37 protein-coding genes, 1 other RNA gene and 1 pseudogene (1 of these 39 only partly in view) are annotated in these 43,943 nt (G+C 45.9%); 2 read left to right on the top strand and 37 right to left on the bottom strand.

The genetic code is table 11. From position 1 onward, the window contains the following. Positions 1 to 696: pseudogene (locus tag LDN04_RS11460) on the top strand (hypothetical protein); the annotation flags it as partial. A gap of 167 nt (positions 697 to 863) precedes the next feature. Beyond that, complete coding sequence (locus LDN04_RS11455; RefSeq protein ID WP_223910425.1) at positions 864 to 2,492, top strand: right-handed parallel beta-helix repeat-containing protein; 1,629 nt, start codon at positions 864 to 866, stop codon at positions 2,490 to 2,492. A gap of 78 nt (positions 2,493 to 2,570) precedes the next feature. Here LDN04_RS11455 and asnB read toward each other — a convergent pair whose 3' ends face one another. The 37 genes from asnB to LDN04_RS11270 all read right to left on the bottom strand — a co-directional run. Continuing rightward, positions 2,571 to 4,475, bottom strand: coding sequence for an asparagine synthase (glutamine-hydrolyzing) (gene asnB / locus LDN04_RS11450; protein WP_223910421.1), 1,905 nt, complete (start codon positions 4,473 to 4,475; stop codon positions 2,571 to 2,573). Positions 4,476 to 4,613: 138 nt separating this feature from the next. Continuing rightward, positions 4,614 to 5,453 (bottom strand): bifunctional 2-polyprenyl-6-hydroxyphenol methylase/3-demethylubiquinol 3-O-methyltransferase UbiG, encoded by an 840-nt coding sequence (locus LDN04_RS11445; protein ID WP_223910418.1) that lies wholly within the window; start codon positions 5,451 to 5,453, stop codon positions 4,614 to 4,616. After that, entirely contained in the window at positions 5,437 to 6,657 is a 1,221-nt protein-coding gene (locus tag LDN04_RS11440; RefSeq protein ID WP_223910415.1) for a hypothetical protein, read from the bottom strand. The genes LDN04_RS11445 and LDN04_RS11440 overlap by 17 nt, the downstream gene beginning before the upstream one ends. Positions 6,658 to 6,732: 75 nt before the next feature. Beyond that, positions 6,733 to 7,641, bottom strand: a complete 909-nt coding sequence (locus LDN04_RS11435) for a glycosyltransferase family 4 protein (protein ID WP_223910412.1) — start codon at positions 7,639 to 7,641, stop codon at positions 6,733 to 6,735. 173 nt (positions 7,642 to 7,814) lie between these two features. Next, complete coding sequence (locus LDN04_RS11430) at positions 7,815 to 8,819, bottom strand: glycosyltransferase family 9 protein (protein ID WP_223910409.1); 1,005 nt, start codon at positions 8,817 to 8,819, stop codon at positions 7,815 to 7,817. A 44-nt stretch (positions 8,820 to 8,863) separates the two neighbouring features. Next, positions 8,864 to 10,039 (bottom strand): glycosyltransferase, encoded by a 1,176-nt coding sequence (locus tag LDN04_RS11425; protein ID WP_223910407.1) that lies wholly within the window; start codon positions 10,037 to 10,039, stop codon positions 8,864 to 8,866. Positions 10,040 to 10,058: 19 nt separating this feature from the next. Then, positions 10,059 to 10,721 carry a glycosyltransferase family 4 protein gene (locus tag LDN04_RS11420; RefSeq protein ID WP_223910404.1) on the bottom strand — a complete coding sequence of 221 codons (663 nt, stop codon included), beginning with the start codon at positions 10,719 to 10,721 and terminating at the stop codon, positions 10,059 to 10,061. Between the two features lie 606 nt (positions 10,722 to 11,327). Then, a complete protein-coding gene (locus LDN04_RS11415) occupies positions 11,328 to 12,497 on the bottom strand; it encodes a glycosyltransferase (protein ID WP_223910401.1) in 1,170 nt (389 codons plus the stop codon). Positions 12,498 to 12,520: 23 nt separating this feature from the next. Continuing rightward, on the bottom strand, positions 12,521 to 13,969 hold the full coding sequence (locus tag LDN04_RS11410) for a flippase (protein WP_223910398.1): 1,449 nt from the start codon (positions 13,967 to 13,969) through the stop codon (positions 12,521 to 12,523). A gap of 13 nt (positions 13,970 to 13,982) precedes the next feature. Then, entirely contained in the window at positions 13,983 to 15,506 is a 1,524-nt protein-coding gene (locus LDN04_RS11405) for an O-antigen ligase (RefSeq protein ID WP_223910395.1), read from the bottom strand. A 91-nt stretch (positions 15,507 to 15,597) separates the two neighbouring features. Next, positions 15,598 to 16,689, bottom strand: coding sequence for a non-hydrolyzing UDP-N-acetylglucosamine 2-epimerase (gene wecB, locus LDN04_RS11400; RefSeq protein ID WP_223910392.1), 1,092 nt, complete (start codon positions 16,687 to 16,689; stop codon positions 15,598 to 15,600). Positions 16,690 to 16,719: 30 nt separating this feature from the next. Continuing rightward, positions 16,720 to 17,805, bottom strand: a complete 1,086-nt coding sequence (locus tag LDN04_RS11395; RefSeq protein ID WP_223910389.1) for a DUF354 domain-containing protein — start codon at positions 17,803 to 17,805, stop codon at positions 16,720 to 16,722. Between the two features lie 28 nt (positions 17,806 to 17,833). Continuing rightward, positions 17,834 to 19,444: an amino acid adenylation domain-containing protein gene (locus LDN04_RS11390; protein ID WP_223910386.1), complete on the bottom strand. Its 1,611-nt coding sequence runs from the start codon at positions 19,442 to 19,444 to the stop codon at positions 17,834 to 17,836. A gap of 2 nt (positions 19,445 to 19,446) precedes the next feature. After that, on the bottom strand, positions 19,447 to 20,619 hold the full coding sequence (locus LDN04_RS11385; RefSeq protein WP_223910383.1) for an acyl-CoA dehydrogenase family protein: 1,173 nt from the start codon (positions 20,617 to 20,619) through the stop codon (positions 19,447 to 19,449). A 56-nt stretch (positions 20,620 to 20,675) separates the two neighbouring features. After that, the gene (locus LDN04_RS11380; RefSeq protein ID WP_223910379.1) at positions 20,676 to 21,659 is read right to left on the bottom strand and encodes an agmatinase family protein; all 984 of its coding nucleotides are present in this window, start codon (positions 21,657 to 21,659) and stop codon (positions 20,676 to 20,678) included. A gap of 74 nt (positions 21,660 to 21,733) precedes the next feature. Beyond that, complete coding sequence (locus LDN04_RS11375; RefSeq protein WP_223910376.1) at positions 21,734 to 22,627, bottom strand: hypothetical protein; 894 nt, start codon at positions 22,625 to 22,627, stop codon at positions 21,734 to 21,736. Positions 22,628 to 22,704: 77 nt separating this feature from the next. Then, positions 22,705 to 22,950, bottom strand: a complete 246-nt coding sequence (locus LDN04_RS11370; RefSeq protein WP_223910374.1) for an acyl carrier protein — start codon at positions 22,948 to 22,950, stop codon at positions 22,705 to 22,707. Positions 22,951 to 23,012: 62 nt separating this feature from the next. Further along, positions 23,013 to 23,828, bottom strand: a complete 816-nt coding sequence (locus tag LDN04_RS11365) for a hypothetical protein (RefSeq protein WP_223910371.1) — start codon at positions 23,826 to 23,828, stop codon at positions 23,013 to 23,015. A 224-nt stretch (positions 23,829 to 24,052) separates the two neighbouring features. Beyond that, positions 24,053 to 25,360 (bottom strand): nucleotide sugar dehydrogenase, encoded by a 1,308-nt coding sequence (locus LDN04_RS11360; RefSeq protein WP_223910367.1) that lies wholly within the window; start codon positions 25,358 to 25,360, stop codon positions 24,053 to 24,055. A 59-nt stretch (positions 25,361 to 25,419) separates the two neighbouring features. Next, the gene (locus LDN04_RS11355; RefSeq protein ID WP_223910364.1) at positions 25,420 to 26,526 is read right to left on the bottom strand and encodes a DegT/DnrJ/EryC1/StrS aminotransferase family protein; all 1,107 of its coding nucleotides are present in this window, start codon (positions 26,524 to 26,526) and stop codon (positions 25,420 to 25,422) included. Positions 26,527 to 26,538: 12 nt separating this feature from the next. Continuing rightward, positions 26,539 to 27,012 carry an acyltransferase gene (locus tag LDN04_RS11350; RefSeq protein WP_223910361.1) on the bottom strand — a complete coding sequence of 158 codons (474 nt, stop codon included), beginning with the start codon at positions 27,010 to 27,012 and terminating at the stop codon, positions 26,539 to 26,541. A gap of 37 nt (positions 27,013 to 27,049) precedes the next feature. After that, entirely contained in the window at positions 27,050 to 28,054 is a 1,005-nt protein-coding gene (locus tag LDN04_RS11345; protein WP_223910359.1) for a Gfo/Idh/MocA family protein, read from the bottom strand. Positions 28,055 to 28,105: 51 nt separating this feature from the next. Then, positions 28,106 to 29,275 carry a sugar transferase gene (locus LDN04_RS11340; protein ID WP_223910356.1) on the bottom strand — a complete coding sequence of 390 codons (1,170 nt, stop codon included), beginning with the start codon at positions 29,273 to 29,275 and terminating at the stop codon, positions 28,106 to 28,108. Positions 29,276 to 29,327: 52 nt separating this feature from the next. Then, entirely contained in the window at positions 29,328 to 30,113 is a 786-nt protein-coding gene (locus LDN04_RS11335) for a CpsD/CapB family tyrosine-protein kinase (RefSeq protein WP_223910352.1), read from the bottom strand. 95 nt (positions 30,114 to 30,208) lie between these two features. Continuing rightward, the gene (locus LDN04_RS11330; protein WP_223910350.1) at positions 30,209 to 31,402 is read right to left on the bottom strand and encodes an AAA family ATPase; all 1,194 of its coding nucleotides are present in this window, start codon (positions 31,400 to 31,402) and stop codon (positions 30,209 to 30,211) included. A gap of 51 nt (positions 31,403 to 31,453) precedes the next feature. After that, positions 31,454 to 32,902 (bottom strand): GumC family protein, encoded by a 1,449-nt coding sequence (locus LDN04_RS11325; RefSeq protein ID WP_223910347.1) that lies wholly within the window; start codon positions 32,900 to 32,902, stop codon positions 31,454 to 31,456. A 31-nt stretch (positions 32,903 to 32,933) separates the two neighbouring features. Then, positions 32,934 to 33,629: a polysaccharide biosynthesis/export family protein gene (locus LDN04_RS11320; protein WP_223910344.1), complete on the bottom strand. Its 696-nt coding sequence runs from the start codon at positions 33,627 to 33,629 to the stop codon at positions 32,934 to 32,936. Between the two features lie 640 nt (positions 33,630 to 34,269). Further along, positions 34,270 to 34,902, bottom strand: coding sequence for a response regulator transcription factor (locus LDN04_RS11315; RefSeq protein WP_223910340.1), 633 nt, complete (start codon positions 34,900 to 34,902; stop codon positions 34,270 to 34,272). Positions 34,903 to 34,962: 60 nt separating this feature from the next. Continuing rightward, positions 34,963 to 37,041 (bottom strand): PAS domain-containing protein, encoded by a 2,079-nt coding sequence (locus LDN04_RS11310; protein WP_223910337.1) that lies wholly within the window; start codon positions 37,039 to 37,041, stop codon positions 34,963 to 34,965. A 219-nt stretch (positions 37,042 to 37,260) separates the two neighbouring features. After that, positions 37,261 to 37,590 carry a helix-hairpin-helix domain-containing protein gene (locus tag LDN04_RS11305; protein WP_223910333.1) on the bottom strand — a complete coding sequence of 110 codons (330 nt, stop codon included), beginning with the start codon at positions 37,588 to 37,590 and terminating at the stop codon, positions 37,261 to 37,263. A gap of 747 nt (positions 37,591 to 38,337) precedes the next feature. Beyond that, positions 38,338 to 38,689: a transfer-messenger RNA gene (gene ssrA / locus LDN04_RS11300) on the bottom strand. Between the two features lie 69 nt (positions 38,690 to 38,758). Beyond that, positions 38,759 to 39,217: an SsrA-binding protein SmpB gene (gene smpB / locus LDN04_RS11295; protein WP_223910329.1), complete on the bottom strand. Its 459-nt coding sequence runs from the start codon at positions 39,215 to 39,217 to the stop codon at positions 38,759 to 38,761. A 73-nt stretch (positions 39,218 to 39,290) separates the two neighbouring features. Continuing rightward, positions 39,291 to 40,535 (bottom strand): amidohydrolase family protein, encoded by a 1,245-nt coding sequence (locus LDN04_RS11290; RefSeq protein WP_223910326.1) that lies wholly within the window; start codon positions 40,533 to 40,535, stop codon positions 39,291 to 39,293. A gap of 132 nt (positions 40,536 to 40,667) precedes the next feature. Then, a complete protein-coding gene (gene panD, locus LDN04_RS11285; protein WP_223910323.1) occupies positions 40,668 to 41,066 on the bottom strand; it encodes an aspartate 1-decarboxylase in 399 nt (132 codons plus the stop codon). Positions 41,067 to 41,069: 3 nt separating this feature from the next. Next, entirely contained in the window at positions 41,070 to 41,918 is an 849-nt protein-coding gene (gene panC, locus LDN04_RS11280) for a pantoate--beta-alanine ligase (RefSeq protein WP_223910321.1), read from the bottom strand. Then, positions 41,919 to 42,722 (bottom strand): 3-methyl-2-oxobutanoate hydroxymethyltransferase, encoded by an 804-nt coding sequence (gene panB / locus LDN04_RS11275; protein WP_223910318.1) that lies wholly within the window; start codon positions 42,720 to 42,722, stop codon positions 41,919 to 41,921. 268 nt (positions 42,723 to 42,990) lie between these two features. Then, positions 42,991 to 43,943, bottom strand: the end of a protein-coding gene (locus LDN04_RS11270) for a methyl-accepting chemotaxis protein (protein WP_223910315.1). 1,039 nt of this gene lie beyond the right edge of the window; only the last 953 of its 1,992 coding nucleotides appear in the window; the start codon falls outside the window, past its right edge; the stop codon is at positions 42,991 to 42,993.

The following is a 43,943-nucleotide window of genomic DNA, read 5'->3' as shown; positions in this document are numbered from 1 at the left end:
GAAACCACCACCTCCACTTACACCCTCACGGCGTCACCCGGAGCAAACGGCACCATCACTCCGGCAGGAACCTCCACGATAAACAGTGGTGCCAGCCAGGTCTACACCATCACTCCCAACGTCGGTTACTACACGGTTAGCGTGACAGTTGACGGAACAGTGGTGGCATCAAATCTGGGTGGCTACAATTACACCTTTAGCAATGTAACGGCCAATCATACCATTTCCGCAACATTTGCCGTAGCTACCTACACGATAGCTGCATCGACTGGGGCCGGTGGTAGCATCTCGCCGACAGGCACAACTACCGTTAATTACGGAACCAGCAATACCTACACGATCACCCCGGCAACCGGTTACAAGATATCCGGCGTCACGGTGGATGGCGTATCAGTCGGCGCAGTCTCCAGTTACACGTTCTCCAACGTCACCGCTAACCATACGATTGCAGCGACCTTTACACCGAACACAATCTCTAGCTTTACTATCACGGCGTCGGCCGGCACAAACGGCAGCATTTCCCCTAGTGGCACAACAACCGTAAATTCCGGTGGAAGTCAGACCTATACTATTGCGCCCCAAAAAGGCCATAAAGTTGTCAGTGTTATAGTTGATGGTGTATCCGTTGGGGCTGCCAGATCCTATGTGTTTTCAAATGTGACGGCGAACCATACAATACAGGCAAATTTCAGATAAGAGTGGATAACCATTTCGGTGTAAATCAGAAATATGGAATTATTCAATCATTTGCAAAAAGGAACTGACCAATTAACATGCAACTGTAAATAATATGATAAAATTCTACAGTATTAGAGAGAATCTATTCGTACTTGGGAAAAAGGCGTAACGAGAGGAGAAATAAAATGAAAAAAAGCATAATGGCACATAAAGCTAGGATCGTGATACTTATTACCCTTATTAGTGCCTGTTTAACATCAGCAGGTTGGGCAGCAAATTACTACGTAGACGCGATAAACGGAAATGACACTAACACCGGCACTCAAACAGCACCATGGAAAACCGTCGCAAAAGTCAATAGTACTACGCGAGCAGGAGATACGGTTTCTTTTAACTCGGGTGGCGTTTGGAATGAATCCTTGACACCCGTTTCGGGGACTTCTTTGAATTCCACAATTTACAAGTCTTATGGCACAGGGAGTAAACCCAAGATCAAAGGTATGGTTTTAAACAATAAATCATATATTTTGGTTCAAGATTTAGAGATATGGAACGATAATGCCAACTACCCAGTCTATATCTACAATGGTTCAAACCATATAACCGTTAAGAATTGTTATGTTTGGGCATCAAGTTCCTGTGGCTGGTGGGCAGCTTTTTATGTAACCAATGCAAACTACAATGATTTTGAGTACAATACCGTCGAACACCAGAACTTCAGTGGTCTGCATGACGCATTTAATCTTGATCAGGGTAGTTCCCATAATATCATCAAATATAACACCCTCGGCGATGCAGCACATTATTCACTATCATTAGTGGGGGCAAGTAATACCAATCCTACATGGGAAAGTAGTTACAATTATATAGGCTACAATACTATTACGAACACAAGGGGGGCTCCGGCAGGTATTTGCACAACTACTAATAATAATATTATTGAGTACAATAAAATGTCTAGTGGCAATAATGGTATGGTGGATCAATACCCTACCGCTTTCAAGCTATTAGGATCTAACAATGTTTTCCGTTACAACATCTTGAAAGACATGCCTGCTGGGACAACGAATGGTCGTGGTATGAGAAGTGAAACTTATCTTTATGCATCTGGATGGCCTGTTAATAAAGCCACTTATAACCATGTGTATAATAACGTAATAACAAATCTTGGAGGGACTGAAGCGGCTAACGGAGCAATTTATATAGGAACTAATACCACGGACTCAACAGCACAAAATGCTTTTAATGTCTTTAAAAATAACATAGTTTTCAACAATACTCTTCCGTATGAAATAACAAAACAAAATTCACCTCTAATCCATGATAATGCTTTTACCAACAATATAATCTTCCGTTCGGGGGCAACAAATGTAGTATATTCCGACGGAAGTGGGAAAAGTGTCGCAAGTCAGCAAGCATATGATTCTCTTTGGAAAGGAAATATTCAAAGTGACCCCATTCTGGATACTTCCTTTATGCCCTTAGCGGGTTCTCCCGCTATCAATGGCGGAGCAAATTTGACCACGATCACCAGTCCCTCCGGAACAGGAACTTCTTTCACTGTGGCAGACTCTGCTTATTTCACAGACGGCATGGGCATAGTCTCTGGCGACACCATTCAAATCGGCAGCCAGACTGCAATCATAACCGCCATCAATTACAGCACAAATGTCCTGAATCTCGACAGGACGGTAACCTGGACACAGGGAACCCCGGTAAATCTCCCCTATAATGGAACTAAGCCAAATATTGGTCTTGTTCAAGCCTCCGCTTCTGCACCTATAGTTCTTCCGGTGCCTAGAAATTTACAGTAGTAATGATATAAAAACTACAAAGGGCGGGATTCAGCAATCCCGCCCTTTCTTTTCTCAATTCACGCGTTAAAACGGAATCTATACAGCAACGTCGAATTTTTCAGCCCATTTTTCAAGCATCAGAAGGGCAAAAAGATGCCTCTGGAAGTTTTCTTTCCCGGCCTGGTGCTTCTCGATCATTTCTTCTACGAATGATATATTAAACAAACTGCCGCATAGACTCCCCTCCAACAACTGCTCCCGTACATACCCACCCAATTCAGCCCTGAACCATTTATCAATCGGGGTAGCAAATCCCTTTTTAGGTCGCTTGATGACATAAGGTGGTAGCCATTTTTCGCACGCTTTTTTATGGACAAACTTCCCCTTTAAGTTCATGGATAATTTATATTTAGATGGCATACTCTCAACAAAGTAAACAAAATCTCTATCTAAAAATGGCACTCTAGCTTCAATACTGTTTATCATGGTAGCCTTGTCACCATATATCAGCAGATCATCAGGCAACCACGACCTGGTATCGATATAGAGCATCCTTCCGAGGTCATCATCTGCTGAATATTGATGGAATAACTTAGTTATAAACAGATCACTATCCTGTGGAAGGGGTTTTTTGAGTAACGACTTTTTTTGCTCAGGGTTGAATAAATAATAAACATTCAAAAATCGATCAAGGGTGTCATGTCTTCCAAAACTTCGAAAAGCTCTCTTTAATTGCTCCTGGCGCGGTAGACATTCGATAAATGGTTGCATCCCCCCAAGATATTTAAACCCTGATTGATAAAGACGTTCTCCCCAATATCTTTGATATCCCGCAAGAGGCTCATCCGCACCTTGGCCAGTTAAAACTACTTTTACATCTTTCTTAATTTCCTTTGTCAGGTAGTAAAGAGGAATAGACGAAGAAGTCGCCGTGGGTTCATCCATGAACCAGGCAACTTCATCCAGCACTTTTATAAAATCAAAATCGTCTATTATTACGTTTTTATGTATAGTCCCCAGGAATTTCGCAAATTCAGAAGCCTCATCAAATTCATTCCCCTCCGTGAAATCCTTAAATCCGACAGTATATGTACGGATTGGATGCCCCAACTCTTTGACAGCAATCGCGCATACAGCAGAAGAATCAACACCCCCGCTGAGCAAAGCCCCTATTTCTACATCACTGATCAATTGCTTTTTTACAGCTTGCTCAAAATGTTCCTGATATTCATCAACCCATTGAGAAAAACTTTTACTGTAATCAATGGTAGTCTGTCGATAAGCGTAATCACCGGTCCGCGAAATACTGCTGGTTTCAAGATCAAATTCAAGATAACCTCCTGCGGCTATCTTATTAATATCCTGAAAAGCCGTACGAGGAGATGGCACATAGCGGAAATCCAAATAATTGTTCAAGGCGGTATAATCAAAGTGCCTCTCGACCTCATCACAGGCCAGAATAGCCTTAATCTCCGAAGAAAATACCAGTTTGCCATTCTTTGAATAGTAATAGAGGGGCTTGACGCCGAAAGGATCTCTGGCCAAGACCAATTTCTTCCCACGTAAATCAAGAATCCCGAAAGCAAAGATGCCGTTAAAGCGACCGAAACCTTCAATCCCCCATTGTTCATAGGAATGCACAATGACTTCCGTATCTGAATGGTCAGATCTGAATATATGACCGAAAGCCTTTAATTCGTTTTTGATATCCTGATGATTATATATCTCCCCGTTGTATGTCAACCAAATCGTCCCATCCTCGTTGCACATGGGCTGAATGCCGCCTTCGAGGTCGATAATAGAGAGCCTTCTATGACCCAAGGCATACTGAGGATGATATCCTGGATGTTCGAATACTCGAAACAGCTTACATTCTGAATCACCTGCAAAAAGAAAACCTTCAGCGTCAGGTCCTCTAGCCGCAATGGTATCCGTCATTTTTTTTATTTTGACAGGATCTATTCCCTCAACGGAATTGATTATTCCTGCTATCCCACACATGGCATGTCCTTTTTGAAATCTTGCACTTTCGTTTCAAATCTCCTCTCTTTTCCTAAGATGAAGTTATATTCCCGCTTTTCTCAAAGAATTCGGGGTTTAACTCCCTCTCACACTCCGTACCGTATCAGGTGAGAGGAGTTACTCCTTCTTCAACACTAGCAGAACGCAGCTGTAGGTGGTCACCGGCATGTTCGGAGTGCTCACTGGCTTGTCCCGGTACGTCAGAAACCGGCTGGCAAAAAAAGGTGAGGCCCACTGATATAGAACCTTTATAGGTCTCAACGGACGGCAAACGTTTATGAAATATTTACCGAAGGGGAAGCCATACTCGCCCTGATATATCCGCTTCTGTTCCCGCAGCCCGGACGGCTGTATAATCCTCTCTTCAATAGATTTCACGTCGTAATGTCTCTGGTAGAAAACTGGCTTTTCCTTGTACCTGACTCCGTAAACACTCTCATTGACATAAAATTCTCTGAAATAGTCTCCATTAATCAAGGTTGTCAGGACATACATACCACCTTTCTTCAGAAGCTTGGCCGATTTCTCCATAGCCACAGAATCCAGTTTCCCTTCGAAATGCTCGATCACGGAGATGTTTGTGATAATGTCGTAGGTCTCCGACGGAAGCTCGCATTCTAGGAAATCCTTTTCTATCACATGGAACCTCTGTTCGTAGCTCGTGTTATTCATTATGCGCCGGGCATGGCGATGCTGTTTTTGCACCCAGGAGAATTTATCCAAGCAACTGATGTCCCACCTCGTCTTTTTCAAGAGATAGGTTGGATAGATGGATTCACCTGAGCCAATATCCAGGTACTTGATCGGAAAATTGAAAAACGGCTGAAGTACCGAGGTGATGAATGGAAATTCGCCATGCCTTTCATACCCCATCCCTCTAAAGAACCTGTTTAGGCCGAGCTTCCTGGTATGCGAAGCAAGCTCCCGTAATAACTCCTGATTAATCCGCTGCTCCATATGCTCCTCCCGTATTTCTCAAGACATTGGTAAGTGCCAGAAGCATTGCCGAATTCGCATAACGTATGTAAGGAATTCCGTCGCCGAAATTTACCGGATACAGCCTGAACTTGAACCACCCAGCCTTTGTCTGGAACCTGTCACACACAAAAAGACATAGTTTAATCATCCTTTCTTGTTCGATTTTCATCTCTGACAGCAGTGATATAGCCTCGGCGAAGTCATAAGCATCGTATTTGTGCAATACGCTCCTCGGTTTTACTGAAAAGGGGACAGGATACCCCTCTTTATTGTACAGGCGCGCGAAATAGTAATGGAGACCGTTTTCCAACGCACGTTGCAGATCTGGATACTCTCCACTCATAATTGTCCCTATTTTGTTGAGGTTCTTGAGCACAAAACAGGTATGGTAGTGATCGACAAAATCCTGCGTTTCGGAGTACGGCCACGAACCGTCCCGGTTCTGCATGAACAATATGAAACGAAGCGTGGACAGGCCCTTTTCCAGATATTCTTGATTGTCGAAGAACTTTCCTGCGTCTATCAGGTTCATGGCTCGGTAGCTGTTCGAGTTGACCACCGCAATATTCGTTTTCTCGTGAGCAAAATAACAACAGGACAATCTGTCATCTTTTCGCCATTCGTGGTAATCGAAGGCTATATGCTTCATGATGCTCTGGATATAATTGATGTAATGTGACTTGTGCGTCTTCTCGTACAACCGCTTAAGGAATTCATAGACATAAGACGTCTGAGTAAGGCACGGGCTCCTGGGAGGAATAGTCTCTCTGCTTGAGGTCCAGTTAAGATTGATTCCCCAACCCGGGCCATGTTCACATTTCGTTGCCATTCCGAGCAACGGAGCAACCAGTTCCTCGGCTTTTGCCAGGTACCCTTCGTCGCCAGAGACATCAAAGATATTAAGGTAAGCAAGACCGGTATGGGCAAGGGATATCTCAAAATAACGTTTTTCACTAAAAAGCATCCGGATATTAGGCCACACCATATCGGCTATGATAAATGGCATAAGAAAAGGCGCCCCCATGAGGGCGTTTTTTGTATAAAGCTTTTTTACCTTTCCTCCTATGCGGGTACCCCAAATGTCATACCAGTCATAAGTCTGATAGTGTACTTGTTCGGCCCACCGCAGATTTCTGTGTATCATTTCTGAAACCATTTTACTCTGCCTATCGATGGGTTGCATGTAGTCACCGCTGAGATTTAGGCTAGAATTAATGCTTCTTAGTATCGTTGTAATAAGAAAACTGAACCGATGATATTATGAATGTGCGACCTCGTAATAGAGACGATCTAACCTCTTGGCTACGCTTCTGATCTCGAATCTTTCTATTGCTTTTTTCCTATTGTTATTGGATATCTCCTGCCAAACTTTCTTGTTATTGAGTAGAAATCGTATTTTTTCCACATAATCATCTAGATTGAGAGATTCGATCAAAAAACCGTTTTCCCCTTCTTCAAAAATGTCCGGGATACCTGCTACAGGTCTTGTTACTATGGCAAGCCCCGTCCCCATACCTTCTAAAAGACAAATGGGGAGCCCTTCTCCAAATGCAGTTGGATACAGCATAATACCGCACAGTTTCAATAACCGGTGTTTTTCAATTCCCTCAAGCCACCCCGTGAACTCTACGTATTTCACAAGCCCGCTACTTCTTACATATTCCTTTAATTCAGAAGCCATCGGGCCATCTCCTGCCATAAACAGCTTTATTTCTGGAAATTGTTTTGACAGAATCTCCACAATCTGGATTGCCACCATGCAACCTTTTTCTCTTACAAATCTAGAGAGAAAAACTATTTTGTTCACATCGCATTCCAGAGTGAGGTCATAATGCTCGTAAACTGTCGTCTCTATGTCAATCTTTTCAGGATGGAATCCCCAACTGATGAGTTTGTCCTTGAACAGTCGGGCAAGGACCAGCGACCTATCGAAATTGAATATTGTTTTGAATACCCTTTTAAAATATCGGTCGATTTTCTGCTCAAATTCCAGATCCCATCCGTGGAAAAAAACCAGCGTTTTTTTCTGCATAATTCTTTTCACCAGAATATGATATATGCCGTCTCGAATCACGGCTTTAGCGTCGAGGGAAGGATTTATGACTACCAGATCATAGTTGCGTACCAAGCCGGCTAGTAAAAATAGATCTTTGAATGTCTTTATCATTCTGTTATTGCTTAGGGTATTTCCGGACTTGCTTCCGGTATAGAAAAAATCAATTTCGATCCGGTCTGATCGGAAATATTTTTTTAATAGACTGTAGTAATCAGCAACCCCTCCTTTTTCAGAGGGATGTGGGCAAAGAATAAGCACATTTATTCGTAACATCTGTATACCTTTCAGAACCCCAATTCTTTTGACATTTCAGACAATATTCTATCTGACGTTATCGTAGAATTGTCAGCATCTTTGTTATAACTGCAGTAATCTTCTGCCAGCGATACGACCTTGGTACCATATCCGAAAGTTCCTATTTCTGCAGCAGAAGTGGGTGCATAATAACTGAGATTTCTTATTTTTTGGGATATTGCAAAATGCAATGCAAGGCTGTCGCTTGTTATTATATAATTGCAGTATTTAACTATCGCGGCAAACTCAAGTAGTGAGTTATTGTTGCCAGTATCAATCAACCGATCTGAAGGAATGCACTCCTTCAATATTGAGTGTCTATGCTCTTCTTCTTTCCCGCCAAGCAGGTATACACAGGTTTCTTTCCCTTCAATTCGCATCGTTAATAGCTTCTCTATTAGGACAATCGTCTCATTCATATCCAACTGTTTCGATTTCCAGCGCGTCCCAGCGCCGCTGTTGATTCCGATGTTGAAGAATCGATTGTCAAACATCAGAGCCGCTCTCTCCTCTTTCAAGAATGAATTATAGAAAATTGGCTCTTTGATATTTATATCGAGCATCGACGCTAATATTTCATTATGCTCCCTTTTGTTAAGCCTTTTCAGAACGTCAGCTTTTTCTTTGCCGTATCTTGATATCAACCCCATGTCGAACCATTCAGCAGCAGTTTCACTATAAACAGCCTCTCCGTTCAGAAGGTAAGCACCTATAACCTCACCATATTTGATTGAATCTAAACGTTGCAAAATTTCTTTTTCGTCGTCAAGAGAGATGACAAGGTCGAATGCCAGTTCGTTCAATTTGTTCGCATTGAAGTTGCTAGTGATTATCTCGTCAATATAAGGGTTGTATCTCAAAAGATCAAAGGAGGTCGAAGAAGTGAGCCAGTATAATTTGCAATCTTTGTATTTATTATGAACACCGGGGAGGCAATAAGAAGTTCTGATAACATCTCCTAACGCACCATATTTCACTATCAATATATTCGTCATTTAAAAACTCCTGTAGTTTTTATAAATTGTCAACAATACAAGAATTATAGACTGTGTAGCAGCTCTAGTAATTTAAGCCCGTTGGCATCTGGGTTAAAGAATTGGTTACATTTTGATAGTCCATTTTTGCCTATTACTTTAATTTCTTCTCGGTTATTGATACAATATTCCATAGCGTTTTGTATCGCGGTCGCGTTATCCGGTTCAATGATGATCGCGTCTTTCATGTTCTCCAGATAGAGACAAACATCGCTGACATTAGTGACGATTACCGGATTACCAGTAGCCAAATATTCCCCGAGCTTGAACGGAAACCCTGCATTGGCATATGTTGAGCCTATGCGGGTAACGCACAAAATGTCGGCCTGTTGCAGAAAGTTGTAAAACTCATTGTCCTCCAGATAACCGACATAACGAATTGCCGGATGATTAGAGATTAGCTTCTGAATATCAGGTAAATTAGCGCCCTTTCCCGTCAAAAGAAGAACGCAATCCGGATGCCGTTCGCTTATCCTATCAAAAGCGCGGATCAGCAATTCTACACCGTCTTTCTTTGCAAATGAACCCGAATAAACAAATTTAAAAGGGTGTTGCGGTGAATGCGATTTCCCTTCGGATAAACATTTAGCCGAAATAGGGATAAAACAAACTGGGATTGTCTTGCCGACGCTTTTGTCATAAATATCCTTCAGGTAATGTGATATTACAACGACGGCATCTGCAAATTTTGCTGTGTACCTTTCAAGGACTTCTGTCGAAACCCATTTAAATTTTGCCAAAAGATGCAGTCTTTCCTGCACAAAAGTGTTATCTTCAACTATGTCCAGTACAATATAATACCCCATCATCTTTGCTACAATTATAAATACAATATTCTCGAAGCTCATACCATTGTAGCAATACAGTATATTCTTTGCTTGTATTTTTTTATAATTACTAATAGCTGCGATACCTTGGATAAAATATATAGGTATTGTGTATATTGTTCTCAGATCTTTGTCTATTTCGTTGCCTATTGTAATGTACTTTATTCCTTTATAATAACCGTTTTGTTTGGGTTTCTTTACTTTTTGCCCACCCTGCCTTAGCAGTATTAAGTTTGTAGATGCTCCCTTTCCAACAAGATACTCCATAAAACTCTGTATCCGTTTAGAATCGGCCATCCCATCCGGGTAAGCAAAATTTCCCATAAAAACAACATTGATCTGCTTTTTGTCCAATATCATTCTCCACGCGTGTTCATTCAATAAATGCAACAGAGCGTTCAGGTAGAGAAAGAACAGCATCCAACACTGTTGTCAATCTCTTGATCCCTGCCTCGTGTGAAAATTGCTCTTGATATATATTGTATGCATTGGTAATAGTCATGCTTCTAATAGTGCAGTTGCCGATGAGCCGTATGACCTTCTCCGCAAATTCCTCTGAATTGTCACTAATATGAATGCTGTGACCGTCTATGAAAGGTAGCCCTTCAGCTCCTATAGAGGTGCTTACTACAGGAGTCAGGCATGCAACGCTCTCTATGATTTTTGTTCTTATACCACTGCCGATCATAATAGGAGCGATATTCACCGACGCAGCTTTCACATATGGGATTACCGAATCAACCTGCCCTGTAAAGATCACATTGGAAAAATGAGAGGATTTGAGCATCAATTCTTTATGTTCAGCTGAATTAGCAGGGGGTAGATCACCGATCACATACAGAAAAATATTACTATTCTCCCGTTGAATGCTCGGCCACAATTTCTCCAGCGTGTATATGACGGCAGAGTAATTCTGATACGATTTGAGTGAACCAACGATGCATATGAATGGGTGTTCTGACTCTATCGGTTTAATGGTAGATAAGTATCCATCATCAAAAAATATCGGTAAATATTGTAGCTTTGAAGGAGTCATGATATTGCTGTAATATTGCATATCCTGGTGACTAATACAGAGGACCAAATCGGCCATTCTGAAAAATAATCGTTCGTGTACAAAGTACAGTGCTACTTGAAGTGCCATTTTTAGCTTGTACGCAATGTTCTTATTGGTCCTCCAGATGTGATAGTCAAGTTTAAACTGGCTATTGTGTGAACAATATATTATCGGGATATGGAACTTTTTCAGGAACGGGATCAAATGACAAATATAGCCGAACTCCAACCAGATCACATTCGGCTTCTCTTTATTGATTATGGTGCACAACTCCCGCTTAATTCTTTTGAAGACATAAAGTATCTCAATTATGTGTTTTGAATACCGTATTACCTGATTCGATTCATATTTTGACTTTATATAGTAATTAGTAATATCGAGATCGCATTCGCAATATTCTTCTGAATATTGTTTCTCATCCACAATATAAGCACATGTAACCGTACATACGCGGCTCAAGCAACTCAACAGGTCCGACAGTTTGACGCCTATTCCCGAGCTTTTCTTGTATGGTATATGTCTGCTTATAAAGAGAAGTTTCATCGTGTCATCTCCTTGTCTGCGTTCATGGAAAGACATGTCAGATCATCTTTTGTATCGGGCCGCCACCTCACGATAGAGCTGCTCAGTCTTCTGAAGCATTAGATCTATCGAAAATATTTTAGTGACGACGTCTCTGCCTTGCATCCCGAGGGTTCTCCGACGATTGCTGTCGTTGGCAAGGATAGATATTGCATTTGCAAGTCCTTCCGCATCTTCAGCAGGAACAAGAATCCCGCTTCCAGGATCGTATATGATTTCTTTATTCCCGTCGACCGCAGTGGCAACCACCGGAACACCGGCTGACATTGCTTCAAGGATACTGAACGGCAGCCCCTCGAAGAGAGAAGAATTCACATATATATCGGATGCAGCTAGTAATTGCGGGATGTCATCCCTCTTCCCGGCAAAAATGACCTTGTCTTTCAAACCAAGATCAACTGCTAATCTGCCAAGATCTGCTCGAAGTGGGCCGTCTCCAACAAGAATCAACTTAACATTGGGGATATTTCTATTAAGTTTTAGCATGGCATTTAACAGATACGTGTAACCCTTTTGCGGATGCAACCTGCCGACACTGGCAACAACCAGGTCGTTGGCCGAGATACCGAACTCTTGCTTGACATTTTCAACATCGATTCTTTCCACTCCTGCAAATCGGGTTTGGTCAACCCCGTTATGGATACATCTCACCCTGTCCGGGCTGGTCGGATAATTCGCTTTGAGTGAATCTGCGCTGGCTTCGGAGACCACAATTGATGTGTCTATAATATCGAAGACCATACGCCATACAATCCAGTCCCAGATGCTTCTTCCGGCAAGCATCCCAAGCTTAGAGCGGGGGAATGTTAGATTCGGCAAGTGGCTTGTCGTGACTACCCCCCGTATACGACACATACTCGCGGCTATTATTGCCGAACGGCAGTAATTCGGGGCAGGCAGGTTGACGTGAAGAAGGTCTCCCCTGTCACTCTTGAAGATGGTAAAATACGATTTGAATAAAGAAACCGGCTTGTCGTATACCGCGGGGTCTAATGCTACCTTGGCCATCTTGAGGTCAGCATAGAAACCGTTATGGTGCCTGCTGTTACGATGGATTAGCGTGGTTTCGAAAATGCCAGAGAACTCCTTGAGAAGCATCTTAAGATATTCTTCGGCTCCACCTATTGCGAGCGATTCATCAACGTAGGTAATTTTTAACGTCTTTGACGACATACAGTTCTCTTTCAGTAAAAACATTAGGTCGACGGCTGGGTGTTTACTCGAGTACCTTTCAAAAGGTTAGACATATCCATACGAGTGATGACGGAGAATCGAGCGCTTATTATCAGGTACAAGGATATGAGCATTATGTTGAGAAAGATGCTAGGTGTAGTGTAATTCGCAATTATGATGCATAGCCCGAGTATTAGCAGCGGCTTGAGATACTCAAGGGAGTTCGGATATATGCCGTATCTTTTCAGGAAATACACATTGAACGGAATTGTCACCCCTCTGGCAATTATTGCGGCGTAGGCAGCTCCCATGATCCCAAATGCAGGAATGAGGACAAAATTTGCAATAACGGTTACAACTGTGTCGACGATATTGATCAGCACCGGTAGTTTAGAATACCCTGCAGCGACTAATGAAGTTCCTAGGATGTAACCGACAAGCCCCATGGACAGTGCTATCATAAGCAGGAAGAGAACAGGCGCGCAATCAAGATATTCCCGCGAAAAAAGCAGACCGACTATCTGCTCCTTAAATAGATACACTACTAGGGTAGCCATCCCCGTTATGAATGTAATAAGACGTAGAGCGTTGTTCAGCAATGTTTGCGCTTCGTCGTACTTCTTATGACTAAATAACTCTGCGATGTTTGGGAAATACACTGACCGGAACGACTCGAACATTTGCCGAGAAGCATCAGGGATCTTTGATGCAGCACCATAATAGGCCACTCCAATCGGATTAAGATATGCACCTATCATCAATGTATCCATGCGCATGAAGATAAAGGTCAGAATGTTATTCAGACCTAAAGGCAAGCCGAACCCGATCATACCTTTCAAGACCTCTTTATCGAAAATACCTTTCATCCTGATGGATACAGCGAACATTTGGTAAAGCAATGCAACCGATAGCGACACTAGCCTTGCGAGTATCAGTGCGAAGATGCCATTGTTTAAAACATTCAATAGCCAAATCATTGCCACCAAATTCAAACAGCTAAGAATGACCTGTGACAACGCCAATTTTTTATAAAAATGTAGACCTTGTAGGAACGCAACGAACAGAGCGTTATAACTCTCGAGACAGAACAATATAACAATGAATACAATATAATTATACAAAACGTCGGTATGAAAAACGCGAAAGATATATCTGCCCGCAACAAGAATGCCCAGTGAAATCAGTATCGATACGAAAAGCTTAAAGCAGATTGCAGAATTTACTGCTTTTGATTTATTCTGATTCTCAGCACAAGCTATTTGTCTTGTTGCCGCTATGTTAAGTCCAAAGTCACTGATCGTCACCAATGAATAGACGATGGTTTGCAGCAGCAGAAAAGTGCCGAATTGATCTTTCGGAATGAGTCGGATGGCTATGAATATGTTAAGAAAGCCCAGAACCAGTGTAAAAAAAGAGCCAAGACTTGTCGAAATAACCCCTTTGATAAATCTTGAGTAAAATTGATGTTCCATGGCCGGTTTCAAATTAAAGTACTGCCTGTGTTGTACGAGTTTCAGGCTTTCCCGTAAGTTTTACATTTTGTGAATTATATTCATCTTTAAATTTTTCAATCGCGCTTGTATTGATTATCGAATCAGTAAGTCCAGTTATTATGGCTATAACAACAATTGAGAACCATTGCATGAATATGGGGTTATAGAGAGTCATAGGGATGATTCCGATGCAGCTGAGCATGAATCCCACGACTAAATATCTTAGATAATCATCTGAAATAAATTTCCATTTTCTGATACATCGAATGATGAAACCGATATAAAACCAAAAAAATAGCAAAAATCCTATGATTCCAGTATCGAGAAGTATCCACATAAAGCCGTTATGAACGTAATATGTGAATTCATCATCACCATAGAATACTTGGGGTCGGTAATCATTGCCCAGACCGATTCCTATTATTGGATGGTTAGCTACTTGTTTAAGAGCGTATTCGTTTTCAATATAGCGCGCTTCTACGGAACTACTTTTGTGCAATTCACCGCCCGTAAAAAGGGAAGTGAATCTCATTGTTATAGACCTTATTGCTTCCTGCATTTGAGTATTATCGGCATACATTATACGTATGGCACAAGTAAGTATTATAAGAATACCTAATAAGACAAGTAATCGCTTTTTAGATTCTTTGTTACTCATAATGAATAGTATAGAATACGTCAGTATTATAGCAACCCAATAAGTACGGTTGTATGTTAGTATGACTCCTGCCCCTAAAATAGATATTAGGTATATATATTTAGATGTCAGCAGTTTTTCGCGGATGTTCAGTGAATAAATACATATAGCTACTATAAATAATACATATAACAGAGTCTGACCTGGTGGCAGTAATCTTAGCGTTTCGAATTCCTCGTCAAATGTCCCCGATTTTTCAACCCTGCCAGGAATCAATATAATTGCGTCGCCGATTATAGCTTGAATGATCATGACCACAGTTACAATGGTTGCCACGATGAACATTCCCTTAACAAGAAAAAGGATTTGACTTTTTTCCCTGATCAGGTTTGCGACAAGATAATAAACGAGATAGTAGCTGACGGCGCGAAATAAACTGAATGCCTGGTTAAAATTCACCCCATAAAGACTAATCGAAATATACGTAGAAAATAACGCAAACATAACAAATAATGTCAAAGGAACATTTAAAGGTGATCTGCTAACAGTAAAAGAACTGTCGGTCATTACTCGGTAGAATAAAACCATGAACAAAAACATCATCAATAAATCCGACAAATGCAAGCTACCTATGCCTATCGGCATCAGTGGTAAATCATCTTCGAAAACAATGCTTGATATAAGCACTAATATAATCAATACACCTATTTCTGGTTTTATAGCAGACATATATAGTGCAAAGACACCTAAAATAATTACTACCGTATATAATGGCGATAATAATAGCGTGAGTATACCTAGCATAAGGCCTAAGACAATACAGAGCACACCCTTAAAGCTCAGGTTTGTGATTATGTTATCTAACAGTAATCCACGCATAACTTACCTTTGGATTGCTACTTTCATTGAAACTGGTTCCGATAATGCCGTTGAATAGGTGCAAAATAGATAACATGTTGCATTGCCTTTTCTAAGATCTATTGAGCTTTTGCAGGGTTTCCACAATCCTTCTTGCAGTCTTTCCATCCCATAGTTCAAGATTCCCACGTTCGGGTGCGTGGCCTCGCAGGATTTCGCCTACTTTTTGTTTTAACTGGCTTAATTCACACAACTGATTCGTTCCATGAGTTACGGTAATCGGTCTCTCTGTATTTCCCCTTAATGTCAGACATGGAATATCGAGATAGCTCGTTTCTTCCTGGATCCCACCAGAATCCGTAATTACAAACCGGCAGTTTAAAACTAAATTCATAAATCGAACGTAATTGAGAGGTTCTGGTAAAAACAGTTTCTTCGTACTTCCCGTTGCTAAAAGCAAATGATTATCATCAATTCTCTGACGCGTTCTCGGGTGAACCGGGAATACCAGTGGCACTGATTCTGAGATTTCCCTGAGCACGCAACATATGTCCTGAAAAACTGTCGGATCGTCAACGTTCGATGGCCGATGCAATGTCACGACTCCATAACTTCCTGCTTCCAGTTCAAAATCCCGATAAACTTGGAGTGGTTCAATCTTTTCTCGCATCATTTCGAGAGAATCGATCATGATGTTGCCAACCAGACTTATCTTATTTGGCGCTATCCCTTCATTGAGCAAATTTTCATTTGCGTCACGCGAAGGGGTCCACAACATATCCACCAACACATCGGTGACCAGTCTGTTGAGTTCTTCAGGCATATTTCTATCAAATGACCGCAGGCCAGCCTCGAGATGCGCTACCTTGATACCCATCTTTGCAGCAGCGATGGTTGCGGCCATGGTCGAGTTAACATCTCCGACGACCACAACGAGATCGGGTCTCTGGTCAATCAGCACTTTTTCATAGGCGATCATTACCTTACCAGTCTGCTCGGCATGAGTACCACTCCCCACGCCAAGGTTTATATCAGGCTTTGGCAAACCGAGGTCTTCGAAAAAAGAATCGTACATGTTATGATCATAGTGCTGACCGGTGTGTATAATAACAGGAGTGGCCCACGGCTCTTTTCTGAGAGCATGGTATAAGGGAGCAATCTTCATGAAATTTGGCCTGGCTGCACATACAAGATGAATCACCATGGCATCGTCTCACTCTCTTCCATGATCAGATCATTTCCTCTCAATCGCCTTTTCTATTGCACAAACAACATACAGTAACGTCGTCCTATCAGTAATGTCGTTTTCCTTGCCTTTATCCCGCCGTATTAATCGAATTTTTGTTCCCACATCCTCGACGCTTTCTAACAGGGTTAGTCGACCGCTTTCGGCTAAATATCTATCCACGGCGCCTATCACCCCACGAAAGATACTGTATACTGGAATCCCCAGTGCGGCTGCCTCTCGATTCATCGTTCCCCCACCACTAATAACAAGATCAGAATAATAGATGAGGTTAAGACCATCTATCACTTTCTCAGGAATAATAATTTTCCCGCTAGAAAACAATTCGGGCCAACGGGCCCTTACAATCTCTTCCTGTTTATCATTACGTGGTAATATGACAATTCTTACCTCATCCCGTGCGGCCATTGATTCAATGGTTGCATTGAACAGAAGCTCACTCTCTGGATTGTGATAGTGCGCTTCCGATGCTGGGGGGCGAATTGTGACAACAATATCATCATCATTAAGCCCGAGAATTCCCCTGATATTCGGGTCAGGCTTAAAGTCCGGGACGTACACATCTTCCTTGATACCAGGATACTTGCAAATATGGCTATTGCGATAAGGGATAGCGTTGTCCGAAATGACATCGGGGACGAATACCCAGTTAGGATGCAGAAACGGCAATGCAGTTGCATATTCATAATCACCCATCATGATATTCGGAATTCGCAGGATAGATGCCAAAATCTGCTGAGTGCGTGAGCCGTGAGAAACTGCAATGGTCGGTTTCTCGCGCAGGATAGTCGGTAGCACTTGTATTGCCCGTATAAGAGTACCTATGACCTTGAGTACCTTATTCTTTCCATAGTGCCTACCTATTGGCTTGTACTTTATATTTAACAGATCTGCAAGACCACAGACCTGAAAACAATCGCGGGCGGTAACGATAAACGTATAATTACGTTTCTCGAGCTCCTCAATGATCGGTTTAAAAAAAGGGACATGTGGAGAGTTGTCCAAATCAACCCAGATTTTCCGATTATCGCCAATATTCATCTCATCAACCCCTTTGACAGATGCTGAAAGCATTTCGTCATTTTTCCGCCATTATTTATTCTTATGCGGTCGTACTGTGGGTTAGGTATTTCAAAAATGCGTCTTTCTCTAAATTTTTCCTGTCAATCTTTCCAGTTGATGTCTTTGGCAAAGTATCGAGTATTTCAATTGATTCGGGCACCATATATTTCGGCAGCAACTCGCTGCAGAAATTCAGGAGGTCATGGACATCTAAATTTTCCCCATCTGCTTGAGCAACATACACAATAATCTTATTCCCGATAATTTCATGCGGAACAGCGATTGCCACAGCCTGCCTGACCAAAGAATGACTGATAAGGACAAGTTCGATCTCACTTAACTCGATCCTATATCCCCTGCTTTTTATCATATGGTCTTTTCTGCCCGCGAACAGATAGTTGCCTTCCTGATCTACCCTTACAATATCGCCAGTCTTATATACGATGGATCGGAACGTAAAGGTTTCTGGGTCCTGAACGAATTTATCTAGGGTCTTTTCCTCGTCGCCCCAGTATCCAAGGGCTACAGTGGAACTCTTGACCATGAGTTCCCCCTCTTCATCAGGATGAGTAATGGGCTCATGCCGATCATTTAAAGCAAAGACCTCAAAGTTTGGGAAAGGTTTCCCAATCGGTATCTTCCAGGCGGAGTCCTCTGGAATTTCATCAACCTTGTAAAACATTGAAGAATTGGCCTCCGTCTGGCCATATATATTGTAAAATGCCGCATTCTTCATATGTTTCTTGAGTGTTCGCAGATATTTAGCAGGCATAATATCACCTGAAAAATGTATGAGCCGTAGAGAGTCAAAACCAAACCGGTCGAGTCCCCCTTTGTCTGCGAGCATTGTCAGGACAGAGGAGACTGAGTTCCATACTGATACTCCCTTCCTATCGATAAATTCTGCTAACTTCACGGGGAACGTTGAAAGGAATTCAGGTACGAGGTATATGGTTGCACCATTTTTTACTGCTCCAAAAACGTCAAAGACTGAAAGATCAAAATGAAGGGGTGCGTGACTGGCGATCCGGTCATCTGGTTTTAATTCAAAAAAATCCGCTGCCATGTTCACAAAACTTAAAGCATTGTGATGGGAGATCACGACACCTTTGGGGGTCCCTGTTGACCCTGAAGTATGTAGGATATATGCCGGATGAACGTCGGACATGCAGGTATGACAATATTCCACCGGTTTCCCGTACTCGATCTCTTCCCATGCACTACATTCCATATTAGGATAGTGAAACGAATTATCCTTCTTCGACCCGACAATAATGGCTTTCCTGAGAGGTAGAACATCTTCACTCTCAGTGAGAGTCGACATGCATTTACCCGAGGTAATCAGGCATTCAATACCGCAATTACGGATTATGTACTTTGACCTTATTGCTGGTGCAAGGGGATCGAGCGGCACATAGACGGCTCCTGCCTTCATGATCCCGAAGAGTGCTATGATCGACTCGATGGATTTCTTTAGCAGTATCCCGACTCTGTCTCCCTTTTTTATACCAGATTGCTGAAGCGAAGAGGCCAGTTGGCTGCTCTTCTTTTCCAACTCCGCATAGGTTATGGAATTCCCATCGAAGACTACAGCGTCTTTGTCAGGAAATTCCCCCGATGTTTCTATAAGCAGATGAGGTAACAAGTACATGGTTATAAGAGCCCCAGGAACTGTGCAATGATGTTCTTCTGGATTTCCGAGGTACCTGAATATATCTTTCCCGCGACGGAGTCACGAAGATGCCTTTCAAAATCCAATTCTGTCGAGTAGCCATAGCCACCATGAATCTGTATCGCATCAAGGCAGTTCTGGACGTAACTTTCGCTGATATAGAGTTTCGCTATCGCAGAATCTATCGGTGCTCTTTTGCCCTGCGACTTCATCCAGGCCGCCTTATAGAGAATAAGTCGTGATAACTCCACGCGCATTTTCATGTCCGCTATCTTGTGAGATATGGACTGGTTGCTTCCGATCGGTTTTCCGAATTGTTCCCGGACTTTTGCATAATCGATGCATTCCTCGAGAATCTTTTCCATTGCCCCCAGATGGGTTGCGAACAGGCAGCTTCGCTCATATTCCATTTCTGAATTGAATATGGCTGCGCCGGCTCCCTCTCCGCCTAATCTGTTTTCTTCAGGCACTTCACAGTCCTGCAGTATTACCTCTCCGAGAGGGCAGGTTTTCAATCCCATCAGTTCCTCACACTTGCCGACTGAAAAACCGGGGAAAGTCTTTTCCACCAGAAATACGGAAAGCCCGGCGAACTTTTTGGTCGCATCGGTAACGGCAAAGACGAGAAGGATATCTGCCAGAGGGGCGTTTGTTATGAATGTTTTTGTCCCATTCAGGATATAGGTATTTCCATTTTTTACTGCCTTGCACTTTATGCCGAATGCATCGGAACCAAAATCCGGTTCCGTCATGGCATGCCCACCTTTTATAGTCCCGTTTGCAAGGCCGGGGAGGTATTTACCCTTCTGCTCGTCCGTTCCGAATTTCAGGATCGGCATTTCACAGGTCCAGATATGTGAGTTCAATGAGAAAAGAAGCCCACCATCGCAGCAACCATAGCCAAGACCTTGCATCGCGGCGATGCAGGTAAGGATATCCATCTCCAGTCCGCCGTATTTTTGCGGCACTAGTAGGCCGTGTATGCCAAACTCTGCGCATTTTTCCCAACCCGCCTGATTGAATTCACGGTTCTTTTCGCGCTGCTTGGCACCGATATTGAGTTCGCGTCCGGCAAACTCTATGGCAGCTTTCTTGAAATCTAGCTGATCTTCGGTCAATGAAAAATCCATATACTGCCTTTCCTTCGTTTTCATTATCATGCGGCATTCTTATCCGATTCAAAAATTTACGGAATGCTTCAGAGAAGAGGTTATTGTGCCCTTTTCTTTGACGCCATTCCTGCCAATACGTGAATCAGCCCCCAAGAAGCGAGATGTGAAGAAAAGGACATCGGGTCCTGCTTGGGATAGATTTCCACATAGTCAAGGCCCGCTATTCCCTCTTCTCCAAGCCGGTACAACGCCGAAAACAGCTCATGTGGGAAAAGGCCGTTGAAATCTGCGGGGCCGCCGGGATTGAACGCAGCATCGATGCAGTCGCTGCAGATCGAAACAAAAATATGTTTCGTATTTGTGCGGGCGATAGTGATCGCCTTTTCTATAACATTGTCAATTCCCTCTTTTCTAATGTCCCTGATGGTAAAGACCGAAGCTCCTATTTTTCTTGCATACTCAAGTTGTGATGGAGAGTTCCTCGGCCCCCTTATGCCGATATGAACTATGCTTTCATTCCGGACTTTGTCGATTTGCGCGATCCGGTGAATAGGGCCGCAACGGGGGAATTCATCGTTTCCAAAACTAGGGCTATTATCAAAATGGGAGTCAAAATGTATAATGCCGATATTGCCCTCATTATTTGCACTGAGGGCTCTAATAATCTCTTGTGTAAATGAGTGATCCCCTCCCAACACAATGGGGATGCTGTTATTCCTGTATATTGCATTCATTACTTCATACACGTTTTTCATCGTCTCGGCAGGATCGGATGTATTAACTGTTGTATCCCCCATATCTCCGATTTTGAGGTAATCGAATACATCAATCTCGTATTCGGGAAGAAACCCCCCGTAGCGCGCAGTAGCATGCCTAATCGTACGTGGCGCATGCTCGCAACCGGAAAAAGACCCCCAAGTTATTGTCCCTTCCCATGGCACCCCTGCAACAATGACGTCGTAACCTTTCTCAAATGAACGGGGATCAAGAACATCAACGCCAAGAAAAGATGGGGTATCTCCATACACAACCGGCATCGAAGCTTTTCGGTTAGGAACCATCGGAATTTCTTTCGAGTGCATTGCATACCTCCATATTCAGTGTTTTGGGTAGCAGACCCTCTGGCTTATCGTTCAAATAGCATCTGAAAGCGGCTCTACAGGAAAATTAGTCCGTAACGCAACCTCATAAACGCTTCGATTTTCAATTTAATCGGATGTCTGGATTCATCGGTCGTGAGGTCCGCCAAATTAAAATACATGCCTTCACGACGTTCACCGGGGGAAGTACATAGAATAATATCCTCATTACCACCTACTGAGATTGATACATCTCTATGTCTATACTTAGCTCTAAATATCCCATCCGTTATGTGACAGTTCACCCCTTCGGTCTCGCGCATCCACCCCCCGTACTCCTCCAAAATCTCATTCGCCAGTTTTTCAAGAAAACCTGGTTTACGTGGGCAGAGGAAAACCGGAAAATTGCTCAGTTTGGCCGGATCGCCTACGACCATTCTCTTGGCAGCGACACTTTCAATGAGATTTGTGCCCGGCAAGATAATGGATCCCCTCTCGATTGTCACGCCGGGTCCGATAGTGCAGCGCATATTCACCCACACCTTTTCCTTAATATGTATGGGGGCAAAGGTAGAGCGGTAACCTTCTGTGACCGGCATTCCGGAACCATGCGTATACAAATAAGATCCGGGACCAACACCGGAATAGAAATCAAGAACAACCTGCCTGGAACAGTTGATCATACATTTAGGACCAATGATGCATGCGTCACCAATTAGTAGATCCGATTCACCTTTTGCCAACGTAAAAAAACCAATAGAGCTTTTTCTGCCAAGCTTGAACGTTCTGACATTGAGCATTGTCCCGAATTTTATTTTGGCGTCCCTTTTAATCTCCACATTCTTAGCAAGTATCAATACGGCCATATGGATAGAAACATACCGGTCAATTTTAGCCCCGGCAAGTCTGTGCAGCCAGACGTTGAACGGTGCCGGTAAGAAAAATGCTAAAATCTGAAAAATGGTTCGCATATCTTAACTCTTTATCTTTAGGCTTGTTTCCTACAGTAACCACAGCGCCCCTACTTATCGAAATAACAAAGCGCTGATCAGCCAATTTTCTGTTGAACAAACGATGATATGGCCTCGATCGTTTCGAAATTATCCGGAATGATTTCATCATCGTTTATCTTAATTGAAAATGTATGTTCAAGAAATGGTACTAACTTCATGATTCCGAGCGAATCAATAATATTGGCTTCAAGCAGGTTTTCAGATAATCCGAAAACTACTTGCACTTTACCACGCACGAGTTCATTAAAAATAAATTCCCTTATTGTGTCTTTGTCTGTCACAGCGTATCTCCTTGCTTACTATTTATGTATTTCACATAAACGCCAAACCCCTATTCTGGTCACTAATAGTTATTTTTCCAGAATCGTGCTACATCCATTGGAAGTGCGTGCCAGTATTGCCCAGTATATCGGTCTTTTACATGTTTGAGAAATTCCTCATAAAGCTGTACAGGGTATACCTCTAACGACTTACTCCCGCAGAAATTCATGTAATCAGGGTGCGTGTTTATGAGTGCCATCCCACCTCGTTTCGCCACCCATTCTAGCTTTTGTTTCCATATCTCAATATTTTTCTTTTGCATGAGTATAAAAAGTGAAAAATCCTGCGGTAGTGTGTACGGCAATTCAACGTACCCCCTTGGGGCAACAGGGTCTTTCACAAAAAATGGGAATATCGTCCCTACTCCAACTGAATGGGGCTCAAATGGGTCTGTATCAAACGTAGAGGCATCATATTCAATTTCAAGCTCATGAAACCAATCAAGCTTGTGATACATGGAAGGAGCCCTGTAGCCAACCGCCCCCCATTCCTTGAGGTAACTATTTATTCTTGCAGCACGCTTTAAAAAAGTATCCTTGGACAGATAATACAAGCCGTCATGATACAGGCCGTGGACCCCCACTTCAAATCCTCGTTGCCGAAGAGTACTGAGTACTTCAGGCAACACCGTGTATCTAAGGGGAACAAAGTTGAAGGATGAGCGGAATCCCATATCTTCATCAATTTTCATAAGTTCTAGACATTTACTTTGGCCTTCGGAGGTATCTACATCGTGCGTTAGAACCAGGGCAAATTTCTTTCCATAAGGCCATCCCTTCCATCCTGCCGGCTCTTTTCCTCCCTTTTCATCAATCGGCCAGACGTTCCTGTATTTCACTAGTTGATATTGAATAAGCAATCTCCGAGCGTAGACCTGCAACTTTCTCGGTATGAAAGGCTTTAAACAATAATAAATGTCATTTCGATAATTGTTCATGGCATATGACGATACAGGTTGACCTGGTTTATAATTTCAATACGTCAGAGCAGTGTATCGCGACGAGTTATTCTGCCTTTCGCGACCGACAAAGTTGACTACCACGGAGTTTGTCTCAACTACTGCTACGCACGAATAACTTTCGCGCTTTTAAATTGATATACCCCACGGGTATCCACTATCAGCGACGCATGGGTATGTATCGCATCATAGTCAAATGCATCATGGTTGGTGGCGATTAAAACGCAGTCGTAACTCTTCAGGTTTTCTACGGTCAACTCAACACTAGTCAGGTCGAAATAGCATCTGCGGATCTTGGGGAAAACCGGCACATGGGGATCTGAATAATGAACCACGGCGCCGCGACTCAATAATTTCTCCATCAAGACTACGCTTGGAGACTCGCGCATATCGTCCACGTTTTTCTTGTACGCGATTCCCAATACAAGAATACGCGCCCCTTTCAAGGCCTGTCCCCGATCGTTGAGGGCATTCACTATTTTACCGGCAACCCACTCGGGCATAGCGGTATTGACCTCACCTGCCAATTCGATAAACCGGGTATTAAGCCCGTACTCGCGGGCTTTCCAGGTGAGGTAGAACGGATCGATGGGAATACAGTGCCCCCCTAGGCCAGGGCCCGGATAATAGGGGGTGAAGCCGAATGGTTTCGTCGCTGCCGCATCAATTACTTCACGAATGTCAATTCCCATCGTGTCACAAACCATTTTCAATTCGTTGACCAACCCGATGTTCACCGCACGGTGGATATTTTCAAGAAGCTTTGTCATCTCTGCAGTTTTGGTACAGGATACAGGAATTACCCTGTCAATGACTGCACCATAGAGCACCTTTCCCACCTCAAGACAGGCGGAAGTTACGCCACCGCAGACCTTGGGGATAGTCCGCGTACTGTATCGCTCATTTCCTGGGTCTTCACGTTCGGGAGAAAATAGCAGGAAAATGTCTTTACCGACCTTAAGGCCACTTGATTCGAGCCTCGGAAGTAACTCTTCATCTGTGGTTCCTGGGTAGGTAGTGCTCTCAAGGCTTATCACCTGGCCCGGTCTGATGTGGGGTAAAATTGTTTCAACAGAGGTGATGACAAAACTCAGGTCAGGCTCACGGTGGCCGTTAAGCGGTGTCGGCACACAGATGATCAAGGCATCGGCCTCTCCGGCTCGGCTGAAGTCATCGGTTCCGTCGAACATGCCGGTTTTCACAGCTATTGCAATCTGCTCTGTCGGAATATGCTTGATATAACTCTTGCCTGCAGCGAGTTTTATAATTTTATTTTTGTCAGTATCGAAGCCGAGAACTTTGTAGCCTGCTTCTATAAATCCGAGCATTAGAGGTAGCCCCACATACCCGAGACCTATGATACCGACCACTGCTGTCCTGTTTTCCAGCCGTGAAATAAGCTGCTGTTTCATCTCCCTGGCTCCATGACATACGTTGTTTGCTCTGTCCACTGCATCGAAACACAAACTGTCTAGACTGAGCAAAAACGCCGTATTACCTCGGCAACAAAGTGAATCTGCTCGTCAGTCAGTTCAGGAAACATGGGAAGCGAGACGATTTCTTCCGCGCATTTCTCTGCTGCAGGAAAACTCCCCTTCCCCGCTCCCATGTACTTATAGGCATTCTGCAGATGTATCGGCACCGGATAGTGAATGCCGCAGCTTATCCCCTGTTCTGCCAGTGCCGCCATGAGAGGATCACGGTTCCTGGTCTTTACCGCATAGACATGGTAGATATGCCGCGCATAATCCATTTCCCGGGGAGGAGTAACAGCATCAATGGTACTCAAGAGGCTGGTATAGAGATGTGCATTTTTGCGGCGTGCATCGTTCCAGCCGGCAAGATACTTGAGCTTCACACTCAGGACTGCCCCCTGGATACCGTCCATCCGTCCGTTCCATCCAATCATGGCATGGTGATATTTCGTGGACTGTCCGTGATCGCGAATCATCTTTATTTTGTCGTTCAGTTCGCCACTGTTTGTCACAACGCCGCCGGCTTCTCCGTACGCACCGAGATTTTTGCCGGGATAAAAGCTGAAACAGCCGAGATCGCCGATAGAACCGGCCGGTCGTCCTTTATACTCTGCTCCGTGCGCCTGACAGGCATCTTCTATGACGAACAGATTATGCCGACGGGCAATCTCCATGATTGGCTCCATGTCTGCCATCTGGCCAAACAGGTGGACCGGGATGATCGCCTTGGTGCGTTCCGTAATTGCAGCTTCGAGAAGGACGGGGTCCATGGTCTGGCTTTCCCCGTTTACGTCAACAAAAACCGGCTTGGCGCCGCAGAAACTGATGGCTTCGGCAGTAGCAATAAACGAATTGGGAACAGTTATCACCTCATCTCCCTGCCCCACATCAAGTGCGGCTAGGGCAAGCCAGAGAGCTTCAGTGCCGCTTCCCACGCCGATGGCATATTTGCACTGGCAGAATGCGGCGAACTGCTCCTCGAAAGCACTCACAAAGGGCCCTCCCGAAAAGGCAGTACGTTCGATAACCTGTCGTATGGCATCGTCGATTTCATCTGCAATGGCATCGTATTGAGCTTTCAAGTCAAGAAACGGAACTTTCATTGCTTTTCCTCCCTACAGTTTTTTCAGGATGCGTGCAGGATTTCCTGCCACGACGGTATTGGGGGGGACATCCTTGGTTACCACACTCCCCGCCCCAACGATGGCATTTTCACCAATGGTTACCCCGCACAGAAGGGTAGAACTTGAACCGACCGATGCCCCCTTTTTTATGAGGGTAGTTCCGCACACCCAGTCCGCTTCGGTTTGAAGTTGGCCGCCCTCTGTTGTCGACCGAGGGTAGAGGTCATTGATGAACGTGACATTGTGCCCAATAAAAACGTTGTCTTCGATGGTCACCCCTTCGCATATGAAAGTATGGCTTGAAATCTTGCAGTTTTTGCCAATGAACGCGTTCTTCTGGATTTCCACGAACGCGCCGATCTTGCTGTTGTCGCCAATGGTACAGCCGTAGAGATTGATGAACTTGGTGAGCTTGACATTAGCCCCTAGTTTCACATCGTCGGATATGCAGATATATTCTCCCATGGTCACCTCCTGATATTTTGATTGTAATTAAATGCGCTCAAAGATAGACGAGTTCGCCCCCCTTTTTGATAGAGCGCTCGGTCGCTTCCAGCATCTTAATGACGCGCAACCCCGAATATCCGTCATTGAACGGTTTCTTGTCGTTGGATATACAGTCGATGAAATATTCAGCCTCTTCCTTCAGTGCCTCTGACTGCTCCACTTTGGGCGCCCACATGTCGCCGGAACGGTAGTTCACGCGCAAAGGATAGGCGCTCACCTTGTCTTCCGGTTCCACTCCTCGGTCATAAACACGTAGTTTTTCGTCGGAAACCAAGTCATTCCAGACCACCATTTTTTTGCAACCGCCAATCATGGTCATCCGGATCTTGACCGGCGATAGCCAGTTCACATTAATGTGGGCTATGAGATTTCCGGAAAGATAGACCGTTATGTATGCCACATTTTCCAGATCGTTATCAAAATGGGCCATTCCCGTTGCAGCGACCGCAACAGCATTCTTTTGAAAGAGGTGGTCCATGATGGAGAGGTCGTGGGGAGCAAGGTCCCAGACCACGTTCACATCCTTCTGAAATAACCCTAGATTTACCCGGGTGGAATCGAAATAATAAAGATCGCCGATGGTGCCGTCATCGATGAGCTGCTTGATTTTCTTGACCGCACCGGTAAAGAGAAAGGTATGGTCAACCATGATCTTCAAATTCTTTTTTTCCGCCAGTTCGATGAGCTTTTCAGCCTGTTCCACTGACGAGGTGAACGGTTTCTCGATAAAAATGTGCTTGCCATTCTCCAGCGCCTGCCGGGCGATGTCGTAATGGGTAGAAACCGGCGTGACGATAGCCACTGCGTCAATGCGAGGCGAAAAGAGTATCTCCCGACAGTCGCTGATGATGTTTGTCTTTGGATAGATATTCTTCGCCCGTTTCAGCGCATTTTGCTGGTAATCGCAGATTGAAACGACTTCTGCATTGGGGATGCCGTTGAAGTTCCTGACGACGTTTGGTCCCCAGTAGCCATATCCGATAACACCCAGGTTTATCATTTCAGTCCTCCTTCTTCCCTATCCTATTGTGTTATAAAACATCAGGTTGATTCAGTAGGCCCCCCTGCACTTGAACACCGCTAACGGCGTCAGGCACAGTATCTTGATATCCAGCCAGAGCGACCAGTTTCTGATGTAGTTAATGTCAAGTCTTACCATTGCGTCGAAGGTGGTCGAACTTCGTCCCGTTACCTGCCAGAGCCCCGTTATGCCCGGCTTCATCTTCAACAGCCGATACCGGTGCCAGATGTCGTAATCCTCAAACTCGTAGGGGATTGGTGGACGCGGTCCCACCAGTGACATTTCCCCCCTAAGCACGTTGATAAACTGGGGCAACTCATCAATGCTCGTCTTGCGGATGAACCGTCCCAGCGGTGTTATACGGGGATCGTTCGTAATCTTGAAAACAGGCGCCGTGCCACCCCCATCAGGTGCATTTTTCATATCGCCACTGATTAGCTGTTTGAGAAATTCGCGATGTATCTTGTCATCGTTGTTCATATGCATCGACCTGAACTTCAGGAACGTGAACCTGCGACCGAACTGGCCGACACGCTCCTGACGGAACAGCACCGGTCCGGGTGACGTGATTTTTATGAGGAGTGGAATAGCAATAAAGAAGGGAGAAAAGAGTACGAGGCCGACTATACTACCCAAAATATCCATTCCCCGTTTAATAACGGATGCCATACTGGTCGTGTCGGCGAGCTTCGCCATATCGGGATAGAATGTGGGATTGAGATAGTTCTTGGGTTTCTGTTTATCGAATTTCTCCGGGAAAACATGAAAAATCAGTTCCAATTTTGCGAGAACTGCTGGGGACAAGGTTTGGGCAAGGTTTGCTTTTATTTTGTTTGCAATGGCTTCTATGGTATCCCAGATTGATTCCCCGCTAAAAGCCGTAAACATGACGCCAATGACGGTTCCACGCTCATACCACCCACACAGATCAACTTCTCGAATGGATGAGGTAAGCGACTTGACAATATTTTGTATTTTCTTGTCCGTCCCATCGTCTGAAATAATTTGTTCCACGTTGATCAACAAGAGAAGAATAGGCTTATGGGTCCGTTCCGACCGTTTCCGTTCCAGACAGAGGGTTTTGTTGAAATAGTCCTCGACATACAGACCGTATTCCTGATCAAGAAGTTCATAGGGGATATGATTATCTTTTTTGTGCATATCCTGCACAGTTTCTTCCAGAGTATTTGTCGGTTTCATGAGTACCCCCCGCATGTAGAGATGCTGCCTGCAACGTTACTACAATCATAAATTACAGCCACTTGTAGACGGAATCCGGTATATAGAATCGTCGCTTATTGAGAACTATGCCGAGGATATTCCCCCCGTTTTTGTGTATTTTGTCTCTCACGGCTTCGGCTACCTGCCAACGGGTCTTTTCCGCCTCGATGACGAGGATCACGCCATCGACACTACGGGTCAGAGCAATACAGTCGGGCGATGTGGTAGCTGAAGACGAATCGATCAGAATCAGGTCGAATTTCTTTTTAAAATCAGTCAGCAGTTTGCTCGTTGCAGCGAAGTCGTAGATATGAGGAGACAGGGTCGTGTGTGGAACAAGTGGAGAAAGGTACAGATTCTGGTTTCCCGCTTTGTAGACGGCATTTTCAACCGGATCCCCGTTTTTCATGGCGTCTTTCCAGCCGTAATCGGGAGGGATATTGAAGAATATATGCTGGCTGGGGTTACGATGGGCGGCATCTACAATGAGTACCGATTTCCCCATTACCACAGCCGCCTGTCGAGCAAATTCGCGCACGACGGTCGAAACCCCTTCCCCTTCATGGGAACTGATGAACTGAATCGCCCTCTGGGGAAGGTCGGGGAGAACGAAATCGATATTCTGATAGAGGGCTATCATCTCCGTTTCAATTGTGGGGCCAACGTTCTGCAAGGGGTATTTGTCGGCCCGTACCGGTTCTTTCACTGTTGTTTTTAACGGAACACGTTTTTCTTCAGGCGACGTAACGGCCTGTCGCTCTTGGACGTTTTCCCGTTCTTTTTCCGCCAGTTGCAGAGCCTCAAATATATTGCTCATGGAAATATCTCCTTCTCGACACAGTCAATGATGATGGCAGCAAAACATCTGCATAGGCCTACCTACTGAAGCCCAAAACGGTTAAGGTCATTGTCTTATTCCCGGGGTGGGAAAATAATTTTTTCACCTTCTATGATTTTATTGACATTTTTAATCCAAGGGTTGTTTTGTTTAACTTTCTCAATCAATTGAGAATCAACCGTTCCGTAATGGTCCTTGATCAGATTTGCCAGGGTGTCACCTTTACGAATCAGTTTTCTACGTAATAATTTTTCGTTATCTTCAGATAAGTTGTTTGTTTTAACTGCTTCGGATACTTCGTCACTCTTGCGCACCTGTAAGAGTGAATTGGAACTGCTTCCAGCTTTTGCCATTCGCGGCGTTACATGACTGACCTTTTGGACAACAGATTGTGTTTCGTCTCTACCAGCTTGTTGTGGAGTTTGGCGGTAAATCATGAAACAGAGTACCCCAATCACCAGCAGCATGAGCGATACGAAGAAGGCTTCTCTTCTCGTCGGTTTCACTAAACCGAGATCGGAACTGATTTCTTTCAATACTGAAAGATTTACTTTTTTTTGTTTGTACCCGAATGAAGTGATCAGACAATTGTCGCAAAGAATATTAATGGTGCGTGGAATACCTTTTGCCTGCCTGACCAGTTGTTTGAGCACCCTTTCAGGAAAAACCGACTCAATACCAACGGATGCTTTTGCAAGCCGATGCTTTACATAACCCATGCCTTCATCCAAGGTCAGGGGCCTGATGGTTGATTTAACGGCTATTCTTTGGTGCAGTTGTCTCAGTTCGTAACTGTCAAGATTCTTTTCGAATTCGGGCTGCCCACTGAAAATAATCTGGATGAGCTTGTCGGTGGATGTTTCCAAGTTGGATAGCATCCGGAGATTTTCAAGTGTCTGCCGTGACATGTTCTGTGCTTCATCGATTATGAGCACTACGTTGCAGCCACGTTTGTACTCATGTATCAGAACATGATAGAGCTGATTCAACATCTCATAGACATCATCCGTCTCGACGGGTCTGCCAAGCCCTTGGTAAATGGTGTGAAGCAATGACTTGAACGATACATCCGCGTTAAACACATAAATTACTTTCACATGCTCTTTGTCGACCGTTTTCAAAAATGAACGAAGTATTGTGGTTTTACCAACTCCCACTTCGCCAACAATGGCGATGAAGCCCTTTCTCTGCTTGACTCCGTAGATGATCGATGCCAGCGCCTCCTTATGACTGGGGCTCAGATACAGAAACTCTGGGTCCGGCGTCATCCGGAAAGGCTCCTTTTGCATGTCGAAAAAACCCGTGTACATAAATTCGCCCTAGTCCCGATATGGCAGGGAAGCTAGTACCGGCAAACACAAGCGCCTCTCTGCACTTTCCACAGATGAAAGACTTTTGGAGAAATTTTCGATTATAAATGCAACACAAATCCCCAGAACAACTCCAACCAGACACCCTACCAGAATGGCAAAAAGTTTATTTTTCGAAACGGGCTCGGATGGAGGAATTGCAGTCTGTATAACACTCAGATTGGCTAACTTAAGCCGGTTCATATCTTCAGACAAACGGGCTTCCTCTGACTTGTTCAAATACGTTTGATAATTTTTTTCTGTGGCAGCAACTTCACGTTTCAAATTTTGAAATTGCTGAGCACTCCCCTCTAGCGCTTGTATCTGGCTGTCTAATTGACTCAATTGTCCTCTTACTGCATTAACTCTGGCTTTCTGTGAATTCAAGTCCGCCTCAGTCTTCATCAATTCCATACGCACCTGTTGGACGACAGCATTGCCGGATTTCTGTTTAATCTGCAAATCTGCCTCCTGACTCTTCAAAAAATCTTTTACCAGGTCAATCTCTTTCCGGATGTTCATGACCATCCGGCTGTTTTCATTATATTTTTTGAGGAGTTGTTGTTCTTCCAATTGGAGAGCAAGAAGCTTGGTCTTAGTTTCACCAACCACTCGATCAAAATCTGATTGGCTGTTAAGACTTTTATCTTGGGCTACAAGTTGATTCTGTTTAGTGAGAGTCGTAAGTTTCCTACTCAATTCATCCACCCGGTTCTGAGCGTCCCTCAAAGATGTATCTAGCAACACCCGCTGTTGAAGAATAAGACTTCGCTGTTCATCGAGTGAATAGACCTGTTTTTTCTGCTTGAAATTCTCAAAATTCTTTTCCGACTCCTTCAACTGGTTTTCATAGGCAGTAAGTTGCTGATCAAGAAATGAAGAACGAGGATTACTGAAAACCTGAAGGTGTTTTTCTTTATAAAGGTCAACAAGGAGATTTACAGCATTGGCGGCTATTTTAGGGTTGTTATGACGGAAAGATACCTGGATAACACTGGAGTTCTTTACCCCTTCCACAAAGAGGTTTTTCTGAAATATTGCAACTGCTTTCTGTAAGGAATTATTTCCAGTTGCTAGGTCTGGGTACAATGTTTCTATATGCAAGGTAGAAATAACTTTCTCTGCTAGTTCTCGATTTGTCAGTATCTGAATCTCAGTTTTGATAATGTCAGGCATGTTGACTGTCATTAGCTTTTTCTCTTGTCCGACTTCAGGTTCATTGAGGTATTCACGCCCAATCTTCACCAGAACGCTAGATTTTGCTATAAAAACAGGAGGTTTTACCAGTGTCCCAATGGATACTATGACTGAACATGAGAAAAATATAGTCAATATTATTACTTTGTGTTTGAAGAGAATAGAAAGCAACTCTCTCATACCTGGTGATTTTTCTTGCTTGATTGGATATATATCTGACATGATTTGGTTCCTCTATTGACTGAACAATGATTTAGAATCCTATGCCATAGCTAACCCCAAACGGTACTGGCACATTTTTTCTAATATACTGATCCACCCATACATTCACATCAGCTATAGTAGACTTCGGAACATACACAATGTCATTTGGCTGAAGAAGTATGTCCTGACGTATATCGGTACCATCAAGCACTAGCTTCAGGTTCACGACCATCGAGGTGACTTTGTTTTCTCCTACGCGGCGAATGACGATGACTTCGTCGACCCTTGCGGTATCCTTCAATCCCCCTCCTTGGGATATGGACTGAAGGACGGTCATAGGCCCAAGCATGGCAACAAGACCAGCTTTATTAACCTCCCCGTCCACAAACACCCTTTGGGCGTTAAAAGCTCTCACAATGACAGCAATAGAAGGTTTTTCAAGTTCAGCGGAATAGGCTTTGGTAAGTTTTTCGGTCAATTGTTGGGGAGTCAATCCCACTGCCTTTAATTCCTGCACCAGTTGGAGGGAAATGCGTCCATCCGGTCGCACCGTCACCAACGTTTCGTTCAATTCGGGATGATAAAAGAACTTGATGTCGAGTTGATCACCGATCTGTAGATGGTAGTCTTCCGCAGGAACGGCAACGGCCTGCACTCCGGGATAGTCCAGCGGAGTCGGATTGCGTACCACACTGCAGGCACTCAAAAGAAGAATCGTGATAAACATTTTGACTATAGTTGACATCGGGTGCCCCTCCTCTGATAATAAGTCTATTGGCGGTTACTAATTCACTACCGGCACAATCGTTAATTAACCGCAACTATTTCCACGTAATAAGTTTGCACTGATTAATGATTTATCTTAAGTTTACTCATAAATAATTGATATGTATGTCGGACTAATCCTCTTTTTTTTGTAAGACTTGCAGAACAATAAATGTAGGAATTGTCCTACAAGCCGTTTCATCACACATATTTACGAAACTCTTTACAATTATTTTGCCTAATACTTTTTCCTTATAATCACTCATAGCAACGTTTCACAAGTTCCTACCAAGGGACGGTAAGACATTAATGTTGCTGATACCTGGCATGTCACAAGAACTAATTTTTAATGAGACAGTGGGATTTAATCGGTATCACGAGGTACTTTGAAGGGCAACACAGGTAACACTATTAACAACCAGCAATCTCAACCCATCTCTTGAAAAAAAGTTAAGAATCAGTACATTCTTAAATCACCGATTAAGGGAATAATTGATTATTTCACAACGATTTTTTGAGGTATACACTTGACGGAACTGGTTTGGAAGGAGCATAGAGGGGGAAGTAGCTCTTTATTTTAGAGTACGTTATGAGATGGGTATGCTTCAGAGTCATTGCAATTAATCAAGCAGGCCATGCTTGATAACGTAATTAATGATTTCCGCGTTGTTCCTCATCTGCATTTTTGTGAGGATCCGCTTTCTATAGGTGCTAACCGTCTTCACACTAAGGGAAAGTTCGTCGGAAATCCCCGTGACGGTCTTACCGGATGCTAATTGGCACATGATCTGGTACTCCCGGTTGGACAACTCATCATGGCTCGGTCGTCCGGTATTTCTTCCCAACTCAGTCGCAAGCTTCTCGGACAGAGAATCACTGACATATTTCCCCCCCCAATATACCTTGCGGATGGCGGTGATCAGTTCATCCGGTGCACTCATTTTTGTCAGGTAACCGGATGCACCAGCACGCAAGGCACGGAACGCATACTGTTCTTCGGGATACATACTGAGAATCAACACGGGCAAAGTCGGTTTTTCGTTATGCAACTGCTCGAGAATCTCCAGGCCATTTCGTCCCGGCATGGAGATATCCAGTAGGACCAGATTACATTCCAACGCATTAATTCTACCAAACAGTTCGCTTCCATTGGAACATTCATCCACGACCACCATATCGGGAACATCATCAAGAATCTGTTTCAAGCCTTTGCGTACCATGACATGGTCATCGGCAATAAGTATCTTTATCATGTTCTACTCCTGTGCTATTTCATGGCCCACGACGCGACATTATGTATACCTGACACAAAATCAATTCATCGGTATGATCACCGTGAGCAAGGTTCCTTCACCCGCAACACCACTAATATGTACTTCGCCACCCCAGAGGTGGGCGCGTTCATTGATGCCGATCAAACCAACCGATTTCGGATCGGTGATCTCCGCCTCCCGTATTCCTCTGCCGTTATCCTTGATCTGGAGCATGATTCCCTTTTTCCTTTTCTTGAGGGAAACCTCCACCCGTGAAGCTCCGGCATGACGCATGACATTGGTCAACGCCTCCTTATATATCTTGTAAAGGGCGGTCGACCGAGCTGGATCCAGTTTCTTTTCGTCGATACCAAGGGAAAGATTGCACGCGATACCAGTTCTTTTCCGGAATTCTTCCGCATGCCATTCAATGGCCGTGACAAGCCCCAAGTCGTACAAAAGGCGGGGCCTCAATTCCGTCGCAATCCGCTGCACCGTCTCTACGGTTACATCAATGAGTTCGGCCATCCCCCTGGCCTTTTCAGCAAGAGCGGGTCTGTCGGCGGGAAGCCTGTTTGCAAGCCACGACACATCGAATTTAAGAGCTGTCAGCAACTGACCAACTTCATCATGAATTTCACGGGATATATTCTTTCGTTCCTTTTCCATCAGAGATTCCAGATGGGACGAAAGGTTACGCAAACTCTCATGGGAGGCCAGCAGTTTTTCTTCTGCCTGTTTTTTCTCGGTGATATCCGTATGCGAACCGGCCATGCGGTATGATTTTTTCTTGGTATCGCGAAAACTGGCCCCGCGAGTCAGAATCCACCGGTAGTTGCCATCCTTGTGGAGCATGCGGTACTCCACTTGAAAGAGAGGGCTTTCCCCTTTCAGATGGGCGTCTAATACAGACATCACCGTATCGTAATCTTCAGGATGAACCCTTTTTTTCCATTCATCGATGGAATTGCTGATTTCATACTCTTCATACCCGAACATTCCCTTCCAGCGTGCCGAAAAATAAACCTGACCGCTGGCGATATCCCAGTCCCATATACCATCGTTTGCTCCGATTGCCACAAGTGCGTTCCGCTCCTGACTTTTCAGAAGTTCGCTTTCCGCCTGTTTTCGCTCGGCAATCTCTCCCTGGAGTGCAGCCACGGTATGGGCCAGTTCTGATGTCCTTTCCCCTACCCGCCGTTCAAGATCATCCCGGCCCGCCTGAAGCGCCTCCCGTGCCGCAAGGTGGCGCATCGTCAGCGATGTAACTGCCGCCAGCTGATTCAGAAGGACCTGGTCCTCGTCCGTAAAGTCACTGCCATCATGTTTATCAGATACTATGACGAATCCGCAGGCATTCCCATTTTCACCGGTAAGACGGGCTCCGAGTAACCCACGCAGCAGAAGATGATCATTCGGTATCCCCCACCACTCACTATGGTTTCGCAACATTTCATCCGTTAGGTTCAATGCATCGACCTTCTTCAACAACTCTAGATGGACTCCCCCCTTTTCGACCGGTAGCATTCCGTTGCCTGCGGGGAGAGGCTCCCCCGTCCTCGTTGCGGCAAAGAATCTGAGTGAATCTGAAGCGGCGCCATAGGCGATCATCCCTATCTTGCCGCCAGTCAGGAGGCAGGCCGACTTTGTTATCGGGGGGAGTATTCCATCAAGGGATGTTTCCGAAAGCATTTCCAGAGAAACTTCCAGAAGGCGGCTCTGTCGCTCTCTATAGATTTTACGCGCCTTCTCGGCTTTGCGGGCAAAATCATGCTCGGTTGCTTCTCGAAGGGCCCGTTTAATGGAGGGTACAAGGCGGGGAAGATTCTGCTTGGAAATGTAATCTGTAGCACCATGCTTGAGCGCTTCAACTGCCCGTTCATCGCTCACTTCATTCGAAACGAAGATGAAAGGTACATCGGGACACAAAACCCGGGCAATCCGCAAGACAGCGATCCCGTTGATAGAAGGCGTGTAATCCGCAAGAATCAGATCCGGAGCACAATTCCTGCACTCCTTTTCCATCTCCTCCTTCAATGTTACCCGCGTCAGGGAAAAGATAAGCCCTTCCCTGCGGAGTTGCATTGCCACCAATTCCGTATCGTCGGGGATATCTTCGATCAACAGAATCTTGAGCATGATTCTCCAAACATATATGGTAATTCACTGTGCAGAAGTGCACCAGTTGGGCAGCACCAGATTGTTGGTTAATAATAACATACTTTTACAAACACGCTGAACTTACACCGTAAACCGGATCACCATCCAGAACGATATTTAACCACGCGATTGATATCAGCCAATAAAAAAACCCAGGATATGGCCTGGGTTTTCTTTTCATCACCTTCGTATCAAGCCCTACTTCTTGGTCTGCTTGGCTATAATCTGGTCTTTAATCTTCACGTATGTTGCCGCGGGGACTACCTTCTTGCTCGACAGTTGGTCTTTGCTGGCATAGGGTCTACCTGCAATTATTTTCTTAGCAAATACATCACCAATACCAGGGACAGCTTTTAACTGCGCTTCAGTCGCTGTATTGATATCCACCAATTCAACTTTAGCCGTTGGTGCTGCTTTTTCTACTGCTGGTGCTGCCTTAGCAGGTTTAGCAGGTGCCTTTTGATCTGCAGCCAAGGAGACAGATGCAGCGAGCAACAATGCAAATACAAGGGCAACGATCTTTTTCATTTGATTCCTCCTCAATTCAATTTGAATTCCATGGCTGCTATTTACCAAAGGTAGATCGAGGAAGTCAACTAAATAAAGGGCTCGCAAATACATCTCTTGCCTTCCCACCACCTACCTCCTAGGATAAGATGTATTCTACCCTAACTTCTTTTTATTCGGAAACTGTCTGATTTCGCTACATGTTTACATTTTAAACAACAAATCTGAGTTGCGGGTTTGTTGAGAGTACTCTGAGAAGCTAAAAGGACCGAGAGACTTTTTCCCTTTGCTGATGTTATGGCGAGTTTGACAGCTTCACGATTTCCACATGCAGGGCAATGGTAACCTTTTTTCATGAGACCCCCATACAATTGCCATGTAAATGTTTTCGACTGTAAAGTTAATTTGGTGAAGGTTCAAATATGTTCCACTATAAGATTGCCTGTCACAGCCAGTCCCATTTTCTACCATATACATAGACTCAGGCATCGTTCCCGACACGGTCCCCGGCAATCTTTTAGACAGTGACTTGACCAAAAGTTTAGCACTCTTGGTCTTCCACGTCTCAAGAGACCGCAAAATTTCTTTCCGCTAGAAGTGGCATTGCAAATATGGGAGGATCACGGCACGGAAATAATACCACCGGTTCCTTTTGAAGAGGTGGGGAAAATTCAAAGGGCCTTCTTCGATGTAGCAAAAAATGCAGCACACCGAAAAAGGCCCTTAGGTGGGGCAATAACCGCAATATTCTAAGCAGTTACCTTGAAATGGTGGAGGTGGCGGGAATCGAACCCGCGTCCGAAGATCGTACACAGAAGGCGTCTACATGCTTATACCAGTATTTGTTTTAGCTCCCTGAAGCTCCACTGGCCGGGATATTCAGGGGTCGATCCTGCTAAAATTCGCCTTGGGGCCACAGGCACTCCCCTCAGCTATCCCACTAAAATGACGATCTGTCCTCCCCCGTGGGAGAGGGCAGGCAGATCGGTAGCAGGGTATTAAGCTGCTACGGCGTAGTTATAATTATCGGCGCTTAATGCGTCCCGGATTGTTTTACGAGCCACCCGGACCTCGGCATGCAACCTTTGCTTAGTATCCCCGTCGAAACCTTTACACCCCCTTAAATTCGGGAACTGGGAATCGGTAACGAAAACCGGTAAAGCCTTTACCAGTCCCTAGTATCCAGTCCCTAGTCCCTGTTTCTTTCCTTGAGCGCTTGAGCCACGTCGCGACGCATGTCCTTCGCTTTCATGTCTTCACGCTTGTCATGGAGCTTCTTCCCTTTAGCCAGCCCCATCTCCACCTTAACCATACCGTTCTTGAAGTAGAGCCGGAGGGGCACAAGGGAATAGCCCTGTTCGCGTATCCTGCCGAAAAGCTTGGATATCTCCTTCTTATGGAGGAGGAGCTTGCGCATCCGGTCCGGATCATGGTTCGCCCGATTGCCGAAGTCGTAGGGGGAAATGTGGAGGTTATGGAGGAACGCCTCTCCGCTCCGCACCATGGCAAAGGAGTCATTCAGATTTGCCTTGCCCTGACGGAGGGACTTTACCTCCGTTCCCTGAAGCACCATTCCCGCTTCGAATTTCTCTTCGATGAAGTAGTCGTGATACGCTTTTTTGTTGTTGCAGATCAGCTTTTCTCCCATATGTTGATACTAGCAAAGGGGGCGGAATAATAGCAAGGGAAAAGGTCGGAGGGGAAAGCGGACAGCAACGTAACTAGGACAGCTGCTTGCCACCAATGAACACCTCAAGGAGGTCACTTCGCTCTATCAAGATTTCCGGCAGTTCGGACGAGGACCCCGTTTCTCCAGGCCGGACTATGAGAAAATCTGCCAGCTTGCCAGGGGACAGTGACCCCAGTTCATCATCCCGCCGGATGGCTCGGGCCGCCCCGATGGTAGCCATCTCCAGAATTTCGATAGGGGTGAATACCGAAGGAAATTCCTGGTGCAGGAAGCGCATTTCATCCCAGAGAGAGAGAGAGTCGTTACTCGCCAGGGAATCGGTCCCGAGTGCCAGGGGAATGCCTGCCTTTTTCAACAGTGCCGCCGGCGCCTTTCCCACCACAAGCCGGTCGTTACTCCGAGGACAGAGGACTGCAGTAACGCCTCGATGCTTGAGGATTTCCACGTCGGCAGGAGTGACGTGGACGCAGTGCACCACGGCGGTATCCCACCGCAACACCCCGAGGGAATCAAGATAGACAGTAGGGGTTGTGCGCCGTGGAGGGGGCAGGTGACTTTCCCAGCCGGCAAAGGGGTAGAGGAGCTCCGCTATCTTGCCGCCGGAGTCGTGGAGAAAGGCCAACTCCTCCCTCGACTCGGCCAGATGGACCATGGTCGGCAGGGAAGCACTCACCGCGAGGTCCGCTACCTCCGTCATGAATCGTGGAGAGAGGGTATGGGGGGAATGTGGGGAGATACCTGCTTTGAAACTGCCAGAGGGGAAGGTGTCCAGGGCATGCCGAAGTTCCGTCAGCAACGCGGAACAGTGTCCCTCGTCATGGCCGATTGCCTCGAAATAGAGCCGTCCTCCGAGACGACTCTCTTCATGGCACGGCACCAGGCTCCGCTCGGTAAGGATGTCTCCCACGGCCGTGGTCCCCGATTCCAGCGCAATACGGATTCCTTCGCGGACCGACAACTCCAGTTCGTCCCTGGTCAGGCCTCGTTTGATCTTGATGACCTGGATTACCCAGTCCACATAGGTGCGGGGAGAATAATCGATCCCCTTGCGCAGCTTCCACGAGGGGAAATGGGTGAGTTCCAGGTGGGTATGGGCGTTGACGAGTCCCGGCATGATGACGCAGCTGGGAAAGTCAGTAACCGCGCAACCGTACGCGGAGCGAAGCTCAGCCAGGGTACCAACGGCGACAACATGGCCGTCAGCCACGGCAATCGCCCCCCCTTCAATGGTTGGCGATTCCATGGGGACTACGTATGATGCGGCAAATATCTCCATGACCCGTCAGTCCCTCCCGCAGCAGAAGTACCAGAATTGTAGCAGGCAGTCACCTAAAAGCAAAGGGCCAAGGGGTTACACTTGCACGCGTTTCCCCTTGGCCCTACATTTGACTGTTTGCAGCGAAGCCGTCTACCAGACGACTTTTTTCAGGTTTCCCTGGCCGGCCACTTCTTTTCTCGTCTGCAGCATTCGGTTCTGATCATCGACGAAAACCAGCTTGGGCTCGTAATTGAGGGCCTCTTCGTTCTTCATGTTGACGAAACTGGCGATGATGACTAGATCACGGGGGGCAACCAGACGGGCAGCGGCACCGTTCAAACAGATGACACCCGAACCCCGCTCTCCTTCAATAGCGTAAGTTTCCAGGCGACTGCCATTGGTCACGTTCCAGACGGCGACAGCCTCGTAGGGGATGATATCAGCTGCTTCCATAAGGTCTTTGTCAATGGTCACGCTCCCCTCGTAATGAAGGTCGGCACCGGTCACCGTGGCTCGATGGATCTTGCTCTTCAGCATCTTTCTTTCCATGGATCACTCCTCTCCCAACAAACAATTATCGATCAGTCTCGTCGTGCCGATTTTGACCGCCAGCGCAATAAGGGTATGGCCGTTGGCAACGGCCACTTCCTCCAGAGAATCTCCGTGGCGGAATTCAATGTAGTCTATCGTTGCGGACGCTTCTGCGGCGATGGTCGTCGTAACCTGCTCCCGTAGCGTCGCAACGGTACGTTCACCGGCCTTATAGAGCTCCTTTGCCGTCCGCAGCGAATGACTGAGGCAGAGGGCCGCCTGCCGCTGTTCCGGCGACAGATAGGCATTGCGGGAACTGAGGGCAAGGCCATCGGCTTCCCGCACGATCGGCATACCAACCACCTCCACCGGCATGTTCAGGTCGGCCACCATCCGACGAATAACTGCCAGTTGCTGGTAATCCTTGGCACCGAACAGGGCCACGTCGGGTTGTACTATATTGAGGAGCTTGCTCACCACGGTAGTCACTCCGCGAAAATGGCCCGGCCGGCTCGCACCGCACAGGGGGAGGGTCAGTCGTTCCACATCAACATAGGTCTGGAAGCCGGCGGGATACATATCTCCGGCCCGTGGAGCGAAGATGACATCAACTCCCGCGCTTTCGGCCACCGCACGGTCCCGCGCCAGGTCCCGGGGATAGGACTCGAAATCCTCCCCCACCCCGAACTGGGTTGGGTTGACGAAGATACTCAGAACCAGCAGGTCACCCCTGCGGCGTCCCCCCCGCAGCAGGGAAGCGTGCCCGTCGTGGAGGTACCCCATGGTCGGCACGAGGGCAATGGTTCTGCCGGACCTGTGTGCAGCCCGGGAGAGGTTCTGCATATCGGCTACTGACTCGACTGTCTGCATCTAGTTGAACGAGTGCCCCTCGGTGGGGAACTCTCCTCCCTTCACATCGGCAATGTAACGCTCAACCGCGTCGGCAATAAGGGCGCGGGCGTCGGCGTAGCGTTTGACGAACTTAGGTGAATACTTTTCGCAGAGGCCGAGGATGTCATGGATCACCAGCACCTGCCCGTCACAGTGGGGACCGGCGCCGATGCCGATGGTCGGAATGCTCAGTTCGTCGGTAATGCGCCGCGCCAGCTTAAGTGGTATTCCCTCCAGCACCAGGGCAAACGCCCCGGCGGCCTCGACAGCGCGGGCATCGGCCAGAAGCTGTTCAGCCTGGGCCTCCTGCTTCCCCTGGACCCGGTACCCACCCATACGGTGGATCGACTGGGGTGTCAGGCCGATATGGCCGACCACCGGGATATCCATATCGACGATGGCCCGAATGGTTGAGGCCATATGTTCGCCCCCCTCCAGCTTAACTGCAGCCGCACCCCCCTCCTTCACCAGTCTCCCCGCGTTGAGACGTGCATCCCGCAGGTCGATCTGATAGGAAAGAAACGGCATATCCGTCACCACAAGCGCTTTCGGTTCGGCACGCTGCACCGCCCTCGTATGGTAGAGCATCTCTTCCAACGTAACCGGTAGAGTGTTCTCATGACCGGCGACAACCACACCCACCGAATCCCCCACCAGGATCATGTCGATGCCACAGTCATCCATGATGCGTGCCGTCGGATAGTCATAACAGGTGAGAACCGTGATCTTATCACCGTCAGCCTTCATTTTTTGGATGTCGAGTACGGTTTTTCGTTTGCTCACATTGGGCTCCAAATGCAAAAAACGCCCTCCGATGACAGAGGGCGTTGCACGTCGACAGCAGAGAGGGGGATACCTCCCGGTCTTATCGGCTATTGCCTTCCGTCCCGGTTCGGATGCCGAATCCAGGCGGTATATTCAGTTTATGCAAGGCGTTTGCGGCTCCACTCCCAGTAGCGTGCCTTACCTTACAGATTTTATAACCGTTTATCACACTCCCTTAAAAAAAGTCCAACAATTTTTTCGGGGACGTTTTGTTTTCATTCTATGCCTACACCGCATTTCCTTTGATCATCTCCAGTTCGTCCACCACGGCACGGCTCTCGCCCCGGCGCTTTTCCAGATCGTCGAAAAGACCGATAACCATCTCGCCAACCTCGTCAACAGCCACCTTTATGGCGGTGCCGTCCTCCACTTGTCGGCCAGTTACCCCGACCATTTCTTCCGTCAACTCCTTAATGGAATCAATGGCCCTGACGATGCTCTTGGTGGCCTTGGCCTGCTCCTTGGAGGCATTGAATATCTGTGACGTCATGGTACTGACATCTTCCATGGACTGGGTAACGAGTCGGACGCTCTTCCCCTGCTCCTCGGTAGCCACTTTGATTTCCTCGGTCATATCCATCGACCGGCTTGAACTCTCCAGTATCACCCGCAGCGCTTCGCCCGTCTGCCGGCCAAGGATGACTCCCTTCTGAACAAGTTCCTTGGTGACGCTCACGCTGCCTGCCGCAGTGCGGGATTCGCTCATGATCTCTTCGATAATGCCGGTAATTTCCCCCGTGGACTGGCCGGTCTGGAGAGAAAGGTTGCGGATCTCGTCGGCCACGACACCGAAACTCTTGCCGTACTCGCCAGCCTGGGCGGCAATTATGGAGGCATTGAGTGCGAGCAGATTGGTGCGCTTGGTTATATCGTTAATGACGTTGACGATACTGTCGATACGACTGCTCTTTTCACTCAGGCGCTTGATTCCACTGTAGGAGAGGTCTACCGACGTCTGGATGTCGGCCAGGGCCGTAATGGTTTCGTCAACGACGACCATGCCACGGTCGGCCTGCGCCTTGACCTGACTCGCCATCTGGTGGGATACGGCCGTGGTGGTCTCGACATTTTTAAGGGTGGCGTTGATTTCCTCCATGGCGGACACCGACTTGTCCACGGCGTCGGAAAGGGCATCGAGATTTCGGCTGACCTGCTCGATCGCCACCGATATTTCCCCGA

Origin of the sequence: Geobacter sp. AOG1 (assembly GCF_019972315.1) — a bacterium.
Lineage (GTDB): Bacteria > Desulfobacterota > Desulfuromonadia > Geobacterales > Geobacteraceae > Geomobilimonas.
Note: the sequence above shows the minus strand (reverse complement) of the source record. Positions and strands in the feature narration are given on the sequence as shown.

What these genes read in the sequence shown, in the direction of transcription:
- LDN04_RS11330 (WP_223910350.1), bottom strand. Translation starts at nt 31,402, where the DNA reads ATGACGCCGGACCCAGAGTTTCTGTATCTGAGCCCCAGTCATAAGGAG.
- LDN04_RS11380 (WP_223910379.1), bottom strand. Translation starts at nt 21,659, where the DNA reads ATGCACTCGAAAGAAATTCCGATGGTTCCTAACCGAAAAGCTTCGATG.
- LDN04_RS11435 (WP_223910412.1), bottom strand. Translation starts at nt 7,641, where the DNA reads ATGATAAAGACATTCAAAGATCTATTTTTACTAGCCGGCTTGGTACGC.
- LDN04_RS11345 (WP_223910359.1), bottom strand. Translation starts at nt 28,054, where the DNA reads ATGATAAACCTGGGTGTTATCGGATATGGCTACTGGGGACCAAACGTC.
- panD (WP_223910323.1), bottom strand. Translation starts at nt 41,066, where the DNA reads ATGGAAAGAAAGATGCTGAAGAGCAAGATCCATCGAGCCACGGTGACC.
- wecB (WP_223910392.1), bottom strand. Translation starts at nt 16,689, where the DNA reads ATGGTGATTCATCTTGTATGTGCAGCCAGGCCAAATTTCATGAAGATT.
- LDN04_RS11410 (WP_223910398.1), bottom strand. Translation starts at nt 13,969, where the DNA reads ATGGAACATCAATTTTACTCAAGATTTATCAAAGGGGTTATTTCGACA.
- LDN04_RS11375 (WP_223910376.1), bottom strand. Translation starts at nt 22,627, where the DNA reads ATGCGAACCATTTTTCAGATTTTAGCATTTTTCTTACCGGCACCGTTC.
- LDN04_RS11440 (WP_223910415.1), bottom strand. Translation starts at nt 6,657, where the DNA reads ATGCAACCCATCGATAGGCAGAGTAAAATGGTTTCAGAAATGATACAC.
- LDN04_RS11290 (WP_223910326.1), bottom strand. Translation starts at nt 40,535, where the DNA reads ATGGAGATATTTGCCGCATCATACGTAGTCCCCATGGAATCGCCAACC.
- LDN04_RS11335 (WP_223910352.1), bottom strand. Translation starts at nt 30,113, where the DNA reads ATGAGCAATATATTTGAGGCTCTGCAACTGGCGGAAAAAGAACGGGAA.
- LDN04_RS11445 (WP_223910418.1), bottom strand. Translation starts at nt 5,453, where the DNA reads ATGGAGCAGCGGATTAATCAGGAGTTATTACGGGAGCTTGCTTCGCAT.
- LDN04_RS11305 (WP_223910333.1), bottom strand. Translation starts at nt 37,590, where the DNA reads ATGAAAAAGATCGTTGCCCTTGTATTTGCATTGTTGCTCGCTGCATCT.
- LDN04_RS11420 (WP_223910404.1), bottom strand. Translation starts at nt 10,721, where the DNA reads ATGACTCCTTCAAAGCTACAATATTTACCGATATTTTTTGATGATGGA.
- asnB (WP_223910421.1), bottom strand. Translation starts at nt 4,475, where the DNA reads ATGTGTGGGATAGCAGGAATAATCAATTCCGTTGAGGGAATAGATCCT.
- panC (WP_223910321.1), bottom strand. Translation starts at nt 41,918, where the DNA reads ATGCAGACAGTCGAGTCAGTAGCCGATATGCAGAACCTCTCCCGGGCT.
- LDN04_RS11415 (WP_223910401.1), bottom strand. Translation starts at nt 12,497, where the DNA reads ATGTCGTCAAAGACGTTAAAAATTACCTACGTTGATGAATCGCTCGCA.
- smpB (WP_223910329.1), bottom strand. Translation starts at nt 39,217, where the DNA reads ATGGGAGAAAAGCTGATCTGCAACAACAAAAAAGCGTATCACGACTAC.
- LDN04_RS11430 (WP_223910409.1), bottom strand. Translation starts at nt 8,819, where the DNA reads ATGACGAATATATTGATAGTGAAATATGGTGCGTTAGGAGATGTTATC.
- LDN04_RS11320 (WP_223910344.1), bottom strand. Translation starts at nt 33,629, where the DNA reads ATGTCAACTATAGTCAAAATGTTTATCACGATTCTTCTTTTGAGTGCC.
- LDN04_RS11395 (WP_223910389.1), bottom strand. Translation starts at nt 17,805, where the DNA reads ATGCTTTCAGCATCTGTCAAAGGGGTTGATGAGATGAATATTGGCGAT.
- LDN04_RS11360 (WP_223910367.1), bottom strand. Translation starts at nt 25,360, where the DNA reads ATGAAACAGCAGCTTATTTCACGGCTGGAAAACAGGACAGCAGTGGTC.
- LDN04_RS11315 (WP_223910340.1), bottom strand. Translation starts at nt 34,902, where the DNA reads ATGATAAAGATACTTATTGCCGATGACCATGTCATGGTACGCAAAGGC.
- LDN04_RS11350 (WP_223910361.1), bottom strand. Translation starts at nt 27,012, where the DNA reads ATGGGAGAATATATCTGCATATCCGACGATGTGAAACTAGGGGCTAAT.
- LDN04_RS11340 (WP_223910356.1), bottom strand. Translation starts at nt 29,275, where the DNA reads ATGAAACCGACAAATACTCTGGAAGAAACTGTGCAGGATATGCACAAA.
- LDN04_RS11355 (WP_223910364.1), bottom strand. Translation starts at nt 26,526, where the DNA reads ATGAAAGTTCCGTTTCTTGACTTGAAAGCTCAATACGATGCCATTGCA.
- LDN04_RS11455 (WP_223910425.1), top strand. Translation starts at nt 864, where the DNA reads ATGAAAAAAAGCATAATGGCACATAAAGCTAGGATCGTGATACTTATT.
- LDN04_RS11405 (WP_223910395.1), bottom strand. Translation starts at nt 15,506, where the DNA reads ATGCGTGGATTACTGTTAGATAACATAATCACAAACCTGAGCTTTAAG.
- LDN04_RS11385 (WP_223910383.1), bottom strand. Translation starts at nt 20,619, where the DNA reads ATGAAAACGAAGGAAAGGCAGTATATGGATTTTTCATTGACCGAAGAT.
- LDN04_RS11325 (WP_223910347.1), bottom strand. Translation starts at nt 32,902, where the DNA reads ATGTCAGATATATATCCAATCAAGCAAGAAAAATCACCAGGTATGAGA.
- LDN04_RS11390 (WP_223910386.1), bottom strand. Translation starts at nt 19,444, where the DNA reads ATGTACTTGTTACCTCATCTGCTTATAGAAACATCGGGGGAATTTCCT.
- LDN04_RS11310 (WP_223910337.1), bottom strand. Translation starts at nt 37,041, where the DNA reads ATGCTCAAGATTCTGTTGATCGAAGATATCCCCGACGATACGGAATTG.